Source organism: Calothrix sp. FACHB-168 (genome assembly GCF_963889195.1).
GTDB classification, from domain to species: domain Bacteria; phylum Cyanobacteriota; class Cyanobacteriia; order Cyanobacteriales; family Nostocaceae; genus Aulosira; species Aulosira anomala_A.
In genome coordinates, this window is the sequence record NZ_CAWPNJ010000024.1 from 1 (window position 1) to 57,671 (window position 57,671).

The following is a 57,671-nucleotide window of genomic DNA, read 5'->3' on the forward strand; positions in this document are numbered from 1 at the left end:
AGGGGGCATGGGGCATGGGGCATGGGGCATGGGGCATGGGGCATGGGGCATTGGGCATTGGGCATGGGGCATGGGAGAAGGACAAGGGGGACAAGGAAGACAAGGAGGACAAGGAGGAAATAGATTGTTGACAATAATACAAATGTGTGTATTTAAAAACAAAAAAGTAGGTTGGGTTAAGGGTAGCGCAACTCAAGCAAGTAACGCCAATCGTGGGTTTTTTGCCTCAACCAAACCTACATTTAAGTCTGTTCACTAGTCCCTAGTCCCTAGTCCCTAGCCCCTAGTCCCTAATTTCCTATCGCAGCTGCAATCCACTGTTTGATTGTACTTACGACTTGTTGAATGTCAATTTCTTGGGATTGACGAGTGGCTCTTTGGACTACTTCTACTTTACCGTTAGCGATCGCTCTGCCGGTGACGATTCTGTAAGGTATACCAATTAAATCGGCATCTTTGAATTTTACTCCTGCTCGTTCGTCGCGGTCATCGAGTAAGGTTTCAATTCCGGCTTGATTTAGTTCTTTGTAGAGTTTTTCGGCGATTTCTACTTGTTGCGCATCTTTAATGTTAGGAATTGTAACAATCGCGTGATAGGGGGCGATCGCCACTGGCCAGATAATTCCATCTTTATCGTAAGATTGCTCTACGGCTGATTGAGCCAACCGGGACACGCCCACACCATAACAACCCATAACTAAAGGTTTTTCTTCCCCTTGTTCGTTGGTATAAGTTGCACCCATCGCTACAGAATACTTTGTACCTAATTGGAAGATATGACCGACTTCGATACCTCTAGCGCTTTGTAGGGTTTGCTCTGGGTTATGTAAAGCGCGATCGCCTGGTCTGGCTTTACGAATATCTACTACCAATTCTGGTAATTTAAATTGCTCGCTCCAATTCGCACCCACTACGTGATAACCAGCTTCGTTTGCGCCTGTGACGAAGTTTTGTAACTCAACGGCGGTTTTATCGACAAAGCGTAAAAACTGCGGATGTACTTGTTTATCGCCTTTGATATACTCATCAGCAATATCAGGGGCAATATAGCCTAAAGGTAGAGATTTTGCTGCCCATGTTTGTTGTGCTTCCGCATTGGGTACAGTTAAAGCGATAATAGTTTTTGCCCCATAATTAGCAGCTAATTTTGTCAATTCATTTTGTAATTTGACTTCATTAACTTCTTGATCGCCACGGATGCTAATTAAAACTAATACTGTTTTCCCGTTGTCATAAACTGTCTGGTAAAGAACATTCTTCACCACTTGGGTAGGAGAACAGTTGAGCAATTTACAAACTGTTTCAATGGTTTCAGTTCCCGGTGTTTCGCGTTTTTCGTAGATGGTAAACGCTGAAGCTACCGCATCTGCTGGTAAAGATACCGCCTTTTCTACGTTAGCGGCGTATTTTCCATCTTCGGTGTAAAGAACTTCATCTTCTCCCGCATCCGCCAGTACCATAAATTCTGTCGAACCAGAACCGCCAATCGCGCCAGAGTCAGCTTCAACGGCGCGGAAAGCCAAACCAGAACGGCGCAGCATGTTGCTGTAAGCCTGGTACATATCTTGGTAAGTGGCTTTGAGACTGTCTTCATCCACGTGGAAGGAATAGCCATCCTTCATGATAAATTCTCGTCCGCGCATCAAACCAAAGCGGGGACGAATTTCATCGCGGAATTTCGTTTGAATTTGGTAGAGATGCAATGGTAGCTGACGGTACGAGCGAATCATATCACGGGCGATCGTTGTAATGATTTCCTCGTGAGTGGGGCCTAAGCCTAATTGTTGCTCCCGTCTGTCGATGAGGGAAAACATAATTCCCTCAGCTTTGGTATAAGTATCCCACCTTCCCGACTCTTTCCATAACTCAGCCGGTTGTAATTGTGGTAACAAACATTCTTGTGCGCCTGTGGCGTTCATTTCTTCGCGCACAATTTGGGAAACCTTTTGTAATACCCGCCACATCAGTGGTAGATAAGCATAAACACCGCTCCCGATGCGACGAATATAACCTGCACGTAGTAATAATTTATGACTGGGAATTTCCGCATCAGCTGGATCATCCCGCAGTGTAACGAATAACATTTGTGACAGTCGCATCGTTTATTCCCTTTCCCAAAACACTTAATGAATTATGAATTATGAAGTGTGAATTATGAAGTCCGAAGTTATGAAGTATAAAGTATAAAATTTCATCCTTTATCCTTCTGCCTGTTTTAAATCGCCACTTTGAGGAGAAAAATCTCTTGACTACTGGAATTTACCAAGCACAACCACCTCTAGAATTTATTCCGCCGAGGTTTAACCCCTTATTACTTCAACTGTCGCATTTGTTACTTCCCAGCTTGATTAACTGGAAAACAGCGATTACGCAAATTGAAGCAGACAACGTAGAAATTTTAGCGGATCTCTACCGTCAGTTTCAGGATGGTAAGATTCGGTTTTTGTTAGCATTTCGCCACCCAAAAACGGAAGATCCTATTTGTTTAGGTTACTTACTGTCGCAACTCGTACCGAAAGTAGCACGAGAACAAGGCATAAAAATCCAAACTCCAATTCATGCTCATTTTATCTACGATCGCGGTATTCCTCTATGGGCTGGGGAACATATAGGCTGGTTGGCGTCGCATTTAGGCGGTACTCCCATCCAGCGCGGTAAGGCTGACTGGAATGGTTTGCGTTCAGCGCGAGATTTATTCGCCAATGGAACTTTCCCGATGGCTGCTGCGCCAGAAGGCGCGACTAATGGGTTATCGGAGATAATGAGTCCTTTAGAACCGGGTATTGCACAATTAGGCTTTTGGTGTGCTGAAGATTTGCAAAAAGCTGGACGCACCGAGCAGGTTTTTATTGTACCAGTTGGGCTTAAATATAGTTACGTTGCTGCCCCTTGGAATGCGATCGCGCAACTTTTGAGCGAATTGGAAGCCGCTAGCGGTTTACCGATAAATCCCTCAGAAAATGGCAATAGTGCAACTATCGAGTCACTATATCCCCGCTTGTTAACTTTGGCAGAACGTTTATTAACCTTGATGGAAGACTTTTATAAGCGCTTTTATCATCAAAAGCTGCCAGAAGCGATGATAGCAGATCTAGAAAGAGGCGATCGCAATGAAGTTGTAAAAGCACGCTTACAAGCCTTAATGCATGTAGCCTTACAAATATCTGAGCAGTATTTTGACTTATCGCCTAAAGGTGCTTGGAACGATCGCTGTCGCAGATTAGAGCAAGCAGGGTGGAATTATATTTTTAGAGAAGACTTTAAGGATCTTAAATCATTATCGCCCATCGAACGCGCTTTAGGCGATCGCGTTGCCGAAGAAGCCAACCGCAGAATGTGGCACATGCGATTAGTTGAAAGTTTTGTTGCTGTTTCTGGTAGCTATGTTAAAGACAAACCCACAGTAGAAAGATTTGCCGAAACCACCTTATTGTTAAGAGATATGGTGAAGAAAATTCAAGGTAATAACGATCCTTTACGTCGTCCCCAATTAGGGAAGCAAAAAGTCAAAATTACCATAGGCGAACCGATATCTATTTCTGAAAGATTCCCAACATATAAAGCTAATCGTGTTGGTGCAAAGCAAGCTGTTACAGATTTCACCAATGATTTACAGCAAGCAATGGAAGATTTGATTGCCAAGGAAGGATAAGGATAAACTACATCATTACATTCTCAAAATTGTCCAGATAAACTCACAGTGAAAACTGACAGCATTTTTTATCGACTATTTCAAGCTCGGTGTGTTGTGCAGATCAACACACCCCAGAGCTTCACTGCTTAGAACCCCATGTTGTAAAAAAAATAAATTTATCGATGATTTTGCGGATTTTAACAAGATGAGATTGTGGTTAAGGGATAATAAATGCATTTGCCCATAAAAGCACAGTCATGACTTGCTGCCTAAATCCAGCTTGCCACAACCCACCCCATTCTGAATCCACAACGTTTTGCTCTAACTGCCGATTTCCTTTGATAGTGCTGAGAAATCGCTATCGCCCAATTCAATTACTAGGAAATGGGGGATTTGGGAAAACCTATTTAGCAGAAGATTTAGACAAGCTGAATGAATATTGTGTTATCAAGCAATTTGCACCGCGAGTACAGGGAACTGCGGCAATCAACAAAGCTACAGAACTATTTGAGCAAGAAGCAAGGCGACTGCAACAACTAGGAGAACATCCGCAGATTCCCACGCTGTTGGCGTACTTTGAAGAAGAAAATAATCTGTATTTAGTGCAGCAGTTTATCGACGGACAGAATTTATTAGCGGAATTAAAACAACAGGGAACTTTCAACGCAGAAAAAATCTGGGAAGTTTTGCTTGATTTATTAAATATCCTGAAAACAGTTCATCAGCACCAAGTTATTCACCGCGATATCAAACCAGAAAATATCATTCGTCGCAGCACTGACAACAAGTTAGTCTTGATAGATTTTGGCATTTCCAAGCAACTCACCATGACAGTTATCAATAACCCAGGAACAATAATTGGTTCCCCAGGTTATGCGCCATTAGAACAAATGCAGGATGGGAAAGCTTATCCAGCAAGTGATTTATATAGTCTTGGTGCAACTTGCTTTCACTTACTGAGTGGAATTCACCCTTGGATAATGTGGGAACAACAAGGTTATGGGTGGGTTTCTTCTTGGCGGCAGCATTTGCAACAACCACAAAGTAGCGAATTGGAGAAGATTCTTGATAAGTTACTGCAAAAAGATTATCAGCAACGTTACCAATCTGCTGAAGAAGTTTTACAGGATTTTAGTTCACCGTTACCATCACTTTCACCAGTACACCCAACTGAGGCAGTAGTTATAACTCACCCACCATCATCATTTCCTGCTACATTACCCCATCAGCCTCAACCTGGAACATCGCCAGCACCAGTAAAGCCAAAAGTAGCGCTACAAAAGGCATCTAGACAAAATACTAATTTCAGAAAAAGATTACTAGTGGGTGCTGCTATTACAATAGTTGGAACTCAAATATATGGTTATGTTCGCTATGGCTTGTTTCCAACTAGTCCGATATTTTTAGTTGAAAGCTTTCCCAGTAGTTTTTTCCTAGAAAAAACCCTTAAAGGTCATTCTAACCCAGTTGATTCCGTCGCCATCAGCCCAGATGGCAATACCCTTGCTAGTGGTAGTTGGGACAAAACTATCAAACTGTGGAATTTGGCAACCGGAGAGCAAATCCGCACCTTCAGTGGGCATTCTGACACGGTTAATTCCGTCGCCTTTAGCCCAAATGGCAACACCCTTGCTAGTGGTAGTTGGGACAAAACTATCAAACTGTGGAATCTGGCAACCGGAGAGCAAATCCGGACTCTCAAAGTGCATTCTAACACGGTTATTTCTGTCGCCTTTAGCCCAGATGGCAACACCCTTGCCAGTGGTAGTAGTGACAAAACTATCAAACTGTGGAATTTGGCAACCGGAGAGCAAATCCGCACCTTCAGTGGGCATTCTGACACGGTTAATTCCGTCGCCTTTAGCCCAGATGGCAAAACTCTTGTTAGTGGTAGTGATGACAAGACTATTAAACTGTGGAATCTGGCAACCGGAGAAGAAATCCGCACCCTCACAGGGCATTCTTACACGATTTATTCCGTCGCCTTCAGCCCAGATGGCAAAACCCTTGCCAGTGGTAGTGATGACAACACCATCAAACTGTGGAATCTGGCAACCGGAGAAGAAATCCGCACCCTCACAGGGCATTCTTACACGATTTGGTCTGTCGCCTTCAGCCCAGATGGCAACATCCTTGCCAGTGGTAGTCGTGACAACACCATCAAACTGTGGAATCTGGCAACCGGAGAGCAAATTCGCACTCTCACAGGGCATGATTACGAGGTTATTTCCGTAGCTATCAGCCCAGATGGCAAAACTCTTGCCAGTGGTAGTGGTGACAATACCATCAAAATTTGGCGGCTAAAGTAGTGAGTGCTGCGATGCTGTTTTGAGTATTTAGCTAGATACAGAAGAATTAACCTAAACTAAAATCAAAATAACTTGCTCTTAGAATTTGGAAAAAACTATGGTTAACACCTATGACGACATTTTCAATACTGCATTGTCCTTACCTCCAGGGTTAAGAGCAATGCTGGCTGAACATTTATTTAAAAGTCTGGATGCTGAAAATCAAGCAGAAATAGATGCTATTTGGGCAGAAGAAGCAGAGAAAAGGTTCCAAGCTGTTGAACAAGGCGAAGTTAATTTAATTCCTGGCGAACAGGTATTACGAGAGCTACGTTCTAGGAGTAAGTAATGGCGTATAATTTTCATCCTGATGCCAAACATGAATTAGATGATGCTGTTGCTTACTATGACAATATCAGCCGCGACATGGGAGACGCATTTATTGCCGAAATTGAACGCACTCTCAATCGTATTGAACAGTTCCCACAAGCATGGACTCAATTATCAAAGAATACAAGACGCTGCCGCATAGCCAGTTTTCCCTATGGGATAATTTATGCCATGAGAGAGCAGCAAATTTTAATAGTTGCAGTCATGCACCTTCAGCGTCAGCCAAATTACTGGACTAATAGAATCTGAATAGATAGCTTAATCAAGATGATCTGGATCTATGGCATCTCAGTTCTATGATAGAAACAAGCCACTCTATGGTTTAACTTATGTCTTCTCCTGTCCTGGAAAAACCTTCGACTTCTGAGACTTCCTACGTTCTTCTGTACAATGTCAGTTGGGAACAGTTAGAACAGCTTGATGTCGCTCTTGCAGGAACAAGCGCACGACTAACTTATTTAGATGGGATTCTCGAAATTATCTCCCCACTTTCTGACGACCATGAGGATTATAAAAAAACTCTGGCGATGTTGCTGGAAGTGTATATGCGGGCAAAGAATATCCGCTTTTATGGTCGGGGAAGTGCAACCATAGGTAAACAGGAAGACAAAACGCGACGGGAACCAGATGAGTCTTATAATTTAGGCACAAAAAAATCTATTCCCGATTTAATTTTGGAAATAACTGTTACGAGTGGCGGAATTAATAAGCTAGAAATTTATCAGCGTTTGCGAGTACCTGAAGTTTGGTTTTGGGAAGATGGTTTATTATCAGTTTATTGTTTGCAAGGTGACAGCTATATAAAAGTCTCTAAAAGTACTTTATTGCCTGATTTAAATTTGGATATATTAGCAAAATGTGCGCTAATGGCTGACCAATATGATGCTGTGACTGAATATAGTCAGATAATCGCTAAGGAATAGTAATTCAGGATTGAATAATCACAACATAAACTTAATCAAAATTAACCCAACAAAAACAAGACGTTGATCTGTTGGGTTTCGTTTTTCAACCCAACCTACATCTGAGTAACTTTTTATTTATCGTCGCTATTTCCCACATCAATTCTATGTTTAATTGCTTCTTCAGCAAAGCCTCTTCTCTCGCAGATGCTTTTGCAGAATTACGTCAACTCTCAATACTGCTCGGTTAAGCTCAAAAAGCTTAACCCGCGTAGGTTGGGGAGCCACTGCGTTGGACGGGTTTCCCGGCTTGTAGCAAGTGGCGTTTGAGGAACGAAACCCAACATTTGGGTAGCTCTGTTGGGTTTCGCAGAGCCTCAACCCAACCTACAATTTTCCTTAACCGAGCAGTATTGCGTCAACTCTGTGTTGAAGAAAATTACATTTTAGAGACTCCTGCACAATGTAGCGATCGCCCTATTCCATTTGCGGAAGAATAGTATGGGATTTCTTTGCGATACTAAGGGACATCCAATTTTTTAAATACCCAATAAATTTGTAGTGCGAGCATCTTGCTCGCTGGTGTTCAAAAGCGAGCAAGATGCTCGCACTAAGAAATATGGGTAATTTATTTTTTGTAAGTGAATTAAGAGGATACTTACAAACTCAAGGAAAACCTCGATTTATTAATCGTAAGAGATTTACACTGGAAATATCTTGGATAATTCCAAGACTGAATCAGTAAAATTTGGCAGATTCACTGACTCATTAGCTAGAAAAATTACCTTGCGGCGATAACCAAATTTATCTTGTGCAGCTTGATAAGGTTGACTGTAGCATTCTAGATAATTATCTACTAAATTAAATATCCAGTAATCGGAAATACCTGCTTCTGCATAAAGGGGTAGCTTGACTTCTTGATCGTATTTTAAAGAAGAATCAGCAATCTCAATTAAAAGTAAAATATCAGATGGGGTGGGATGATTCGCTAAATAGTCATCTGAACGATTTCGCGCAATCACCAAATCGGGTTCTGGTTCGCTGTTGTCAGCAATAGTAATTGGATCTTGGGTTCTAATAGTTCCTTGTTCTTTAACAAGCTGGAATAACTCTCTAGACAAACGGGTAAGACAAACAGAATGCGGTTTACCTTTTGCAGCCATATTAATGATTTCACCGTTAATTAGCTCAACTCGCTCACCTTCTTTGAAAAAGCCGAGTTCTGCTAGGCGGTGATATTCAGCTATGGTAAAGCGTTTAGCGGTGCTTAGGCTCATAACAAATATGGAAATGCAGAGTTATTTGCATCTTACACTTTTATACGGAAAATAGGCGGACTGGGAGCTTACCCTTTCCACCTGTATGATTTATTTAGCAAGTATATTTGCTTGCTTAAGTTAAATGATTCTCTAACAGAGATGCGATCGCTTCTGGATGAACTTTCTTGTATTGTTTTTTACCAATCCTGACAACGCAGTTAGGTGCGCTGCTACAGCGTTTTTGACAACCAGTATGTTCGATTGTCACTTTGTCGGTTAAACCGCGATCGCACAAAGTTTTTTCTAGTTCAGATAATAACCCTTTACCACCCCGTTTCATACAACCAGATTTTTGACAAACCATGATTTTGGCTTTGGTTTGTGGTGGTAAATGTTCAATGGGACAAACACCAGTGGATTTTACCCGAAAAGCCTTGAATTTGATTTCGCCTGTGTGCGCGTTTAATTGGCTAACACCATCAACGCGGATATGTTCGCCAGGTACTAAGGTGGAACCTAAAGCACCGCGCAATTCTTTGGGAACTTTTACTTGCAAATTCCCGGATGGGATGGCTAAACGCAAATATTTAAATTTCCCTTCATCGCCAACAAAACCCAGGAATTTACCTTCAAGGTTTAATTCCGATAATGTCCGATATTTTTCACCCATGTTTAGTAACTCTCAATTCAAAATTAAACTTAGTTCAACCTGAATCTAAACGGGTGCTATCATGTTCTCTCTATCTTCTTGGCGTGCTTGGCGGTTTATTAAAAATGCTATTTTCACAACTCTAATAAGATGGCTATATTATAGTTATCCTAGTTAGGTAATATGAAAAATAATCTCACGCAGAGCCGCAGAGACGCAGAGAGAAGAAAGGAGAGAAATTGACATGATATAAGAGATAGATGCTTCCCCAATTACTATCTCCCCCCATAATTAATATTACGCAAGTCGTCTAGCTTCTACTGTTAGGGGTAAACTGTTTTCGTCTGGCATATCACGAAATTCTAATTCCCAGCCGTTAGCTAAAGTCAGAATTTTCCCCTCAGCGCCGTCTGTTTCTTTGACTACGATTTCTTCTAAATCTTTTTTAGCGACGTAGACAACTAAATCACCGGCATCATTCTTCCGTAGCATTACTTTCATTAATTTCCTCGACAGATTCTAGTTCTTTTTTCCGACAACCGATGACGAACCCTGTATGTAAGAAATGCACAGCATAGATATAGGATCTCTGCAAATATGTGCCAATACTTGCAACGTAGCCAACTTCTCCTTTTTTGGCTAAAACTACGCCGATGTCTTGACCAGGAAATGTGCCATCATTTTTAATCAGTTTACGCAATCTGACTTTTTGACCGATTTCAAAAGCTGGTGGTGAGTCAAGTTCAATTTCATCTTGCATGAGAATACCTCTGTTCTCTGGCTAGATTCAACAGTTCTTCGGTAGTTAGGCTACGTTTTTTCTCGATAGATTGTTGGCGTACTGCGTCTAAAACAGTTTGGGCTTCTTGGGAGTTAAGATAAATACCATGCTGTTCGAGTACGCTAGATACTAAATGACGACCAGAATGTTTACCAACTACTAACCGTCGTTCCCAACCTACTTCTTCTGGTGCAAATGGTTCGTAGGTGACGGGATTTTGCAACACGCCATGCGCATGAATTCCTGATTCGTGAGCAAAAGTATTTTCGCCAACAATTGCTTTCCAAGGTGGAACTGTGCTACCTGATGCAGATGCAACTAGTTGAGATAGTTCTAGTAATCTGGGAGTGTCAATACCTAAATCTACGTTGTAAATGCGTTTAACGGCCATGACGACTTCTTCTAAAGCGGCGTTGCCGGCGCGTTCACCCAAGCCATTGACTGTGGTATTTACTGAAGATGCTCCGGCTTTGATACCAGCAAGGGCATTGGCAGTAGCTAAACCAAAATCATTGTGGGTGTGGATTTCTAGGGGAATCATCAAGGCTGATGCTAGCCGCTTGACTTTATTGTAGGTAGTAAAAGGGTCAAGAACGCCAACAGTGTCGCAAAAGCGAAACCGCGATGCACCCCATTCTTGAGCATACAATGCTACGTCTAAGAGGAAGTTTTCATCAGCTCTTGAAGAATCTTCTCCGCCTACTGCTACCCAAAGACCATTATCAACGGCAAAGCTGACACAATCTTTAAGTTTTTGCAGACTTACCCGCCATTGTCCGTGAAATTTAGCGGCGATTTGAACTCCAGAAACAGGAATTGCAATATGTACTCGCTCTAAACCGCAGACTAGAGAAGCTTTAATATCGGAAATCACCGCGCGGTTCCAGCCGAGTAATTTGGCTTGCAAACCCAAGTTAGAAATTGCTGAGATAGCGCGTGTTTCTTCCTCACCCATCGCCGGAATACCGACTTCTAATTCGGGTACACCAATGGCGTCTAAAAACTTAGCGATCGCAACTTTTTCTTCTAAGTTAAAAGCAACACCGGCTGCTTGTTCACCATCACGTAATGTAGTGTCATTAATTAGGATTTGACTCATCTCAAACATCTCACTATGGGAATTATTCTTAATATTGTTTCTGGACTGCATTCCTGGTAGTCTGCAATCGCTACTAATGGTAAATGCCTATATATTTTCTAGAAAATGACGGTAAATGCTGAAGAATCTTAAAAGACATGATTCATGACTCTTCATTATGCTCCATAAAAACTCAAGTCATCTGTATGAGAAAGAACCAAATTCCTGTATCATTTACAAATTCTTTTTTAAGTTGACGGTTAAACAATCACAATTGTACAGACGCGATTAATCGCGTCTCTAGCAACTTACAAATGCCCAATGCCCAATGCCCAATGCCCAATGCCCAATTTAACTTTGCTCATAGAGCCAGTCAAAAATCCGTTCTAGCTGCTCTAAATTAACTAGTCCATATTGCCAAAGCAGCATTGGTAAAGGGCCGTTATCTATTTTTTGATGTCGTAGCGCTACAGAAATGTCAGCGCTGGAAAGTTCAAGCTCATTATGCAAAAAGGTAAGGAATTGTTTCTCGCTGTTGCGAATTACCATAAGCGGACTTTACAATTTTAGATAGGGGCAAAAATGGAAAATTAAAAAGTACAACTCTACAATTGCAGCTTCAATTTTCTAATTGCCAAAATATGTCAAGAGAATTTCAGATTTAGCAGATGGAAAATAACCCCAAAACAAATGCGATACCAATTCGGAATTATTAACTAACAGGCTTCAGATTTAATTTAGGTTTGGTGCGGTTGCATCTGTCGCCGTCAGTAAGAGAATTGATATTACTTCCTCAGTCTGCAATAAAATTGCTTAGGGAACAGTAGCTTCTACTTCCAATTCTCCGAGCAGATTATGCATATCTGCAAAAATTATCAATTATCCTGACAAAATCTCTTTTATAAGTTGAGATTTTAGGCGAGATGGTAGTTTGTACTCAAGCTTCAGGCTGATAATACCAACAATGTTCTAACCAATCTACCAATTGTTGACGGGATGCGAGAAATTGGATTAAAGTACTGCGAACTAGGATTGCTGTTTGCAGACTATCTACTCGTACCAGCAAAGAACCATCAGGGTGACAGGAAGATTCAATCCCTAATTCTTGTAAGCGGTGATAAATGCGCCAGCGATCGCTTAGGGGAATATGCAATACGCGATCGCCTAGAAAGTCAGAACTACTAGGGGATAACATTTATAATTGTCAGTAGTCAGTGGTCAGTGGTCATTTGTCAATGGTCAATGGTCAATGGTCAATGGTCAATAGTTAAGAAAATCTCTACTTTTGACTTTGGACTGTTGACTGTTGACTCTGGACTTTTGACTCTGGACTTTTGAGTTTTAATTCTTGCAGTTGTTGTTCTAGTTGCTCGATGCGGGAAAGCAAGGAACGCATGACGCTGGCTTCGACATCGGGGAGTTTACCATGTTCTAGGGGTTCGCCTTGTTTGCGAGAAATAACCCGCCCTGGAATCCCAACTACAGTAGAATCGGAAGGGACATCGCGCAAAACAACTGAAAGAGCGCCAACCCGAACGCGATCGCCAATTTCAATATTACCTAAAACCTTGGCTCCGGCTCCGATAACCACATTTGCGCCGATAGTGGGATGGCGTTTACCGCTTTCCTTGCCGGTTCCACCCAGAGTTGCACCTTGATAAATTAGCGTATAGTCACCAACAATCGCAGTTTCGCCAATGACTACACCCATACCGTGATCGATAAATACACCTTTGCCAATTTCTGCACCAGGATGAATTTCAATACCCGTGAAAAACCTTCCCAGATGGGAAATCAAGCGGGGAATGAAAACTACCCGGCGACGGTGTAACCAGTGAGCTAGACGATGCAAGCAGATTGCGTGTAATCCAGGGTAGCAAAAGACTACCTCTAGCCAATTACGCGCTGCGGGATCGCGCTCAAAGATAATACGGAAATCACTCAATAATGGCTCAAACAAATCGCCAGAGAGTAGATTTTTCAGCAAAGAGGTATTTGCAGAATCCGGCTTGGTAGCAGTTTTGGGATTTCTGATACTATTTAATGACTGTTGCATCGGTACTTTCTGGTTGAAAAAGCCATGTGCTATTTTTCTGCTTATATCAGGCAGCTTCAAATAGGACAGTTTAGCCGATGCCCATTGAATTTATTGGATTGATTATACTTGTACTCAAACCCTGTAACCCCCATGACAGCGCAATTTAAAATTTACCTGGGGGTAGGGGTACTGGCTTTTTTTGTTAGGGGTACTAGTATTTATGAGGTAGGGGGTTCAGCATTCCTGTACTCATCACCAAACCCCCAGCCTGTAATACTTCGCAATCATTTATCAAGCTTATTTTGCGATATATTAAGCTGTACTCAAACGCTAATTAATTTAAAGTAAGTAGGGCAACCTATGGCATATCTGTATTCCCAGTTACCTTTCTTATTTTATTATTTTGCTAGGGGAAAAACTTAATTTCTTAATTTTCTCTTAGGATTTACTGTCTGTAAATATGCATACTTTTTCCCACAATTGAGTTGTCCAGACTTATATTTTAACTCGCATCGCAACGCATATATGCACAGCATACACCAAAGACTCTCTACTAATCTTCCTTGGCGCACTTGGCGCACTTGGCGGTTCATTAAAATATAATGCTCATGGATAAGCGATCGCATTTATCGCCACATTCAACTCACCCTTTGATTGCTTAACGAGCTTCTGAACCTCATTAAAGAACTTCTGAACCTCATTAAAGAACTTCTGAACCTCATTAAAGAACTTCTGAGCCTCATTAACGAGCTTCTGAACCTCATTAACGAGCTTCCGAGCCTCATTAATGAGCTTTCGAGCCTCATTAACGAGCTTCCGAGCCTCATTAATGAGCTTTCGAGCCTCATTAAACAACTTCTGAGCCTCATTAACGAGCTTCCGAGCCTCATTAAACAACTTCCGAACCTCATTAACGAGCTTCCGAACCTCATTAAACAACTTCCGAACTTCATTAACGAGGTTTGATTGTAGCAAAACACATAGGGACATCCAATTTTTTAAATACCCAATCAATTTGTAGTGCGAGCTAGACGCTCGCTGGTGTTCAAAAGCGAGCAAGATGCTCGCACTACAGAATTTGGGTAATTTATTGTTTGTAAGTTCCATATCGCGAGGTGTAGGACACGGCATTGCCGTGTCCCTACGGAAAACCCTATAATTACTAACTAGATGTCACTTTAGGCGATCTACCTTTGATAGCTTTGAAGCGTTCGCCTAATTGTTGAGCCACAGTTTTTAAACCTGGAGTCTTTTTCGCGGCTGTTTTCACATAATCATAAACTGTCAAACTGCTACTCATAGCTTCACTACCGACTGCTAGTAGAGTATCATCTACTTGTTCAGTAATTTGGCGCATAGAAGTTAAAACTTCCGTGAGTGCAGTGGCTAATTGATAATCTTGAATAAGTTCCTCAACATCAAAACTGGCTGGAAGAATATCACGGTTCGACTGAGCAGCCGTAACGCTATTATTAACAAAGGCGAGACTTTTATCACCCATTTTTAACAACCTACGCCGTTCTTCATTGCTGAGAGTAACTAAAAATGGTAGCTTTTTTTGAATAGCCTGTAGTGCAGCTTTAATTTCTTGGATATCTTGGGGTGAAAGAGAGCCTGTAATGTTTTGATATGCCATCGTAGTATTACTGATGTATTTCTATGGTTGAGTAGCGATAGATGCTAAGTATAGAATGCCCAGTAAAGAATGCGATCGCACATTTTTTTGTAATTACTTAGTGATACAGTACTTGCGGCGCGAACCTTAGCGATTCATTTTAGAGAATTCCTGAAAATAAATTATCCGACAAGTAGGGGCACGGCTTCCATAGACTTTCGGTAAAACAGAGATTTAATCAATGCCGTGCCCCTACAATTGGGGTATTTTTTATTTGTAAGTTCCTTATGCCATATTAAATGCCTTTTATAGTGTTTTAGGCTCCGGTAAAGGTTAAGCATCTGCTAAAGAAGATTCAATTGTTAATTGCATCTCGGTGCGTTTACTCCGTGAGACAACACACCCTACATTTAAACTTGACACAGATATAATCAGCCCTTAAAGTTTACTGCTTAGAATCCCAGATTATGACAAAAACTAAGTTTATCTAAAATTTTGCGGATTTTACTAGAAATAGATTGTGGTTGAGCGATAATAAATACATTTCTCCACAGATGCCCAAGTTATGACCTGCTGCCTAAATTCAGCTTGCCACAACCCATCCCATCCCAATGGCGTAAACTTTTGCTTAAACTGCGGCGTTCCCTTAATAGTGTTAAGAAATCGCTATCGCCCGATTAAATCATTAGGTGGTGGGGGATTTGGTAAAACTTATTTGGCAGAAGATATTGATAAGCTGAATGAGCATTGTGTTATCAAGCAATTTGCACCGCAAGTCCAGGGGACAGCAGCATTTAATAAAGCCACAGAATTATTTGAACAAGAAGCAAAGCGATTACAACAACTAGGGAAACATTCCCAAATTCCCACACTATTAGCGTATTTTAATGAAGATAACCGCCTGTATTTGGTGCAGGAGTTTATCGATGGACAAAATTTATTAGATGAATTAAAACAGCAGGAAAATTTCAACGAGAAAAAAGTCAGAAAATTATTACTAGATTTATTAGATATTCTCAAAACAGTTCATCAACAGAAAGTTATTCACCGGGATATCAAACCAGAGAATATCATTCGTCAAACTGATGGGAAATTAGTACTCATTGATTTTGGTGCATCCAAGCAACTGACAGCAACGGTAATGACTCAACCAGGAACAACCATTGGTTCGTTTGGTTATGCACCACTGGAACAAATGCAGGGAGGAGAAGCTTACCCAGCTAGCGATTTATATAGTGTTGGTGCAACTTGCTTTCACATGTTGAGTGGAATTCATCCTTGGGAATTGTGGAAACGACAAGGTTATAGTTGGGTTGTAAGTTGGAGACAGCATTTACAGCAACCAGTCAGTCAAGAATTAGGGCGAATCCTGGATAAATTGTTGCAAGAAGAACACCAGCAGCGTTATCAGTTGGCTGAGGAAGTTTTACAAGCGTTAAATTCACAGCCACTACCAGCAACTCAGCCTGTTAAGCCTCCAGCACAACAAACTCAACCACCCACCTCTAGCAGTCTGAAAAAGCCTATCCCTAAACACCTGATTGTCTTGCCATTATTAATATTAATTGGTGTCGGCACGTTTTATTCATTGCAAGCAAAAACAAATACTATTGAAACTTACAACAATCAAGGGATAGAAAAATACAATAATCAAGATTTTCGCGGTGCTATTGAAGATTACAATCAAGCTATCAAACTTAATCCTAACTATGCAAAAAGTTACTACAATCGTGGTAATGCTTACTATAATTTAGGAGAAAAGCAAAAGGCAATAGAGGATTACAACCAAGCTATCAAACTTAATTCTAAGTATGCAGAAGCCTACTATCAGCAGGGGCTGTTAGAAGAAGATAACCAGAAAGCTATAGACTACTTCCGTCAAGCTTCAGAGTTATTTGTTGCCCAAGGAAATCAAGGTGATGCCAAACGTAGTCAAGGCGTAGTACGTCTTTTATTAAAAGATTATCAGGGAGCGATCGCCGCATATACTGAAGCAATTAGTCTCAACTCAAATGATTTCAAAGCCTATATCAACCGGGGTAATGCTCGCTCTAATTTAGGAAATAAGCAAGCAGCAATTGAAGATTACAATCAAGCCATCAAACTTAATCCTAACTATGCCTTAGCTTACAGCAACCGGGGTGTTGCTCGCGCAGATTTAGGAAATAAGCAAGCAGCAATTGAAGATTACAATCAAGCTATCAAACTTAATTCTAACTATGCCTTAGCTTACTACAACCGGGGTAATGCTCGTTATGATTTAGGAAATAAACAAGCAGCAATTGAAGATTACAATCAAGCTATCAAACTTAATCCTAACTATGCAGAAGCTTACAACAAGCGAGGTGTATATCGCGCTGATTTAGGAGAAAAACAAGCAGCAATTGAAGATTACAACTCTGCTATAAAACTTAATTCTAACTTTGCAGAAGCCTACTACAACCGGGGTAATGCTCGCTCTGATTTAGGAAATAAACAAACAGCAATTGAAGATTACAATCAAGCTATCAAAATTAATCCTAACTATGCCTTAGCTTACAACAACCGGGGTAATGCTCGCGATGATTTAGGAAATAAACAAGCAGCAATTGAAGATTACAATCAAGCTATCAAAATTAATCCTAACTATGCCTTAGCTTACTACAACCGGGGTGTTGTTCGCTCTGCTTTAGGAAATAAACAAGCAGCAATTGAAGATTATAACTCTGCTATCAAAATTAATCCTAACTATGCCTTAGCTTACTACAACCGGGGTGTTGTTCGCTCTGATTTAGGCGATAAACAAGCAGCAATTGAAGATTATAACTCTGCTATCAGAATTAATCCTAACTATGCAGATGCTTACTACAACCGGGGTAATACTCGCTCTGGTTTAGGAGATAAACAAGCAGCAATTGAAGATTTCCGTCAAGCTGCTAATTTGTATAAGCAACAAGGAAAAGATAGTGATTATCAAGATGCTCTCAACCGTATTCAAAAACTTGAGCAATAACCAGATTACTAACTGGTTCACCAAGTCAGCAATATTATTTGCAAAGGGTTAAAATTTTCGTAATTAGGAATTAATCAAGATTATCTGGCTCGTTCCAAGGGATTTTAAATAACAAATTTCGCTAATCCTTAGTAATAGATATCATCATGGTAAAATCACTACAGTCAAAACTTTGCTAAAACCTCTGCGTGAAAACCGACAGCATATTTTATCGCCTATTTCAAGAACTCTCTGCTATCTTCTTTGAACTAATTGGCAACCCTCCCGAAACTGCCAATATCTATCAATTCGCCTCAGTTGAAATCAAACAAACAGCCTTGAGAATTGATGGTGTATTTCTCCCCATCCAAGACGAAGCAAACCCGATTTATTTTGTTGAATCCTGCACGATGTAGCGATTAGCAATTGACAATGTTTTAATTTTATGTTTCTTCAAAAGGATTAAAAACCACAATCTCTATCCCATCAAAATCTTTTTCATTACGAGTAACTAAAGTATAGTTGTAATATTTTGTTGTAGCAGCAATAAGAGAATCTAAAGGAGGTAACTTTCGCCCCTTTTTCTCTAATTCTCCTACCAACTCACCCCATAACAATATTACAGATAAATCTAAAGGTAAAATTCTCTCCTCGAACTGCACAAGTAATTCATTCTCAAACCAATCTTGAATATTCTTTTTTCGTAATGATTCAGGTAGCTTTTCGATTCCCTTTCTAATTTCGCCAATGGTGATTACACTTAAAAAAGTTCGTTGGGCATCTAAACCTTTCAGCCACCCGATTACCTTTTGATTAGGCTGGGTAGATATCAATTCAGAAATAATATTTGTATCTAAAATATAATTCATAATTATAGTTGGCGGTTGTCAAGTTCTCTTTGACGTTCTAAATCTATATCCACACCAACTAGAGGAGAATTTTGGAATAATTCAACTAAATTTTCTGATTCAGTTTTGAGGTCTTCCTTTTCTATTTGTTTAGTCAAATAATGGATTAATTGTATCTTTTCTTCTCTGGTTAAATTATCAATTTCTTTTAATAACGTTTTTACGGGTAAATTGCTCATTTTAATACTCCTATTAAAGACAAGATTTATTTACCGCTAATTATAGCATTGCCAATTGGGATATATACCGAAATATCTATCAATTCGCTTCGGTTGAAATCAAACAAATAGCACAGGCTTTAGATTTAGATGTTGTACAAGTACAGCAAATAGCACAGCAAACACGATAACTTTTTGAAGCTTCTCTTTGCTGCACAATGCTAAGGCATCAAGTAAAAATAAGTAGTGCGAGCATCTTGCTCGCGCGGGCAAAACTTCGGCGTGAGCGCTCAGTCGAACGCTGCCCACACTACAAATATTAAATTGTTCAACTTATTTTTACTCGACTCCTAACACAGGGATAAAATGCACATTGGCTACTAGCGACAAACAGCTTTGCTTTTACAGCAGTTTTCACCTATTTAAACCACATCTGTCGTAGGGGCACGGCACTAGTAAAATTATTGTATGTACCAAAAGATTGTCGGTGCCGTGCCCCTACAGCGTGGTCTATTTACAGGAAGATGCTTTTAAACCCAACATTTTCAGCTTGCCGCCCTACTACATTTATTTCTCAAATATACTCCCTAAGATTCTGTATTTACAGCCAGAAATCACTCCTTTTGATGAGGAATTATATTTATGAGTCGATTAATCTGCAAAAAGACAGATTAGCGTGGAGAATCTCTAGATGGCGCAAGATATTTTTGAATTACCCGCACCACCAATTAACTCAATTGTCGGGCATTTAGTAGAACTCGGAGAAGATCCATTAGGTTTTTTGACTCGTTGTCGCGATTATGGTGATATTGTCCCTTTACGTTTAGGTTTAACACCTTCTTGTGTACTAACTAATCCAGAATATATTGAAGAAGTTCTCAAAAATCGCGAAACTTTTATTAAAAGTCGCGGCTTTCGGGTATTAAAAACTCTACTAGGTGAAGGGTTATTAACAGCAGAAGGAGAATCTTGGTTATCGCAGCGTCGTCTAGCGCAACCAGTGTTTCACCAAAGGCGAATTAATGAATATGGGGAAACAATGGTAGACTATACCAACCGCATGTTGCAAAGTTGGCAAGATGGCGAAGTTCACGATATCCATGCAGATATGATGCGGCTGACTTTGGCGATTGTCATGAAGTGCATCTTTAACACTGATGTGGATGCTGGTGAAGTCAAAGTTGTGGCTAATGCTTTAGATGTGACAATGCATTGGTTTGAAAGCAAGCGACGACAGAATTTTTTAGTTTGGGAATGGTTTCCCAGGCCGGAAAATATTCGCTATCGTCATGCGATCGCGGAAATGGATGCAGCTATTTATCAATTAATTAGCGATCGCCGTCAGAGTGGCGAAAAAACCAACGATTTGCTATCCATGCTCATGGAAGCGCGGGATGAGGAAACTCAAGAACAAATGGACGATAAGTTGCTGCGTGATGAAGTCGCAACTTTAATGCTGGCAGGTCATGAAACTACAGCTAATACTTTATCCTGGACATGGATGTTGTTATCGCAACACCCAGAAGTGCAAGCTAAACTGTTGGCGGAGTTAAACGAAGTTCTGCAAGGAAATTTACCCACTATTCAAGATTTATCTCGCTTAACTTACACCCAGCAAGTAATTAAAGAATCGATGCGGTTATATCCGCCAGTGTCTTTGTTAGGAAGGGAAGCGGCGGAAGACACTACCATTGGTGACTATGAAATTGCCCAAGGGACAAAAATTATGATTAGTCAGTGGGTAATGCATCGCCATCCCAAATATTTCCCAGATCCCGAAGTTTTTCAACCAGAACGCTGGACAGAAGAATTTGAGAAGCAACTACCTAGAGGCGTATATTTTCCTTTTGGTGATGGCCCCCGGATATGTATTGGTAAAGGCTTTGCGCAAATGGAAGCAGCTTTATTATTAGCTACCATTGCTCAACGTTTCCAAGTTGAATTAGTGCCAGGGTTTCCCATTGTACCCCAACCTTCAATTACACTCCGCCCAGAATACGGAATTAAGGTACAAATTAAGCAGATTGTCAAGGGAAATGCACCTGAACAAGCAATACCTAGAGTCACAATGAAAACGACTACTTGATTATGCAAAAAAATATATCTTATTGCTTAATCAAATAGTTTTGGTAGGTTGAATTTGCTGCGGTGGGTTTTATTACTTTATAGGACTTACGCAGTGTCAGATATTTTTCATACTTTTTGTCAATGGTCAATAGTCCATAGTCCAAAAACTTGAATTTTGACCATTGACTTTTGACTTTTGACCACCCTTGCGAGGGTTTTTATGTTTGGTGCGTAAGTCCTACTTTAGATAGTGTTAGCTGTCTTGATAGCAGCATATTCTGTAGGTAGCTAAAAAGACAGTTAGTACTTTTTTGAAAAAAATTGCCGGACAAAGAAATATTGTGTTAAAGGAGAGAATTGATGAATATTCTTGCTTGGATCGTTTTAGGACTAATTGCAGGTGCGATCGCCAAAATGATTTATCCCGGACAACAAGGGGGTAACATTATCAGCACAATCCTGTTAGGAATTGTGGGTGCGTTTATTGGTGGTAGCATATATACTTTGTTAACCACGGGAACTTTAGCCTTAACCTCCGCAGGATTTAGTATCGGTGGTTTGATTGTCTCAGTTATTGGTGCCATTATTTGTCTATGGCTGTACTACACTTTTACTCGCAGAGCCTACTAAAGCTATAGCCTCTGTTAAGAAGTTGTGACATATTAGTCGTTACGCATAAAATAAATCAAGCTGCTAATTAGCAGAGGCTTTTTGATGGCGAAAACTGGTTATTCAAGGATGCAGATGGGCAGAGTTCAGAAAACAATTAACATATTCGCAATTGTGGTGACTCTACTTTACACTAACAGTGCGATCGCTGCCGAGAAAGTTACCTTAAAATATGGTATTTTTCGTCCTTCTGTCTCTGTTGATGAATTAACTCAATTTGCCAAAACCGGGGAAGTTTCCCAAAGTTTAAATTTCTACCTGAATCGTACAGGTCAAGATCCAAAAACAGTACGTAACATCTTAGTGCAAGAGGTAAATGCTAATCCTGTTGTTTTAGATCGAGTACTAAATAATCCCATAGGCGAATTTTTATTAGATAGAATTGGTCAATCAGTCGGTACGCCTTCAGGACAAGCAAATCGACAGGCTTTACGTTCAGCCATAGTTTTATCTGCTAGTCAAGACAGCAAAGTTTCATTAATTGAAATCATCCAAAACTACCCCACAACTGAGGTTGTTGTCGATGGCGAACGGCTCGCCCAAGCTTATAACCAACTATATATGTTGGGAGAAAATTTACAAAAGGTTTTACCTATCCCGAAGTAATAGCAATAACAAAAGGAACAAGGGAGCATCCCAATTTTGACGCAATACCCTAGAAGGGTATTGCTATAGTAACAAAGCCTGCCAAGGCAGGCTTCGTATTTCTAGCCCCACCCTTATAGGGTGAGGGCGTTTTTGCACATTTGGGATGCTCCCGTTTGTAACTCATCTAGGATTGCTATTTTTTATTAAAAATATTTATGAATAATTAAAATCTCCAAACACAATTGTAAAAATTGTTTGGAGAAATAATGGTGTTCCCAAAGGAGTTATTCTTACTGAAAGTCTAACAATTAGTTGTAGAGATTACGGGTAAATATCGGGGAGAAATCGGTTAGTTATTTACAGCTGTTTGAGGCGATATCCTAGTCCATGAACTGTCTCAATCAAATCATCAGGTGCGCCTGCTTCTCGGAGTTTATTACGTAAACTCTTAATATGAGATTTCACTGTTTCTTCGCTGGGTGGATCATTAAGTGACCAAATACGCTCAATAATTCCTGTGCGACTGAGTACCCGCCTACCGCTAGAAACCATGAGTTCGAGCAAAGCAAATTCTTTTGGTGTTAGATGTAAGGGGTGTGTAGCATAGTTGACTTCATAAGTGCTAGAATTTAAATGCAAATCGCCCCAACTCAGGTCTGAGAAAGAACTAGCACTTTGATTGCGGCGCAATAGGGCGCGAATCCGAGCCATTAGCTCTGGCATTTCAAAAGGTTTGACCATATAGTCATCGGCACCTGCATCTAGCCCGGTAACTTTGTCAGCGAGGGTATCGCGTGCTGTTAACATTAAAACAGGCAGACTGCGATTATGCGATCGCAAACGTTGACAAAAACTGACACCATCTAACTTAGGCAAGGTAATATCTAATACCACTAAGTCATATTCCAACCCCTTAATAAAATCCCATGCTGCTTCACCGTCTTGGGCTACATCTACCACATATTGACGGTCAGTTAGAGCTTCCATAAGCATCTCTGCTAGTTGCACATCATCTTCGACTACCAAAATCCGCATTTCTAGAATCTTGCTAAATTAAAACACTAAGAACAATGTTTATGATTTTCAATTTGCTTTAGGGCGAGGAAACTTAGAAGTTGGCTGAAATCTTTCGACTGGTTCGCCTGCAAGCGCCTGCTGCATAAAATCACGCCAGATAGGAGCCACCGTACCGCCACCGGTAGCACTACGCGCTAATTGTCGGTTGTCGTCCCTTCCTACCCAAATAGCGGTTGTTAACTGCGGTACAGTACCAATAAACCAAATATCCTTTTCTGAGGAAGTTGTACCCGTTTTTCCCGCAACTGGACGGCCGATAGCTGCGCTTTTACCAGTTCCTTGATTTATTACCGTCTGCATCACATCTAAAGTGGCAGCTGATGCCCAAGGATCAAGAACTTGTTTTGGTTTAGGAGTATTATCTAGCAACACATTACCACTACTATCAGTCACGCGGACAATAATCGTCGCTGGTGATTGCCAACCATAATTAGCAAAAGTAGCATAAGCACTAGCCATTTCTAGTGGTGTCACCCCAATTGCCCCTAGTGGTAAAGAACTCACCGGAATCATGGGACTCATAATTCCTAAAGTCCGGCAAGTTTCAATCACTTTATTCATCCCTACAGATTTGCCCAGCTTGATAGCGGGAATATTTCGTGACAGGGACATGGCAGTACGAATTGAGATTGCGCCCATAAAACTATTATCGTAATTGCGCGGGTAATACCAACCGCTACCATCTCGATAACTCACAGGAGAATCTAGAATTGTTGAATTAGGCGTGAATTTACCACTAGCAAAAGCAGCATAAAATACAAAAGGTTTAAAAGCAGATCCTGGCTGACGTTGTGCTTGAGTAGCGCGGTTAAATTCGCTCTTTTTGGCATCTACACCACCCACTAATGCCTTAATAAACTGAGTCCGAGGATCGATTGCCACCAAGGCCATTTGATTGTTATATAAGCCTCGATTTTTTAAGGTACGATGCCATTTTTGAATGGTTGTTTCTGCCATTTTTTGGAAATTGGTATCTACTGTAGTTTGTATCCGCATTCCTCCTTTCAGCAGTGCTTCTCGCCCAAATTTTTTGACAATTTCATGGGATACGGTATTAGTTACATAAGGTAAAGCGCTACCTTGAAAAGACCTAATTTTTCCTAATTTAATTGGTTCTTTCAAAGCAAGATTATATTCTTGTTGGCTAATCCAATTTAATTGCAACATTCGCCCCAAAACTTCTTTTTGTTGTTGTTTTGCCAGTTTCATATTCACAAAGGGGCTATATTCTTCTGGCGCTTGAATTAAACCAGCCAACATTGCTGATTCACCCAGGGTTAAATAAGCTGCTGATTTGTTAAAGTAAGTACGTGCGGCTGTTTGTATACCATAGTTATTGTGACCCCAATAAACTTGATTGAGGTACATTTCTAAAATCTCATCTTTACTCAAAACTTGCTCTAAGCGAATTGCTAATACTGCTTCCGCAACTTTTCGCGTCACAGCACGTTGTGGAGATAAAAAGAGATTTTTTACTAACTGCATAGTGATTGTCGAACCACCTTCGCGCACGCCCCCAGCTGTCCAATTAACTAAGGCGGCTCGTCCAATACCAGGAGGATGAATACCACGATGCTCGTAAAAGTGGCTGTCTTCACTAGCTAATACTGCTCTTTTTAAATGGGGAGAAATGTTATTTAGAGTTACTACTTCCCGATTAGCTTCTCCGTGTATCTGGGCTAAAAGTTTACCTTTAATATCATAAATATATGTTGTTTCTGAGGGAAAAAAGTTGCGTAATTGTCTCACATCTGGTAAGTCCTGGAAACTCAGAGCTAAACCAACTAATCCTCCAGAAATCACAGAGATTGATAACACAGTAGTGGAGAAGAGCGTACCCCCAGTTACTTTACCAACTTCTTGCCAAAAGTTGAGTTTAGGCAAAGTCCGAATTTGTGTTCGTTTTTTATCAATAGTTTTCCAAGAAGACATGGCAATTCCAATTACTAAATTTGAAAATAGAGGCTAGGAGCTAGGGACTAGGGGCTAGGGAAGGAAATTTTCTCCTGAATAGCTAATTTGTAATTTTAAATATTGCTCACTCGCTGTTAATCGAGCTATGCTCTTATTTTTAGGCAATTAGAATAATTTTGCAAATATCACAGTAAATAAATTGCGACAATCTTCGGACAACAGATTTTATCCCTAATAATTAAAATTCTCCAAACTCGTTATTGTTAACAGCTTGGAGAAGGTATGGTGTTATAGAGGTTAATTCAATTCTTAGCTTAACAATCATTCGTGGAGATAATGGGCAGAAATCGGGTAGAAATCGGGTAGTTACCTGAACCTCGATCAATTTAAGCAACCTGGAAATAGCTAATTCTAAAATAGCCTGTTGAATTTTGCGGAAAGTTGGGTGCGGTGAAGCACTTGCAGTGGAAGGGTTTCCCGGCATAAGCAAAGTGGTGAACCCGAAGGGGGTTCCCCCCAACCTGGCAAACTTTCCAAGACGAATTTTGAATTCCGCCCTGCGGTACTAGGGTTTGCAGCTAGTAAAATTGTTGGGAGAGTATTGCGTGCTGTGACCATGAAAAAATTTCGGATGATGCAATGGTCACCAGAAGGTACATGGATTGCTTCTGGTTTTGGTTTATCTTTATTGTTAATGGGTATTGTTAGCTTCATTTCTTACCAAAATGCTACTCAGTTAATTGCCAGTAGTAATAAAGTGAAACATACACATGAAGCAATGAAGAACTTGATTGATATTTTTGCTACTTTGACTGATGCGGAAGCTGGACGTAGGGGATATATTTTGTTTAATGAGCAATCGGAACTCAAACGTTATGAACAGTCGATGCAAAGCCTGAATGCGAAAGTCGAGAAGTTACAACAACAACTGGCTAAGGATTCATCTCAACAGCAGCAACTCATCCAGTTAAAAACTTTAATATCTCAAAGAGTTGAACTTTACGGAGAATCACTAGAAAATCAAAAATTAGATCAATCAACATTTGCCCTACAAGCTAATCAAATTAATCAAAGTCGTGACGAAATTCGCCAAATTTTGACTCAGTTGCAAGCTAGAGAAGAACAGTTACTAGAAATTTCGGTGCAACATTCGCAACATAATATTCACAACCGGATGTTGATTGAATTCCTGGGTACGGTGCTGAGTTTTGCTATTTTGTTAGCTGTTTATTCTTTGCTTTATCAACAATTAGTGAAGCGCCAGGCAGCGGAAGCCCTACAACGAACTTTAGCCCAAGAAAAAGAACTCAGTGAGATGAAACTGCGCTTTTTTTCGATGGTTTCTCATGAATTTCGCACACCTTTAAGTATTATTTTAGGCTCGGCACAATTGTTAGCTCAAAGCAATCAGCAGTGGACAGAAGAAAAGAAGCTCAAAAATCTGCATCGGATTCAGTCTTCTGCTAGGTCAATGAATCAATTGCTAACAGATATTTTGACTCTCACTAGAGCAGAAGCGGGGAAACTAGAATTTCATCCCGAAATTGTAGATCTAGAAGCATTTTGTCTGAACCTAATTGAGGATATTCAGTTTTGCAATCATCCACAACATCCGATTAAATTTTTTACCGAGAGTAACTGTACTCATGCCCGATTAGATGAAAATTTGCTCTATTCAATTCTCTGCAATTTACTGTCTAATGCCATAAAATACTCGCCTCAAGGCGCAGATATTTTGTTAATTCTCAGTTGTGAAGCAGATGCCATAATTTTTCAAGTTAAGGATTATGGTATAGGCATTCCTGCCGAGTTTAATCAGCATTTATTTGAGCCTTTTAATCGGGCAGAGAATGTTGGTAAAATTGTGGGTACAGGGCTGGGTTTGGCTGTAGTAAAAAAGTGTGTGGAACTCCATCAGGGAGTAATTTCTGTTGCCAGTGAGGTAGGTGTTGGGACAACTTTTTCGGTGAGGATTCCACAAATTTTTAACACCATAATCAATTATAAATAATAAAAATATCTAAAGTTTAGGATAGGCGATGCGTTGGTGATGAAATTGCTGCCAAACCTGGACAAAAACATGAGAAATTTGTGACATTTCTTGCCTAGTTAAACCTGAATCTACTAATTGACGATCTTGCCAACGTGCTTTGAGGATGTTATTTACCATTGCGAGTGCGGCTTCTGGGGTTGCATCTTTTTGCGCACGTAAAGCGGCTTCACAAGCATCAGCTAACATAGCAATTGCTGTTTCTCGCGACTGGGGAATGGGGCCATCATAGCGGAAATCTGATTCCTGCAATATTTGCTGCGGATTATCTTGCTGTTGCTGCTTGGCTTGTTGATAGAAATAGGCAATTAAAATTGTACCTTGGTGTTCGGGAATGAAGGCGCGAATGGCACTAGGCAATTTATATTGACGCGCCATTACCAAACCTTCACTCACATGCTTTTTAATAATTTCGGCACTTTTCCAGGGGTTATTAATTTCATCATGTTTATTGGGGCTACCCATTTGATTTTCAATAAATCCCAGAGGATCGTGCATTTTACCAATGTCATGATACAGAACCCCAGCGCGCACGAGTTCTACATTACAATTTAAAGCTCTGGCGGCGGCTTCTGCTAAAGTCGCAACAAACAATGTATGCTGAAAAGTGCCAGGGGCTTCATGGGCTAGGCGTTTTAATAAAGGTCGGTTGGGATTGGATAATTCCGCTAAACGAATGGGTGTGACTAAATCAAATAAAGCTTCTAGGTAAGGACTTAACCCTAGTGCTAATACACTCCAAATTAAGCCTGCTAAACTTTTGAGGGCGGCTGTACCTAACACAGTATACCAAAGGGGAGCGATCGCAGTATTCACTAACAAATAAACTACTCCCTGGGTTAAGGCAATTAAAATACCCAAGGTAGCTAATTCTTCTCGCGTGCGCAATCCTTCTCTACCGGGAAATCGCCATTGTCCCGCCATGAAGCCGCCAAGAATGCCGCCAGCCGCACTAGGTATTAAATTATGCCAACTCATGCCGCTACCAATGGAGAGCAAAATTGTCAGTAAACCCATGACTGTACCACCAATGGCTGTACCGTAGAAGCTACCCACCAAAAGACCGATAGCAGGTAAGCCGGTCAAGGAATTGCTCAAAAATAACAGCAACGGCGCACTGAGAATTAATAGGATAATTAATATATAATCTTTACGTCTTAATTTAGCTTTAAACCGTATTTCTACCCAGCGAAAAATAGCCACCGCCAACCCAACAATGACTGTAAACTGTGTCAGACGCAGCCAATCGATACTGCGTTGACTCAACTGAAAGTAATCTAATAGAACAAAATTACTTTGAGTGATTGTTGTGCCAGCTGAAACAATCACTTCACCTTTTGGAATGCTGACGATTATCGGTTTTACTGCTTTTGCTGCTTGTTCGGCAATTAGCTTGGTTTGTTCGATGTCTTTGACTAAATTGCCCTGAATCACAGCCAAAAGCAAGCGATTAGCTAAAGGTTGTGCTGTTTGGGGAATAGAAACACTTACTTGCATTGCGATTGCAGATTTCAAAGTATCTGGGGATATACCGGGATAGATACCCTGTGCTAGCATTCGCTCTAAAGTTTGTCTGACTTGGATTTGTGTTTTTTGCCAATCTGCATCAGCTAGATTTAAGAAACTCTCATCGTAAATGATTAGGGGTTGATTGTAGATGCTGCGCGTGTTTTGGGGAAATATCGCCTCTGGGTTGAGGGTAGTTAAAGCGAGATTGTAGTTCTGACGCGCCGAGGCGATCGCTTTTAATAGTTGAGTAAAAGCCTGGGGAGAGTTAAACTGACGGTAAGTTCGCAATTCTCTAACAGCTCGCTGTTGCTCAGAATTTAAGTTAGTAAAATTGCTATTTTTCTCCAAGGTTTGTAATAATGTCTGCCATTGGGGTTGTGGTGCTTGTCGCAGATAAGTTTGTGTGGCAGTGGATAATATTGCCGTCTGATAAAAGGGAAAATTGCCCAATTGAGCGCGAATTTCCCTACCTTGTGTCAACAAAACCTGGAGATTTTGATAAATTTCCTCGTTTACTTCTCTATCCACCACCCATACTGCTGAAGCACCGCTATGAGCTTCTCGGCGTTTTTCCTCGGTAGTTTTTACATCTTCAACACTGGCTGAATAGGGTGCAATTAGGGTTTGCGGCGCTATCTTCCCCACATCCAATTTTGGTTGATTATAAAAACGGTAGCCTAATCCACTAGAAAGACAGAGTACAACTAATACCAGCATCCCTAAAGAATAGACGGGTTTTCTGATGCTTTTCTTAGCCTTTGATACTTGTCGAATTTCTGTTTTGACTGTGAACCAGAACCAGAAAAGTAGAGTAGTCATTTTACTCAAGTAGCGACGAATCAAGAGACAGCGCCTACTCTTGGGTACAGTTTGCTTGTAAGGCTTACGAAATAAACTCACACATTACTCCCAAAAAGTACACTGGTTTATTGATTGTTAAGTCTACTTAGGCGATATTATTCTCACTGACTCATCTATTTTATCGAGAATTTTGGGTAATTCTGGCAGATTATTTACAGCCTGATTCGTCAACTACGATAATTTATGGCAACAGCTTTAATTGTCTAAATAAATTTTCATATTTGCTCGTCTCGTAGCGAATTTATCTCCAAATCACCTAATAATCTAACTCTCCAGAGGGAGGAAACAGAAGCGATAAATTATTAGTCTGGAACCTAATGCTAGAAAATAGCAATGATTATGCATATCGCCAATCGTCATCAACCAATTTATATATTCCATCTCACGCCAGAAATATCACTAATTTGGACTGCTTTAGGTTCATTATTGCTCATCCTTGCAGCAGCCGCTAGCAGTTGGTATTATGCCATGATTCATGCAGAAACTGTAATTTTTCGTCTAGATAGTTCTGGCGGGGGATTGGGAACAGGAATTATCTCCTTTTTAGGTTGGTTAATCATTACTTTTGGCACGATAATTGTCCATGAATTATTACATGGAATTGCATTTGCAACTTTTGGTGGTTCACCGCATTATGGGTTTAAAGTTAAATATTTCATGCCTTTAGCTTATGCAACTTCACCGGGAAATTGTTTCCGCCGTAATATTTTTATAATCATTGCTCTAGCACCATTGGTAATCATTGATATTGGATGTTTGCTACTATTAGCAATTTTTCCCCAAGCAACTTGGTTAATTTGGGTGATTGCATTAAATACAGGCGGTGCAATTGGTGATATATGGATGACTGTGCAATTACTACGCTGTCCCCAATCAATTCGAGTTGAAGATAGAAAAGAAGGTATAGCAATTTATGCACCTCCTGATGTAACTCGTCAACAGCTTCCTTTTAATCGCATCGATAACAATCGCCTGCATTCTACTGGCAAATTTTGGTTAAATCTCACCTTGATGATTTTGGTGTTGCTGCTGATTTCTAGTTTTTTGCTGATCCCGTTGTTAAAAATGTTAGAAGTGCCTTCATTTATTATTGGTAATAATAATTTCTGGATTCTGCGTTGGCAAAATACAGCAACAGGATTTAGCCTGGGGTTTAACTGGATATCGGTTTTAATCATGATTATAACTTTATGTTTATTAGGATTTGTATTGAATCTAGTTCAACGTCGCTTGCAATAAAGCTAGTGCTGCATGGCGTAAATAACCATACCATTTTATAAATTCATTTTGATAATCTAGAGTAGTGCGAGCATCTTGCTCGCGTTTGTCAGCGAGCAAGATGCTCGCACTACAATGGTATGCTCATTTCCGCCGACCTGTACTAGTTTATCAACTATAGGACTTACGCACCGAACACAAAAACCCTCACAAGGGTGGTCAAAAGTCAAAAGTCAATGGTCAAAATTCAGGTTCTTGGACTATGGACTATGGACTATTGACCATTGACAAAAAGCATGAAAAATATCTGACAATGCGTAAGTCCTAAACTACTTAATTCGGTCAATAAATTCATGCTAAAATTCAGGTGATCGCTAGCTTCATCTCCAGCCGATATCAGTTAATTATATTAGTAAAAATTACTCAGCAGGATAGATAGTTTTCGTCACTAAAACAGGCCTATTACCATACTCAGCATCTAAACTGCTTTTTGCTTCTAGACTCCAAGTAAACTTATAGTCTCTCTCAATTTCCGCAGCGACAAACGGACGAATTTCACCAACTGCTGATACCATTTGACCTTGATTGATAGTTACTTGGGGTGGGGCTGTTAATAATAATAGTAAATCTTGCCCGCCAAACCAGCGATTTTTATCTATTGTTAATAAAATAGAACTGCGGATAGTTGCTACTTTCCCTGTGACCACAATATTATTACCATAGTATTTTTGAGGATTTTTTGTTATTTGACTAATTTGGGGTACTAGGGCAAGTTCGCGAGCAATAATCGCAGGTTTATTGATATATTTTCTATAAGATTTATCCTCTAATTTGAGATGAAACTCTCGCTCAATTTCGGGAATTACTAAATTGCGCAATTTACCAGTAACTTGCACGGCTACATTTTGTTCAACTGGTAAATCGAAAGCCTTACCAGAAGCATTCACAACTATAATAGGTTGACCGCGAAAAAATCGGTCATCACTAATTGTAAAGGAACTCAAACCAATTTTTTCAATCGCTCTGCTTTTAATGGTTACGCTTTTACGCATCAATGCAGATGCATTGTGAGTAGTTTCTGATGTATTAGTAAAATTAGCTGGTGAATTAAACAAGCTACCACCTCTTACGAGCATAGCTAACCCTAGCAGGAACATTAATCCTGATATATAACTCAGCCCCGGTAATAAACTTTTATTTGGAGAATTATTCTTACCCTGATTTTGGTTATTTTTTAAGCTATTCATAGAAAAAGTTTTGTCAATTGGTAGATATAGAAATTTTGATAATGATAGATTAATATTCTATATCGAAGCTAATTCAACTTGCCATGAAATCAAATATATCAAATCTAAATTCTTGGGTAATTTGTCCCCGGAGTAATCCGCAAGCACAATTGCGTTTATTTTGCTTTCCTTATGCGGGGGGTAGTTCTTTCATTTTTCGGAATTGGGTAGAATTTCTCCCATCATCTATAGAATTATGTGCGGTTGAACTTCCTGGTAGAGGAAGACAAATGAATTTACCGCCATATAATCAATTAGTGCCGCTTGTAGATGCGATCGCTTCCTACATACACCCATATTTAGATAAACCATTTGCCTTTTTTGGTCATAGTATGGGCGCTTTAGTCAGCTTTGAGCTAGCTCGTTTACTTCGCAAAAAGTATAATCTTCTGCCAGTTCATCTGTTTATTTCTGCGCGTCGCGCTCCCCAAATTCCCCCTATCAATCCACCAATTCATAACCTTTCCGAAACTGCTTTTCGAGAAAAACTGCGTCATCTCAACGGTACACCGCCAGCAGTATTAGAAAATGCCGAATTGATGCAGATATTTGTCCCCATTATACGGTCTGATTTTGCTGTTTTGGAAACTTATATTTATACCCCAGAAGCACCTCTAGAATGTCCTATTACAGCTTTTGGTGGCTTGGAGGATGCAGAAGTTAGTCACGATAACCTGGAAGCATGGCAACAGCAAACTCAGGCTAATTTTAATTTACAGATGTTTCCGGGAAATCACTTTTTTTTGCATTCTGCCCAATCGCTTTTATTGGAAAGTTTGAGTAAATATTTACTAGAGTATTTGGCAGTATAAGTAGTTATTTGTAATTTTTTGTGCGTAAAACAATTTATTGGTGAAGCTGCATAAAACTTACCTTTTTTAAACGCAAAGGTACGCTAAGGTTAACGCATAGGCGCTTCGCCTTCCCGCAGGGTAGGTACGCAGAGTTTTTTATGTTCCAGATTTGCGAAAATAATTATTTGCAGCTTCATACTAAATTGGTTAAGTCCTCAAAATAACAAATGACTATTGACTATTGACTATTGACTATTGACTATTGACTATTGACAACACCTTATTTAAGTTCATTGATGAGCCTAAGAGTAGCTTGTGAAGATAAGCCAATACAGGCTGCTAGTTCTTCTAATGCTAGGCGTTCTCTTGCATTTGTATTTAACATCTCTGTTGCAGCTGCTACATATTCAGGGTTCGCCAGAGTTACTGGTTGAGCAACCGTTACTTGGGAATTAACACTAGCAATTCTCTCAGTTTTTCCTAAAGCTGGGGCAATTTGTTGCATTCGATAAGCGGCTATTTTTGTGGCTTGTTGGGCTTGTAGGTAAGCAAGGTAGTATTGTATAACTGCTAGACGCTTTTGCTGTTTGGTTTCATGCCAGCGAGCTTGTCTTATAGGTAATTCGTTAATGACGTTTAATAGTCTAATTGGGTCAATTGTGATGGAAATACCAAAACTACGCTCGCTTTCGGATAATATCTCTGGCAAGTTGTAATTAGTTGTCGTTTGAGATGGTGAGAGTTCCACAGTCAAAACATCGGTGAATGCACTCCATCCCATAGCAGCTTTGGCTTCCCGTACTTGGGATGACTGACTTAAAGCGATCGCCACTAATAACTCGATAATTTTACCATCGCGATCGCTAATTTGCGTCTGTAGCTCAAACTCTGCTGAACTATTCACCTGTTGATTTTCTGACAATGCTGGTAAAGGTAAACTCACCAGCGCTAATATTAGCAGGATTTTCCCACCATACTTGCAGATTTGTGATGCATAACTCATGTCAAAAAGCTTGGCGTTGCTCCAAGTGTGCTAATATCTCTGCACGAGTTCGCCAAACAGAACGCAATTGCTTACGTGCAAATAGTGGTAGCTGATCGCTAATATGGGGCGAACCGGGTTGAGTGGCGTTACCGTAACTAAGTAAAGCCTTGGCTGTGACTGGCTGAGAAAATTCAATCGCCGCCACATAACTATCTCCCGCAACTGCTTGAAAGCGTTCATTTTTAGAAGGTGCAAAATTGAGGACGCGGAATATTCCTAAATCCCCTTCACCACCATTTGCAGGTAAATCGAGGTTACCGCTACGCAAACGAAAAACTTCACCCCAAGCTACATCTAGTTTGCCATAAGCTTTTTCGACTTTGGTTGCGGCTATTTGTAGAGCCTGTACAGCGCTTTTGGGATCTTTCAAACCATCGGGTGTAGTCAGTGGAGATTTCTCACTCCAAGGAATACTAAAGATATTATCTTCGTCTATTTCTTGCCACCAAAAGGAAAACAAGACTGCACCGCGACTATCAGCATTAGCTTGGCGATCCCAAGTTGCTAAAATATTAGCCGCACGCCGAGTTAATTCATCACCATATTGTTGTGCGGCGGGAATTAAATCGTCGAGGATGCGTTCTGCGACTTCCATTTTCGTGGAATGTTTATAATCAATCATTTCTGCAAAGGAAATTTTCTTATCTTCAGCCAACATTTTGGCGGAACTTTGGGCGCGGAAAGGCATGTATCCTCTGGGAGCCATATATGCAGGGTAATCATCGGCTTTAATCGCAGTGGGAAAGGTAGTTGTCCAAGGTGGATCGTTAGCATTTTGCAACCAACCGCTAGCAGGATCGATGATACGCGGTAAATCTGCGTCAGGGTGCATCTTTGTCCACAGAGTTTTGGCTGTGTCACCAGGAATTAAGCCTTCCCAATATTTATAGTCACCCTCTTGGCGAATCGGTACAAGACCGTTAAATAGGTGCATGATATGCCCTTCTCTATCTGCATACATGACGGTAAACATTGGTAGCTGCAAACGCTGTAATACTGTTTGAAATTCCCTGAGGTTTTGAGCTGCTGCCATATCCCACCATTGTTGCAACACGCCAGGACGCTCGCCACCCACAACTCGCAGAGCTAAAGCTTTACCTGGTTTTTCTTGAACTACTGCACCGTGAATGGAATTTTTGACTATTAATGGTTGTTCTACAAAAGAGCCGTCTTTTTGTTTGATTTTTAACGCTAAATTTTCTCTAGTAAAAGCACGTATTTGACCGTCAAAAATATAACCGTCATCAGCTAATTTCAACTCGTACAAATCCCAACCATCATGAGTATTGACGGTATGAGTCCACCCTAAACTATCGTTAAAGGCGATCGCTAAAACGGGAATTCCTACTAAGGTTGCACCATAAGCATTCATTCCCGGTGCAGTAATTTGCGCTTCGTACCAAAGAAATAAATCTGACCAAAATAAGTGAGGGTTAGCTAATAACATCGCCTTTCCACTTGCAGAATGCTTGGGTGCGATCGCCCAACCGTTAGAACCTGCCTCCGGTTGACTGTGAGTATTATCTGCTACCTGTTGTGGATTAACTATAAACGTAAAATACAGCACCCTCTGTAAGTGGGCGAAGACATCCTCTGGCTTTATAGGTAAGACTATTTCTACTTCATCGTCTATTAAATCGGGATGTGCCTTAGCATAAGTATTTATCCCCTCAGCAAAGGCATTAATATAACTTTTAAAAGCTGGGCTTTGTGCTTGATACCAAGAATTAGCACGATTAGGTACGCCCATTGTCAGTACCCATTGATCGGATTCTAAATATTCTTCTCCCCAATACTCTGCGGCTTTTCCCCTAGCTTGACCGTAGAGACGTAACAGTAAATTAGCATGACTTTGCATTTGTGCCCAACCAAACGCCCGAAAAGCGCCTTGAGCATCTTTACCATATATATGCGGTATACCGTAGGTATCCCATAAAATTTCTGTAGTTCTGGGTGTAGCTGCAAAATTATGATTGGCAGAAACCACAATCAAAATGACACTGAGGATTAAAGCTAAAAATCTCCATGATTTTTCTTTCACGATTTGAAGCTTGACCATAAATACACCCTAAAATTCAACATCATAGATAGATTGGCAAAGATACAGCAGATTGCCAGTTGGTGAGGTAGAAACGAGCGTTGATTGTAGGGGCACTGGCACTGCCATGCCCCGAAGCGCGTACCTCATTTACCTGAAATATCCTGTAAGTAGAGACACCAGAGGCAGAAAATTGAGATTTACTCTCAACTGAGAATTATAGAGTATTGCGAATACTTCTCAACTTGATGTGAAAGTATAATGACAGAAAATGTATTAAATATTCAAGGATGATTCAGATAATGGTTCTTATGTCGCAGCTTCTATGGTGTCAGAACTGCAAAATTTATGCAAAAATAGTCAGGATATCTAGAGATATTGAAAGACTTAGCACTAGCTTTTACTGTCAACAGTCAACAGTCAACGGTCAACAGTCAACAGTCAACAGTCAACAGTCAACAGTCAACAGTCAACAGTCAACAGCCCTAAGGATAGATTAAAAGCAGAATAGCTGTTCGGGGCGCATTTCGTTGTAAAGTGACAATGTGGGATATCAGCACAATGTAGAAATCACCAGCCTATTCCCCAAGCGTCAAAAGTTGCGATCGCGATCCAAATTCAGTCAATGTCATACCAAATTAATCGTTTCATTAAATTCACCCAAGATTTATTTTTTCTTTGGGTATTAATTGGTGCTGTTGGTGGTTATTTATTCCCTAAAATCGCTGCCAGTGGTAGCGGTAATATCTCCATCGCGCTGGGAGTAGTGATGTTAGGAATGGGTTTAACAATCACTATTGAGCAATTACAAAGCTTACGCCAAGCTAGTAAAGCCGTTGTTTTGGGAGTGTTACTACAATTTACGATTATGCCACTGTTGGGATGGTTAGCGGCAACAGCTTTGAGATTACCACCGATGTTAGCATTAGGCGTAATTCTTGTAGGTGCTAGTCCCGGTGGAACGGCTTCAGAAGTAATTACTTTTTTGGCTCGTGGTGATGTATCTTTATCTGTAGCCATAACAACTGCTTCTACAATCCTCAGCCCGATTATTACACCAGCTTGGATTTGGTTACTCAGTGCAAATTGGGTGGATATTAAGCCGTTATCTTTAATTACTACTACAGTACAATTTGTCCTCTTACCAGTAATATTAGGAATTGTGATTAGACGTTTTTGGACTCCTAATAAATTTGTGATTGACGGCATACTCCCGCTAATTTCTATGTTCGCAATTGTTTGGATTATTACAACAATTGTTGGCTTAAATCACGAGCGATTATTTATTACGCCAATCGTCATCGTAGCGGTAATTTTACATAATGTTTTGGGGTTAATTTTGGGGTATTTTGGTGCCGCGATCGCAGGTCAATCACCAACTATTTGTCGGACAATTTCTATAGAGGTAGGAATGCAAAATTCTGGTTTAGCTGTAGCCTTAGCGATCGCACATTTTGAACCCCTAGCAGCCATACCAGGTGCGATATTTAGCGTATGTCATAATCTTACAGGTTCGCTCATAGCCGCAATTTGGCGGAGAAATTTATAATTTTATGATATAGCATTCCTAAATTATGTGTGAAATTTACAAAATCTCAGTTCTTCGTTTATCCTTGGCGTACTTGGCGTACTTGGCGGTTCATTAAAAAATATTTTCACAACTCAGATAGGATTGCTATAGCTTTAATAGATTTAGCAGAGATTTCATTAATAATTACGATAAATTGTAACTGTTCCCTCCTTTAGGAAATTGCTGGTTAACTAGCAAATTATCTCACAACTGCAACAGAGATAGCCTAGACGGCGGCTTTGATTTATGCGGGTTAATTACTAGGGTAGTCTTCTTCCGATAAAAGATTCTCGATATTAACTACTAAGGGTATTTCACTAGCAATTGGCGGACTGACACTAATCATAGCTTTGTTAGCAAATAGTTTTAATTGCTGCGTCAGTTGGGGAATAATGCTGGTAATATTCTGGTATGGTTCTATATTATGGCAAACCAAAATTAACATCAGAATTCCCGAATTAATGCGGAAATACCAATGACAATTGGATAAGACAATACGTGTTGAGTGAACGCAATTTTGATAAAAGAGTTGCTTAATTTTATCTTCAAGTTGTCTGAAAAGTATTTCACTCAATTTAATTGTCCGTTCTGAAGGTAAATCGTCAGGATGCACTGGCTGATACATAATAATTTACAAGTAAGGTTAATCATTTTAATTGGGTAGAAATTCACAGCAAGTCTAACCATAACTGAGGATGATTTTCTTTCAGCTTTGTAGAGATTTGCAATTTCTTGGATTTCTACACAGCTTGATAAATACATCCAACCAATAACCACTAACTCGATCGATAAATTTGGGATGGATGGATAGCTGTGGGAGCAAGAGATGAATTTGCTATGTAGTAAATTTTAATCATGGCAAAATCTACCTATTGGGTGCGATCGCTCTAGGTATTTCCTACAGCTGATACTTATTGCCTACCAACCATCAAAGACTAAGTTTAGCTCTAAAAACTGTATCATATCTATCTTTTTACCAACTCAATTGGTAAAGAAAATATTATTTTTGCACAGACAATCTGTGAATGGCTAACAAATCAAGGCTTTCTCTCCCTCATTAGTAAATATTGCTTACCTGCTGCCAAAATTTTTGCTTCTACAAGCTAATTTGTATAAATGTGGGATGATTTTATAGATATCTGCATTAGCTGTTAGCTAAATATTTGTGAATTGGTATGAGCAACGCTCAACTCCTGCTCACTCTATTTGATTTTAGCCTCAGATTTAGTCAAGGTTGAGCATCGATCAATCTTCTGTTGCCTTAATTTTCTCTGTACGTAAGTTATTCCTTAATATCTATGCTAAGATATCCAAATAGGGAATCAAAAGCGCAAAAGCAAAAATTATCTTGGGAAATTAGATAGAACCTAAAATTGAAGATTATGCTTTTGTGTAAGTAAATCTAATTAAAGTAAATGTAGCATCTTGTAACCCAAAAATTGGTATTTTCCTGTATCAACCTAAAACTAGACAGTCTCATCTTTCCTTGGCAATGACAGCGTTAGCTGATAGGGAAGCATTGATAAGCTTGATATCTACAATAGGGAATTATGATACAAGGTTAGTCGCCCAAACTGTACCAGAAAAGTTATAAAATCATTTGCAGTTGGCATAACTATGTTAATCACGAACAAACTTTTCACGGATGTTCGTCAAGCTAGAGTAAAGGAATCAAATTTTCGGTTTGGGTAAACCAACGGTTTGAGGAAATGAGGTTCTGATTCTACAATGTTGGGGAGGTATTGTAGCGTTGATACATCGGTAGCAGTGCTAGCATTCTAGACAGATATCGGTTTGCTTACAGTTCATCAATTATCTGGGATTCTTTGACATTATTAATTACTCACTATGTTAAACTTTGCCTATTCATCGATTGCTCTAGGTTTAGCTTTACTTTGTTTGGCTATCACTCCAAAAATTAATAATTCGCTTGGGCAAATATTAGCTTTATTATTCGCGACTTTTTGGTTATGTTCTAGTCTATTTTTTTCACTGATACCTATTGAATTAATATTAGCGATCGCGCTTTTTTATCTCACCCCCAAAGCTCATTTTTGGTCGCGGATCAAGTAAATCTAGTAAATCTAAATTATTTACCAAGATTTAAATATCAGATTTCTGACAGAAATTTGGTATTTGCTTATGAGGTAGCTAAATAACAATTTGACTGAGATAGATGATGCTTTGTTAATCAGACTGACTTTATTGAAAAGAATAGTTATTAGATCCATCGTCAGCAAACCGATGTATCATAAAGGTAGCTTTACAAAAATCTACAATGATAGAACGCCCAATCAAGAAATCGGAACGTCAGGCTCAAGCCAATACTGACAAAAATTCGGAAAATTCGGCTGATTTACAGGCTGAGTCTAATCCTAGAAGCTCAAAATCGAAAGGTAATCGTTCCTCTGGTAAAGGAAAAAAATCATCTTTTGGTGAGGAAACCAAGCAACAGGTTAGTCCCGCACTAGTAAGGGGGCCAAAACCCGTGAAACCGAAAGTTGATGTGAAAGCGGAGACGGAAACTGAAGCAGAACCTAGCGCTGAAGAATCTCAAGATTCATAGGGGATGAACTCAGCTTTCATCGCCTGCCTATGAGTAGTATATATACTTACTCACAGGTTATTGATAGCAAGAACATTGAAGTGTCAGGCAGTAAAATTCATTAACATTGTGACAAAGCAGGTTTGACTAGTTCATAATCTCACATCACATGATAATGCTTTTCTATTAGTTATCGAGAAAAGAACGCTCCACACAAATCAACTTGAATTGCTATATATCTTGAATAAAGATAATCTCAATATAAATAAAGCTCCTCACAGAAATATAGAGGAGCTTTAAATTTTTTAAACAGCTAATGACTGAAAATAATATAACTTCGCTGACAGATATAATCGTCTGTCTATAGAAAGGCAATTATATAAATTTAATTTGTTTGGTAGATTACAATTTTTGTTAAATAAATGCTTAAGGTTTAGCAGTGCTAAACTTTTACAGCAGTTTTCACCTATTTACAGCAGTTTTCACCTATTTAAACCACATCTGTCGTAGGGGCACGGCACCGACAATCTTTTGGTACATACAATAATTTTACTAGTGCCGTGCCCCTACAGCGTGGTCTATTTACAGGAAAATGCTGTAGCCAGATAGATTAGGACATCAACCTAAGATAAAACCCTGACAATAAAAGGCTTTTAAGTCTGTCAACACTTCGACAGGCTCAGTGCGGGGCTGTCAACAGTCAACTGTCAACAGCTATAAATCATGACTTGCGTGCATGTAACAATTGTTGAATTAAGGCTGCAAGTTGCTGGAGTTTGACAGGTTTGCAGAGATATTTGTTAGCACCGCCGACTAAACATTTTTCTTCATCCCCAGGCATGGCTAGGGCTGTCAGCGCAATAATGGGAAGATGGGTAAAGTTGGGATCTAAGCGGATTTGCCTGATGGCTTCTAGTCCATCTACTACCGGCATTTGAATATCCATTAAAATTAAGTTGGGGGATTGGCTTTTAGTAAGAGCGATCGCTTCTTGACCATTTCGTGCCAAAATCATCCGATAACCTACAGCTTCTAAGTAAGTAGAGAAGGTAAAAATATTAGCTTCGTTATCTTCTGCTAGCAAAATGAGGGGTGAATTCTCTATTGTGGCGATGAGTGGAGAATTGAGCTTTGGCGATTCTGAGTTGACTAACTCAGTTGCCGCAGAGATATTGCCACAGGGTAAATCAACCGTAAAGCAACTACCTACACCAAGTTCGCTGGTGACTCCTACCTTACCGCCATGTATTTCTACCAGTCGCTTGACGAGAACTAACCCCAAACCAGTACCGTTATATTGACGGTTTAAAGCACTATCAATTTGGATAAAAGGTTGAAATAATTTATTGAGGTTTTTGGGTGCGATACCAATACCTGTATCAATGACAGCAATGCGAATAAAATTTTGCACTGATGTCATCTCTGCTTCTAGCGTCAATTTTTCATAAGTAACTTCTAAGGTAATGCGCCCGCCTGCTGGGGTAAATTTCACAGCATTATTGAGTAAATTAATCAAAACTTGGCGAATCCGCCGTTCGTCTACCATTAACTCTGGTAGATGGGGTTGAATCTTCACTTCCAGTTGGATGCGCTTTTGAAAGGCTTGCTGTTTAATGAATGCTAAACTTGCTTGGCACAGGGGATGAATTGCTACTTTGGTGTAGTGTAACTCTAGTTGACCGGCTTCAATTTTCGACAAATCAAGGATATCGTTGATTAATTCTAAGAGATGGTTCCCGCTCTGCTCGATGGTTTGCAAACACTGTTTTTGCTTCTCAGTAATTATACCGTATATCTCATCTTCCAATGCTTCTGTTATACCCAAAATTGCATTTAAGGGGGTGCGGAGTTCGTGACTCATGGTGGCGAGAAATTCATCTTTGAGCCGGGTAGCGCGAGCGAGTTCTGCATTAGAGGCTGCTAGTTGTTGATTGGTTTGTTGCAGTTGTATTTCTGCTAATTTGCGATGGCTAATATCATAGTTAATGCCGATAATCCTTTGGGCTTGCCCTTGAGAATTGCGTTGCACCAATCCATAGGCTTTGAGAGTGCGAATTTCACCATCGGACAAAATAATTCTCAACTCAGTATCTAATTCTTTCTCTGCGTTAATGACTTGTTGAAAATTATCGCGGATGCTAATTTTATCTTCAGGATGGAGCAGCTGGGAAAATTTTTCCCAAGCACTTTGACTCAAATCGAAATTTGTGGGAGAGACACCAAACAGTTCATACATGCGCTCATCCCAAACTAGGGAGTCGTTGAGCAAATCCCAATCCCAAATGCCAATTTGTGCCGATTTAACTGCCAAATTTAAGCGATCTGACAGGTTACGCAGCTGTTCTTGTGCTTGTTTGCGGACAGTAATATCACGAGCCATACCGCGATAGCCGCGAAATTGTTTATTTACATCAAAAATGGGCACTGCATTTGTTTCTAAAGTAATTAATCGTCCATCTTTATGGAGGTTAATATTTTCTAAGCATTGAAAGGGAACTTGCTCAAAGACGAATTTCATTAACTCGTTCAAGACTCTTTCGGCTTCGGCTGTTGGCATTAAATCAAAGGGAGTTTTGCCTAAAACTTCCTCTGGGGCATATCCTAATATTTGCATAATTTGCGGACTCACATAAGTATAAACGCTCGCTTCATTCACTTCCCACACCCAATCACTGGATGTTTCTACTAAATTTTGGAAGCGTTCTTTACTTTGTTTTAAGTCGGCTGTGCGTTGGCTAACTTGAGCTTCTAAAGTCTGATTTTGTAATGCTAAAACTTGTAATAAGCGATCGCGTTCTTGTTCTGCTTGTTTTCTGCGCTTAATATTTGTAATTGTGCCGACATAACCGATGACTGTACCATCTGGATGCTTTTCGGGAACAGCTTGCCCAAATACCCAGTTCTCGACGCCATCCCGGCGAACAAACCGATATTCTAAAGCAAAAGTCTCACCTGTTTGGACTAGGTGCTGCCATTGGGTTGTCACCATTTCGCGATCTTCTGAGTGCAGAGCTTGTTTCCAGCCATCCGCTAGAGCTTCTGCAAGTGTCAAGCCAGTGATTTCACACCAGTGTTCGTTGACATACAAGCAATTTCCCGCCATGTCGGTGCGATAAATACCTACGGGGGCTGATGCTGCTAGGGTTGCATAACGGTGTTCGCTTTCTTGTAAAGCCTGTTCAATTTCCTTGCGTTCTGTAATATCTTCATAACTGGCGACGATGGCGATAATCTCATCATCAGAGTTACGTAATGGTATTTTATTAGTGCGCAACCATCTGTGAAGGTTGCCAGTTTTGGTAAATGGTTCTTCAATATTAAACTGAGGTTGACCAGATGCCATAACTAAGCGATCGTCTGCTTGATACAGTGCAGCTTGCTCTCGCCAAACCATCTCAAAATCTGTTTTACCAATAATTTCTGCTGTGGAAGTTAGCCCCGCATCTAAAAGTAACTGACGATTGCAGCCTAAGTAACGGCAGTTTCTATCTTTCCAAAAGATAGCTATTGGTAAGCTATCCATGACAACTTGTAAAAGAATTTGACTTTCCTGCAGGGCTTTTTCTACCTTTTTGCGTTCGCTAATATTATGAGAACAACCGAGTAGGCGAATGATGTTACCTTGGTTGTCTCGCATGACTGAAAGCCGCAAGCTAATATATATTAATTCTCCTGTTTTAGTGCGATTTCGCAACTCAATTGCATGACTACCATTTTGGAATAGCGGCTCCATTACCTGTGTTGATAGTTGCTCTAAATCTTTCGGAAAGTAAAGTAAACTAATTGACTTACCTATGACTTCAGTTGCCCTATAACCGTAAAGTTTCGTTGCACCCTGATTCCAAGTTTGAATAATGCCATTAACATCTGTAGAAATTACCGCATCATGAATTTCATCAAGAATTTGGGCTTGGAGTTGCAAGGTGGCTTCTGCTCGTTTGCGTTCGGAAATATCTCGCCCTTCGGGAATCAGCATGACTATTTTTCCTGATTCATCCTTGAGGGGACGAATAGAAAAATCTATGGTGATTATTTGACTCCCAGCGCCTAATATATCTACTTCGTAGCGGATAAATTCACCTTGAGCGGCTAGTGCGATCGCTTGTTTTAATCTTTGCTGAGTTGCTGGGGAAATTTTCCACCAGTAAGCTTCCCAAAAAGGTTGATTAATAACGTCTTCTCGTTTAACACCACCAAAGTCTAAAGCTGTTTGGTTCACCTCTAGTAAAATTCCCTCTGTTGTCAGCAATCCGGTAAACTGAAAGGTGTTATTAAAAATTGCTCGAAATCGGCGATCGCTCGCTTGCAATTCCTGGGTTCGTACTTGTACTTTCTCTTCTAAAGATTTATTGAGAATTTGCAAATTTTCATAGAGTTCTGCCTGTTGAATCGCTAAAGCTAAATGCACAGATAGTTGTTCGAGGATACTGAGTTCATGTTTCTGCCATTCGCGAGTTGTGCTGCACTGATGAGCTATCAGCAATCCCCACAGTACCTGAGTATTTGATTTTCTGACTTCTCCCAAATTTTGACGGTGCATCAAAATGGGTACGACGAGATTCGCCTTCACCCCAAATTGTTCTAGTAAGTGAATATGACAGTCTGTTAATCCTGCATTGTAAATATCTGCAATTGCCCGAATTTTGCCACCTAAATAAGCTACGCCCTGATTTTCTCGAAAGCAACTGTCTTGAATTTGACAGTTAAGGGAAGCTTTCCATTGTGGTAGTACTGACTCAGCAACAATTGTACCATTCATTTGCGAGTCAAATTGGTAGACGATCGCTCTATCTGCTTTGAGAAGTTCTCGTACTTCTTGCACGGCTATAGAGAGAATTTCCTTTAAACCCAAAAACTGACGAATTCGCAGCAAAATTCTGGCTAATAATAGTTGTTGTTGCTCCTGTATTTTGATTTGCTGCTGTAGAAAGGTTTTTTCTAATGTAGAATGCACCGTTTGGCAAAATTCCGTACATGTGAGTTTACCTTTAGCTAAATATTCTGCCGCACCCAACTTGATAGCTTGAGCCGCGATCGCTTCATCTCCCTGCCCTGTTAACATAATTACTGGCACTGGCAAACTCTCATATTGCCACCGCAACTGCTCAAGAAATGCCAAACCATCCATATCTGGCAGTTGATAGTCTAAAATTATTAAGTCTGGTTGGCTTTGTGCTAAATATTTTCTCGCTGCTATTACCGTATCAATCTCAACTATATTATAAGTGGCAAGTAGATCCTGATTTAAGTAACGGCAGTATAGGGATCTATCTTCTGGTGAATCCTCCAAAAGCAAAATTGTGTAATGAGAAATTGCCATAGATGAGATTGACAGCTAGTGATACTTAATTATACTTACGTCTCCGATTTTGTACTTGATATAGGTGTTGACGGTTGACGGTTGACGGTTGACGGTTGACTGTTGACTGTTGACTGTTGACGGTTGACGGTTGACTGTTGACTATTGACTGTTGACGGTTGACTGTTGACTTCTTAATTGTGTGCATCTAAAAGCTGTTGAATCAGGGCTGCAAGTTGCTGGAGTTTAACAGGTTTGCAGAGATATTCGTTAGCACCACCAGCTAAAAATTTTTCTCGATCGCCAGGCATAGCTAAGGCTGTCAAGGCAATGATAGGAATATTTACATAGTGAGAATCTGCGCGAATTTGTTTAATTGCCTCTAAGCCATCAACTCCTGGCATTTGTATATCCATTAAAATTAAATTGGGGGATTGGCTTTTGCTGAGGGCGATCGCTTCTTGACCGGTTTTGGCTAAAATCAGGCGGTAACCTACAGCTTCTAAATAACCAGAGAATGTCAAAATATTAGCTTCGTTATCTTCTGCTAGCAATATTAGGGGTGAATCCTTTGCTGTAGCTATCAGGGTAGAATTTAGCTCAGATGATAGCGATTGCACTGACTCAGCTACCTCAGATATATTGCCACAGGGTAAATCAACGCTAAAGCAACTGCCTACACCAAGTTCGCTGCTAACTCCTACTTTACCGCCATGTATTTCCACCAGTCGCTTAACGAGAACTAACCCTAAACCAGTACCGTTATATTGACGGTTTAAGGCACTATCAATTTGGATAAAAGGTTGAAATAATTTATTGAGATTTTTGGGCGCGATGCCAATACCTGTATCAATGACAGCAATGCGAATAAAATTTTGCGCTGATGTCATCTCTGCTGCTTGCGCCAATTTTTGATGGGTAACTTCTAAGGTAACGCGCCCGCCTTCTGGGGTAAATTTTACCGCATTATTGAGTAAATTAATCAAAACTTGGCGAATTCGGCGTTCATCTACCATTAACTTTGGTAGATGGGGTTGAATATTTACTTCTAGTTGAATGCGTTTTTGTAAAGCTTGCTGTTTAATAAATGTCAAACTTGCTTGACACAGGGAACTGATAGCTATTTGGGTATAGTGTAACTCTAGTTGACCGGCTTCAATTTTTGACAAATCGAGGATATCGTTAATTAATTCTAATAAATGCTGACCACTGCGTTCAATGGTTTGCAAACTCCGTCTTTGTTTATCGTTGATAACGCCAAATACTTCTTCCTGTAATGCTTCCGATAAGCCAAGAATTGCATTCAGGGGGGTGCGGAGTTCGTGACTCATGGTAGCGAGAAATTCATCTTTGAGCCGAGTAGCGCGAGCAAGTTCCGCATTAGAAGTTGCGAGTTGTTGATTGGTTTGTTGTAGTTGGATTTCTGCTAATTTGCGCTCGCTAATATCATAGGCAATACCGATTAGCCTTTGGATTTGCCCTTGAGAATCGCGTTGTACTAGTCCATAGGCTTTGAGAGTACGAATTTTACCATCGGCTAAGATAATTCTAAACTCCGTCTCTAGTTCTCCATCTCCAGCAATTACTTGTTGAATAGTAGTTTTGATGCTAACTGTATCATCAGGATGAAACAGCTGTCCCAGTTTTGCCTCAGCTTCCTGACTGATATCAAAATTCTCAGGGGAGACACCAAAAAGTTCATACATTCGCTCATCCCAAAGTATGGAATCGTTGAGCAAATCCCAATCCCATATGCCAATTTTGGCGGATGTAACTGCTAATTTTAGGCGATCTGATAAGTTACGTAATTGAATTTCTGCTTCCTGTAACTGAGCTTGTGAGCGTTTGCGGCCTGTGATATCCCGATCCATACCGCGATAGCCGCGAAATTGTCCATCGGTATCAAAAATGGGTACGGCGCTGGTTTCTAAAATAATTAATCTGCCATCTTTATGACAATTAGTATTTTCTAAGCATTGAAAGGGAGCTTGCACTGAGATAAATTTCATAAACTCGTTCAAGACTCTTTCGGCTTCTTGAGGTGGCATTAAATCAAAGGGAGTTTTACCTAAAACTTCCTCTGGATAATATCCCAAAATATTAATAACTTGCGGACTCACATAAGTGTAAATCCCCGATTCATTCACTTCCCACACCCAATCACTAGATGTTTCTATCAGATTGCGGAAGCGGTTTTCACTTTGTTGTAATTCGGCGGTGCGTCGGGCAACTTCTTGCTCTAAAGTTTGATTTTGTAATGCTAAAATTTGTAGTAGGCGATCGCGTTCTTGTTCTGTTTGTTTGCGCTTGCTAATATCTTCGGCTATAGCACCAATGCGGTAAATTTGCCCTGTTCTATCTTGAATCGGGAAACATCGACCCCAAATCCAGCGAATCGAGCCATCAGGGCGAATAATTCGGTATTCTTCATTTAACAATCCCTGTCTAGCCGTAGCTTCATATGCTGCTTGAATGCGGGAAACATCCTCTGGGTGTAAAGCATCTTGCCAAGAATCGGGATTGGCGTACAAACTTTCATTACTTCGTCCCCAGACTTCCTCATAGGTGGGGTTAATATAAAGTAATTCGCCAGAGTCAATCTGCCGCAGTAACATCACTTGGCGGCTATTTTCTGCAAATTGGCGAAATTTCTCTTCACTATCCCGCAGCGCATTCTCGGCTTGTTTGCGTTCGGTAATGTTTTGTGTCATCAGGATACCTGCAATCACATTACCCTGTTCGTCGCGCACGGGGAGATAATGGGTTAAGTAAATAAACTCTTGATAAGGAACTTCGGCAATTACTGTTTCACCAGCCAGTGCTTTGTAAAACATGGGTACGATCGTTTCGCATGTCTCTGGCGGAAAGATTTCCCAAACCGTTTTTCCTTCCATTTCTGACTTATTCAAACCTGCTCGCGCTAGTTCTAAGCCTCCTACTAACAGGTAGCGCAAGTCATGGTCAAACAGCACAAATACGCCATTGGGAAAGTTATCTACCAGAATGTGGTAAAGGTGTTGACTTTGCCGCAAAGCTGCTTCGGCTTTTTTGCTACGATTGATATTAGTAATTGTACCGATATAACCGATGATAGTGCCGTCGGGGTTCTTTTCGGGAACAGCTTGCCCAAATACCCAATTTTCCAAGCCATCCGGGCGCAAAAAGCGATATTCCAAGCTAAAAGTTTCCCCTGTTTGGATGAGATGATGCCATTGGGCTGCAACTATATCTCGGTCTTCTGGGTGTAAGGCTACAGCCCATCCTTGGCCTGCTGCTTGTTGAGGAGTCAAACCCGTATTTTTACACCAGACATGGTTAACATACAGACAATTTCCTTGAGCATCGGTGCGGAAAATACCTACAGGGGCGGATGCGGCTAGGGTGGCGTAACGGCGTTCGCTTTCTTGTAAAGCTTGCTCAATTGCCTTGCGTTCTGTAATATCTTCATAGCTACCCAAAACGCCGATAATTTCTCCATCAGGCCTGTGTAGTGGGACTTTATTGGTGCGTAACCACCTGTGAAGATTACCGCTTTTGGTAATTGGTTCTTCAATATTAAACTTTGGCTGATGGGATGCCATGACAATGCGATCGTCGGCTTGATAAAGTGGAGCTTGTTCTTGCCAAACCATCTCAAAATCTGTTTTGCCAAAAATTTCTGCGGTTGAAGCTAGTCCCGCATCTATCAAAAACTGGCGATTGCAACCCAAGTAACGATAGTTGAGATCTTTCCAAAAGATAGACATGGGTAAGCTATCCATAATCACGCGCAAGAGAATTTGATTTTCTTGCAGTGCTTGTTCGGCATTTTTTTGAATAATTTCGTTGCGTTTAGCTGCGGTGATATCTCTTGCCGCCCAAATTACTGTTTCTGCGGAAATTGGTGAAACTTTAGCATGAAACCACAACTCTTGATTACCGATATGTAAGCTGTATTCCCATTCTTTTGTTGCTTGTGTAGCTAGAGTTTCCCCAATCAAACTGACAAACTTCTCTGCAAGGTGATGAGGTAAAATTTCATAGACTGTTTTCCCAATCGATTCTTCAGGGGGGAGGTAAAGCTTATCTGCACTGGTAGGCGCAATTTTCAGATAACGCCCTTGTTTATCTATTACCAAAATCACATCAACCATTGCATTAAACAACCCTCGCAGTTCAGCTTCCGAGGCTTTGAGGGCGGCTAATGCTTCTTGGCGTTCCTTTTCTAGGCGCTTTTTTTCATTAATCTCTCGCTTTTGAGGAATTAGCGGCACAGGGTTAAAATTTTGCAGATTTTCACACATCTGTGCCTGTTGAATGGCTACAGCTAAATGCACAGATAATTGTGTGAGTAAATCGAGTTCATGTGTCTGCCATTGACGAGTTGTGCGGCAATGGTTAACAATCAATAATCCCCACAAGACTGGAGAGGAATCGCCATTGCTTTTATCTGCTGGCGCTGCAATTTCATACTTCAGTAAAATCGGCACCACCAAATTAGCTTTAACATGAAATTTCTCTAACAATTCCAGATGACAAGCTGTTAGTTCTGCGGCATGAATATCAGAAATTGCCCAGATGTCACCGTTAGTATTAGCTATTCGCTGATGTTCTTGCCAGCAAATATCTTGAATTTGATTGTTGAGGGAACTTTGCCACTGTGGTGCTATAGAATTAGCAATAATTGTGTCTTTTATTGAAGCGTTTTGCTGACACAATAATACCCGATCGACTTGGAGCAATTCTCGTAACTCGTTAACGGTTGTTGTGAGAACTTCCTCTAACTGTAAACATTGATGAATGCGCTGTAAGGTTCTGGCTAAAAACTGTTGTTGTTGGGCTTGAATTTTTAGTTGCTGTTTAAGATGGGTTTTTTCTAATGTGAAATGCAGCGTTTGACAAAGCTTTGCACTGGTGAGTTGACTTTTTTCTAAAAATTCTGAAGCTGCATATTGTGTTGCACCAGATGCGATCGCCTCATTTGCCAAATCTGCTAAAATAATCGCGGGAATTTGGCAGTCGTCAAATTGCTGCCGTAACTGCTGCAAAAATTCTAAACCACCTATATCCGGTAGTTGTTCGTTGAGCAAAATTAAGTCTGGCTGGTTTTGTCTCAGCTGTGCCCATGCTGCTATTCCTGACTCAGCCTCCACTATATTATATGTAGCAAGTAGATCCTGATTTAAGTAACTGCGGTATAGGGAGCGATTTTCTGGTGAATCCTCCAGAATCAAGATTGAGTAATGGGACGTTGCCATACATGATAGTGTCTATCTAAATTACAGGTAAATTGCTTTACTTGTCTTATCTGTGGTTTCAATGCAGCTAGAGCGATCGCTTCTCATATGCATTATCAGCATCACATTTTCATGAAATCCTACTAAGGGGAGATTTTTTAGTTTATCTTGTTCATTATTAAATTGAAAGACATTTTTATCACATGGATTTTTCCTACCTAAATTAAGTAATTACATAATTTTATGTATATATAATGACTCTAATATTTTTCTCTGGCAAGTTCTTATTGTTTGTTTTCCGGAAGAAATACAGCAAGTTAACCTCAGTTTTTTTACTAATCAACAAGGTATAAATTATCTACTTGTATTAGCGATCGTTTCCGCGTTTATCATCAGTAGTAGGCTGTTTTAGGGACTTCCAAGTAAAAAATATTCTCGAAGCGATTGTTTCCTGTTGACCGTTGACCGTTGACAGACGCGATTAATCGCGTCTCATCTGTCGGGGTGTCTTTCATCCCATCCCTAGAAGGAATCCCCAGGAGAAAGAATTTACAAACATTTCACAGCCCATTACCAATTAAAATAAAAGGTGCCCAATAGAAGGGATGACTAAATTCATTGGCAGCATTAGCAATTAACTTACTATTACTTTTATTTTGCTTATTTGCTGAATAATTACCAGAAATTAAAGCTATTTGGGCTTTTTGTAAAGCTTCGGCTTTGGTTAATTTACCAGATTTTAATTCTTGATAAAATACATTCATTAAAGCCTGTGTACCGCCATCAGATACAGGCCATAATGAAGCAATAGACGCCTTGGCTCCTGTTAGTTGTATTTGATATCCTAAACCAAGAATTTCTTGTCCATTGCCTAATTTTTCTCCTAAAGCTGTTTGACAAGCGCTTAAAACTACTAAATCAACATTGGGTAAAGACCAATTTTCGATATCGCGTAAAGTGACATGTTCGCCATCACCAAATAAAATAAAAGAATCTTCAGGACTCCCTTTAACTAAATATCCATGAGTTGCCAAATGGACAATTTTATAATCGTTCATTTGGGGAATTGTTGCTGCTGGACTAAATAGTTTATCTAAGATTATTTTAGTTCCAGGAATTGTTTGAGCTAAGGTTTCTACTTCAGTTTTAGCAAACTGTAATCCTTGAAAAACTTCGGCGCGATTGGCAAGTTTGACTGTATAATCTCCTTGGGTAAAAGCTGCTGCTAAAACGTTAATATTTTTTGATGGTTTATTGTCAAATTTGGTGAGACTTGCAGATGTAATGTTATTCACTACAAATCTTTGTGCAAGCCATTCTTTACCATCAAATAATCCAGCTAAGGGAACGTATCTTAATTGTCCATCGGGAGCATAAATAATTGTTTTTGCATCGGCTTGTTTAAGTTCATTTTCTATCGGCTGAATTAACCAGCTATATAATTTAAGTGCTGGCTGTTTGATATTATTACGAGGTACTTGGATTTTTTGCCGATATTCTTCAATTGTTTGCTCTAACTCTTGTTTTTTTACGGCTACTGTACGATGAATTGGTGGTGCGTCTGCTGTAACGATGACTAATTCTAACCTATCTTCTAAAACTAAGGGATAAAGGAGAACAGCTTTGTTATTTAACTGGCGTAAATTATCCCGCAGTGAATTTAGTTGGCGTAAACTGAGGTTTTCTTGACTTGATGTTGTAGATAATTGTTGAGTTAAAGCAACTACAGCCGGACTTTTGATAAATTTGTTAAATTCGGCGGTAGCTTGTTGCTCAAGTTGTACTAGTTCGGCGATGCGCTTTTCTTGTGCTGATGTGCGTTCCTTAGGATTTATTTTGCGGAGAGTAGTAAGTTCTTTACCTAAGAGAATTACTTTATCTTGAATGGCGCTATATTTTTGCGATATTTCCTGTTCTTGAGGTTTTAGGGGTAGGTTTTGTACTGGCTGAGAATTACTATTAGCTGTTCTTGTTTGATTACTCCCACGATTATTACCCAGAAAATCTTGCACTTCCTGAATTTTCAGTAAATCTAAAACTTGTTGCGCTTCAGCTGAACGGTTTTGCTTGAGTAATAAATCAGCTAATTTGCGGTACCTTTCAGATACTGTTTCTGTATAGGATTTTTGAATGTCTGTAGGAACAACGCGCAAATTTTGGCGGATAGTTTCGGTAAGATTGACTGATTGTTTGTAGAATGCGATCGCTAATTGTGGCTGATTTTGTTGCGCTAACACATCCCCTAAATACTTCAGTGTAGCAGCTTCGCTAACTTTATCGCTCACTTCCCGGTGTATAGCTAAAGCTTGCTGATATAAGCTGGTGGCTTTTTCAGACTGCTGTTGCTGCTGGTAAATTTGTCCGAGATTGCTAAGGGTGACACCTTCGCCAGTGCGATCGCCTACTGTTTTATAATTAGTCAAAGCTTGCTGATTTGACTCGATGGCTTGGTTATATTTCCCGCTACTAGCGTAAACTCGCCCAATATTATTTAAGGTGACAGCAATACCTTGGGGATATTTATTTTCTTGATAAATAGCTAAAGCCTGTTGATATAGCCTCAGTGCTTGTTCGTTCTTACCTTGGCTAAAATAAATTTGCCCGATATTATTCAGGTTCAATGCTTCCCCTTGAAATTGAAACGAATCTTTACCAAAAGCATCGCCAACATTCGCGCGACTGCTAACTTGTTGTAAAGCTTGGGGATTTTGTCCGAGAGCATCGTAGAGTAATTTTATATCCTGTTTATTTGTGCCTTTATATTCCCCACTGCGGAATTTTTTGTAAATATTGGCAGATTTCTCCGCCAATTCTAAAGATTTTTGATATTGCCCTAAGCTAAAATAAGCACCTGCAAGATTATTTAAAATTGCTGCTTCAGTACCATAAAAGCAAGTCGATTTTTGTTGATAACAAAAGTCTTGAATGGGAGTTAAAGCTTGTTGGTAAGCATCTAGCGCTTGAGTATAGTTACCCAAATTAATGTAAACAACGCCAATATTATTTAAAGTCTCCGCACTGCCCACTTTATCGCTATTTGCTTTGTAAATTGCTAAACTTTGTTGATAAAGTTCTAAAGCCTTTTGATATTGACCCATCCTAAAATATACAGCCCCAGTATCCGCCAGCAAAATGCGTTGACTTGTAGGATAACTGGAATCTTGAGCATTAGCAGCTTGCAGTTGTTTGAGAATAGTTAAAGTTGATTGATAAGCTTCAACTGCCTGGGGATATTGACCTAAATTGGTGTACACTTCTCCTATATAGGACAGAGGTATCCATTCACTCTGGGTATATCGTGCCTGTTTGCGGATAGCTAAAGATTGTTGCAAAAACTCCAGCGCTTGAGAATATTTACCCTGACGCAGATAAACATAGCCGATATTGGTAAGGGCGTTAGCTTCCCCTGCTTTTGCATTGTATTTTTTGAAAATCGCCAACGCTTGCTGGAACATTTCTAACCCAGCTTGCAAATCGCCTAAACCAACTAAATCTTTATATACCATTCCTTCGCCATTACTATTTAAGGTAATCGCTTCGGTAATTTTTTCTTCAGCCGTTGGCGTTGGTGCTTGGGCAATAACTGATGCTGAATTATGAAATAGTAAGGATGGCGCAAATAATGTTAGCAGGGCGCTGATAGTAATTAAACGTAGTAACATGAGTAAAATTTTATATGTAACTACTTAAGATAACTCTCGCAACCCGCTAGAACAGGAAAATTTTAACAAAGTTTGATTATTTACAAATTAAGCCTTTGTCCCGCAAGGAACTTTAGTTCCTTGTTAATAGCTGAAGTCATCTTTAGATGACTAGATATCCTCAAAATCTTGAGTCTACTTCAGTAGACTTTGGCTATGAGCCTGAGAATTCATTCTCAGGCGGGTAACACAGCTAAGACAGAGGCTATTTTTAGCTTAAGTTGACACCAATGGTTCACAGATATGCTCCAATAATTCACGACTATCTCGCTTAACCCGCCCCTACTTGAGCTATGTCCCTTGGAATGAATTCCAAGGTGGGTGACAACGCGCTTCGGGGCATGGCAGTGCCAGTGCCCCTACAATTAAAAATAATCTGTACCTCACCAACTGGTGAGCTGCGCAACAATTACTTAGGCGCTGTAAAACCTGCTTTTTCTGCCGTAGCGGTATCTTTAAAACAGATATCTGGTTTTACTTTGGCATAATCAGGAAACTTCGCAGTGTGATAGATATTTCCTCGCTTTGCCGTAGCTTTCCCCTTAATAGGTGCGTTGCTAGGACAAGTAGTTTCATCTTGAGGTTTTACGCCTAACTTTTGTGCATCTGCGGAAATCGCCGTATTAGTTCCAGTTGCGGAAGTTTCTCCTTTTTTATCAGGCTTGACTTGAGAAACCGCCGTTGGTTTTTCAGGGTTATTAGTAGCTGATTCTTCTGATTTACCACCACAACTAGCTAACATTAAAACGCTTAACAATGTTAGCCCAATCCCAAATTTACGTAGTTGAATTTTTCTATTCATGGAATATATCATCCCAAAATCAAGTGTTATCATCGACAGATGAAAACAGCATATAGAGGTTGTTTAAAAAGTATTTTGTTGTGTTTTAAGTAATTCTTGCTTGCCTATTTAACCTAAAAGTATGTATTTATAAATTTCGTTAAATGGCTTGCTGTCAACAAGATGACTTTTAAAACATCCTCTGATAAAAAATTGCTGTCTCATCAATGAATTAATTCAAAAAATCCTTTATCCAACTGTAACTTCGTTGGTAGCTACTTCAGTTGCACCACTTACTCCAGCAGCAACTTCAGCCAATTGATTCAAAGTATCTGCATCGGGTACTTTCCCTTTTAAAACTACTTTAGTTCCTAATTGAGCAACGTAAATTGTATTAATACTATCAAAACGAGGATCTTCATCAAAAGCCAAGGCAACTCTTTTAGCTAAACCACTTTGGTCATATTCCCCATTTAATCCCATTCTTTCAATAGGAATTGTTTCACCTTCAGTAGAATTCTCAGCTACTAAAGTAGGCTCAGGATTTACTTGAGCATTTTCTGGTTTTTCCATACCAAAAAGTCTTTGTAACCAGCCCATAATGTATTTTCTCCAATGCTAAATCTTGAATTTACGCAAGTACTTGAATTTACGCAAGTATTTTAACTTATTCTGAATTTAGATTGATTGTAGCCAATATCATGCAAATGAATGTTGAAAAAATTATTTATATTAAAGATGCAGATATCAACGAAATATTTAACTTATGACAAATCCAAGATTAAGTCAATGATTGTTATTTTTTGTTAAAAATTAGAGCAAATTTATTGACGTTTCCAGCCAAATCTTGGTTAATTTTCTATCCTGTAATATTCAGTTTATAGAAAATATCTATGAAAAAATAAAAATAATTAAATAAAACTTATAAAAAATTAGTGACTAGTCAAGAGTCAACAGTCAATAGTCAATAGTCAATAGTCAATAGTCAACAGTCAATAGTCAATAGTCAACAGTCAAGAGTCAATAGTCAATAGTCAACAGTCCATAATTTTAATGCCCAATGACCAATGACTAATGACTAATGACCATATTAATTAACGATCGCAGTTAGGGTATTAAAGAAGTCAGGGTAAGAAATCGCTGCTGCTTCGGCGCGGTGAATTGTCGTGATCCCGGTGGTGACTAAAGCGGCGATCGCTAAACTCATGGCTATGCGATGATCTGTATGGCTATCAACATCAGTCCCCACTAAAGCAGTACCGCCTGTAATTTCCATCCCATCGGGGAGTTCAGTAACCTTAGCACCCATTTTATTGAGTTGCTGCGCCATCACGGTAATGCGATCGCTTTCTTTAACTCTTAACTCCTCTGCATCGCGAATAATTGTTGTTCCTTGGGCAAAGACGGCTGCTACTGCCAAAATGGGAATTTCATCAATCATTCTTGGTATAATATCGCCTGCAATAGTACAGCTTTTTAAACTACTGGAACGCACTCTAATATCCGCTACTGGTTCCCCTGCGACTTCTCGCTGATTTTCCAGTTGAATATCTGCGCCCATCATCGCTAAAGCTTCTAAAATCCCGGTGCGGGTAGGATTCACGCCGACATTTTCTACCACCAATTCCGAACCAGGAACAATTGCGCCTGCGACTAACCAAAAAGCTGCGGAACTAATATCCCCAGGAACTATCACCTTTTGTCCATAAAGTTGGGCTGGCCCGGTAATTGTCACGCTATTACTGTCTGAATCTATACTCAGTTCCGCACCAAACGCCCGTAACATCCTTTCGCTATGATCGCGGGAAAGGGCTGGTTCAGTCACCGTAGTTTTACCGTCAGTGGCTAGCCCAGCGAGTAAAATACAAGACTTCACCTGTGCTGAGGCAATGGGGGAATGATAGTGAATTGGTTTAAGGGCTTGTCCTTGAATCGCCAGGGGTGCGAGAGAATTTCCTTTGCGTCCCCAAATTTGCGCGCCCATTTCTTGTAAAGGTTTAACTACACGGGACATAGGACGCGATCGCAAAGAAGCATCACCTGTTACAGTAAAAAAGCGCCCTGGATGGGAAGCCAAAAGTCCCAACATCAGACGCAGTGTAGTGCCAGAATTACCAGCATTCAATACCTCCAGTGGTTCTTGTAAATTTCCCAGCCCAATACCTTTAACCTTGACTAAATCCGTATTTAGTTCCGAAATTTCCGCGCCCATAGCTTGAAAACAACTAGCAGTGCTGCGCGGATCTTCTCCTAAAAGCAGACCTTGAATTTCCGTTTCACCTTGGGCGATCGCACCCAACATTAAAGCACGATGAGAGATAGACTTATCACCGGGAATCCGAATCCGACCTTGCAAGGATAAACCAAAGGGAGGTCGCTGGATAATTAATTTTTGCGAAAGATCTGTTTGCGTTTCTTGGGTTATTACAGCAGCCGACATTAGGATACACTGGCTTTTGAAGACATATGGAAGTAAATCAGCAACTGCTTGTATTGCAGTAGTTGACTTCCTTCCTAGTATCCTATCGCCTTTTGTTCTATGAAACTTAATCAAATCTTCCAAAAGTTGCCAATGGTCATTGGTCAATAGTCAATAGTCAATGGTCAATGGTTAATGCTAATTACTTTTGACTCTGGACTCTTGACTTTGGACTCTTGACTCTAGACTGTTGACTATCCGCTATACTAAATTCGGTTATCTTAAGATTATTTACAATATATTCAATAAATTTACTTTTAAATTAGCTTTCCGGATAAAAATAACAGTTTTTG

Annotated in this window: 46 protein-coding genes and 1 pseudogene; 19 read left to right on the forward strand and 28 right to left on the reverse strand. The window is 40.0% G+C overall.

The annotated features are described in order from the left end of the window. Positions 1-259: hypothetical protein (locus AACW45_RS15095; RefSeq protein ID WP_339385082.1), on the forward strand; the 259-nt coding region annotated here is incomplete at its 5' end. Between the two features lie 31 nt (positions 260-290). Here AACW45_RS15095 and AACW45_RS15100 read toward each other — a convergent pair. Next, complete coding sequence (locus AACW45_RS15100; protein WP_190633379.1) at positions 291-2,099, reverse strand: proline--tRNA ligase; 1,809 nt, start codon at positions 2,097-2,099, stop codon at positions 291-293. A gap of 146 nt (positions 2,100-2,245) precedes the next feature. Between AACW45_RS15100 and AACW45_RS15105 the strand changes: the two genes are divergently transcribed. The 6 genes from AACW45_RS15105 (at position 2,246) to AACW45_RS15130 (ending at position 7,714) form a co-directional block, all read left to right on the forward strand. Next, the gene (locus AACW45_RS15105; RefSeq protein WP_190633380.1) at positions 2,246-3,652 is read left to right on the forward strand and encodes a 1-acyl-sn-glycerol-3-phosphate acyltransferase; all 1,407 of its coding nucleotides are present in this window, start codon (positions 2,246-2,248) and stop codon (positions 3,650-3,652) included. A gap of 239 nt (positions 3,653-3,891) precedes the next feature. Then, a complete protein-coding gene (locus AACW45_RS15110; RefSeq protein WP_190633381.1) occupies positions 3,892-5,943 on the forward strand; it encodes a serine/threonine-protein kinase in 2,052 nt (683 codons plus the stop codon). Between the two features lie 97 nt (positions 5,944-6,040). Further along, the gene (locus tag AACW45_RS15115; protein ID WP_015126407.1) at positions 6,041-6,271 is read left to right on the forward strand and encodes an addiction module protein; all 231 of its coding nucleotides are present in this window, start codon (positions 6,041-6,043) and stop codon (positions 6,269-6,271) included. Further along, positions 6,271-6,561: a type II toxin-antitoxin system RelE/ParE family toxin gene (locus tag AACW45_RS15120; protein WP_190633382.1), complete on the forward strand. Its 291-nt coding sequence runs from the start codon at positions 6,271-6,273 to the stop codon at positions 6,559-6,561. Before AACW45_RS15115 ends, AACW45_RS15120 begins: the two co-directional genes overlap by 1 nt. 80 nt (positions 6,562-6,641) lie before the next feature. Beyond that, positions 6,642-7,235 carry a Uma2 family endonuclease gene (locus AACW45_RS15125; protein ID WP_190633383.1) on the forward strand — a complete coding sequence of 198 codons (594 nt, stop codon included), beginning with the start codon at positions 6,642-6,644 and terminating at the stop codon, positions 7,233-7,235. A gap of 305 nt (positions 7,236-7,540) precedes the next feature. Then, on the forward strand, positions 7,541-7,714 hold the full coding sequence (locus AACW45_RS15130; RefSeq protein ID WP_190633384.1) for a hypothetical protein: 174 nt from the start codon (positions 7,541-7,543) through the stop codon (positions 7,712-7,714). Positions 7,715-7,915: 201 nt separating this feature from the next. Here AACW45_RS15130 and AACW45_RS15135 read toward each other — a convergent pair whose 3' ends face one another. The 10 genes from AACW45_RS15135 to AACW45_RS15180 all read right to left on the reverse strand — a co-directional run bounded on the left by AACW45_RS15135 (position 7,916) and on the right by AACW45_RS15180 (position 14,655). Continuing rightward, the gene (locus AACW45_RS15135) at positions 7,916-8,491 is read right to left on the reverse strand and encodes a Uma2 family endonuclease (protein ID WP_190633385.1); all 576 of its coding nucleotides are present in this window, start codon (positions 8,489-8,491) and stop codon (positions 7,916-7,918) included. Between the two features lie 115 nt (positions 8,492-8,606). Beyond that, on the reverse strand, positions 8,607-9,143 hold the full coding sequence (locus AACW45_RS15140) for a (2Fe-2S) ferredoxin domain-containing protein (protein ID WP_190633386.1): 537 nt from the start codon (positions 9,141-9,143) through the stop codon (positions 8,607-8,609). Positions 9,144-9,419: 276 nt separating this feature from the next. Continuing rightward, entirely contained in the window at positions 9,420-9,623 is a 204-nt protein-coding gene (gene nifT, locus AACW45_RS15145; RefSeq protein WP_096646380.1) for a putative nitrogen fixation protein NifT, read from the reverse strand. Beyond that, positions 9,598-9,882: a nitrogen fixation protein NifZ gene (locus tag AACW45_RS15150; RefSeq protein ID WP_096646379.1), complete on the reverse strand. Its 285-nt coding sequence runs from the start codon at positions 9,880-9,882 to the stop codon at positions 9,598-9,600. The genes nifT and AACW45_RS15150 overlap by 26 nt, the downstream gene beginning before the upstream one ends. After that, positions 9,872-11,002: a homocitrate synthase gene (gene nifV, locus AACW45_RS15155; RefSeq protein WP_190633387.1), complete on the reverse strand. Its 1,131-nt coding sequence runs from the start codon at positions 11,000-11,002 to the stop codon at positions 9,872-9,874. The genes AACW45_RS15150 and nifV overlap by 11 nt, the downstream gene beginning before the upstream one ends. Positions 11,003-11,332: 330 nt before the next feature. Then, positions 11,333-11,530, reverse strand: a complete 198-nt coding sequence (locus AACW45_RS15160) for a DUF2949 domain-containing protein (RefSeq protein ID WP_096646377.1) — start codon at positions 11,528-11,530, stop codon at positions 11,333-11,335. A 388-nt stretch (positions 11,531-11,918) separates the two neighbouring features. Further along, complete coding sequence (locus AACW45_RS15165) at positions 11,919-12,176, reverse strand: Asr1405/Asl0597 family protein (RefSeq protein ID WP_190633388.1); 258 nt, start codon at positions 12,174-12,176, stop codon at positions 11,919-11,921. Between the two features lie 84 nt (positions 12,177-12,260). Further along, positions 12,261-13,037, reverse strand: coding sequence for a serine O-acetyltransferase (cysE, locus tag AACW45_RS15170; RefSeq protein ID WP_190633389.1), 777 nt, complete (start codon positions 13,035-13,037; stop codon positions 12,261-12,263). 588 nt (positions 13,038-13,625) lie between these two features. Next, a complete protein-coding gene (locus AACW45_RS15175) occupies positions 13,626-13,916 on the reverse strand; it encodes a hypothetical protein (RefSeq protein WP_190633390.1) in 291 nt (96 codons plus the stop codon). Positions 13,917-14,181: 265 nt separating this feature from the next. Then, positions 14,182-14,655, reverse strand: coding sequence for a hypothetical protein (locus tag AACW45_RS15180; protein WP_190633391.1), 474 nt, complete (start codon positions 14,653-14,655; stop codon positions 14,182-14,184). 544 nt (positions 14,656-15,199) lie between these two features. Here AACW45_RS15180 and AACW45_RS15185 point away from each other — a divergent pair. Next, complete coding sequence (locus tag AACW45_RS15185; protein ID WP_242045561.1) at positions 15,200-17,626, forward strand: tetratricopeptide repeat protein; 2,427 nt, start codon at positions 15,200-15,202, stop codon at positions 17,624-17,626. Between the two features lie 188 nt (positions 17,627-17,814). Further along, a pseudogene (locus AACW45_RS15190) lies at positions 17,815-18,006 on the forward strand (DUF2887 domain-containing protein); the annotation flags it as partial. 42 nt (positions 18,007-18,048) lie between these two features. Here the strand turns inward: AACW45_RS15190 and AACW45_RS15195 are convergent. After that, the gene (locus tag AACW45_RS15195; protein ID WP_190633392.1) at positions 18,049-18,474 is read right to left on the reverse strand and encodes a type II toxin-antitoxin system VapC family toxin; all 426 of its coding nucleotides are present in this window, start codon (positions 18,472-18,474) and stop codon (positions 18,049-18,051) included. A 2-nt stretch (positions 18,475-18,476) separates the two neighbouring features. Then, the gene (locus AACW45_RS15200; RefSeq protein WP_190633393.1) at positions 18,477-18,692 is read right to left on the reverse strand and encodes a hypothetical protein; all 216 of its coding nucleotides are present in this window, start codon (positions 18,690-18,692) and stop codon (positions 18,477-18,479) included. Positions 18,693-19,362: 670 nt separating this feature from the next. On the opposite strand from AACW45_RS15200, the gene AACW45_RS15205 reads away from it, so the two are divergent. The 3 genes from AACW45_RS15205 to AACW45_RS15215 all read left to right on the forward strand — a co-directional run bounded on the left by AACW45_RS15205 (position 19,363) and on the right by AACW45_RS15215 (position 22,013). Further along, positions 19,363-20,757 (forward strand): cytochrome P450, encoded by a 1,395-nt coding sequence (locus AACW45_RS15205; protein ID WP_190633394.1) that lies wholly within the window; start codon positions 19,363-19,365, stop codon positions 20,755-20,757. Positions 20,758-21,098: 341 nt separating this feature from the next. Continuing rightward, the gene (locus tag AACW45_RS15210; RefSeq protein WP_190543445.1) at positions 21,099-21,368 is read left to right on the forward strand and encodes a GlsB/YeaQ/YmgE family stress response membrane protein; all 270 of its coding nucleotides are present in this window, start codon (positions 21,099-21,101) and stop codon (positions 21,366-21,368) included. Between the two features lie 156 nt (positions 21,369-21,524). Continuing rightward, entirely contained in the window at positions 21,525-22,013 is a 489-nt protein-coding gene (locus tag AACW45_RS15215) for an alpha/beta hydrolase (RefSeq protein ID WP_313933780.1), read from the forward strand. Positions 22,014-22,352: 339 nt separating this feature from the next. On the opposite strand, the gene AACW45_RS15220 is transcribed toward AACW45_RS15215, so the two are convergent. After that, positions 22,353-23,030 (reverse strand): response regulator transcription factor, encoded by a 678-nt coding sequence (locus AACW45_RS15220; RefSeq protein WP_190543448.1) that lies wholly within the window; start codon positions 23,028-23,030, stop codon positions 22,353-22,355. Between the two features lie 48 nt (positions 23,031-23,078). Further along, positions 23,079-25,004 (reverse strand): transglycosylase domain-containing protein, encoded by a 1,926-nt coding sequence (locus AACW45_RS15225; RefSeq protein ID WP_190633395.1) that lies wholly within the window; start codon positions 25,002-25,004, stop codon positions 23,079-23,081. A gap of 616 nt (positions 25,005-25,620) precedes the next feature. Between AACW45_RS15225 and AACW45_RS15230 the strand changes: the two genes are divergently transcribed. Next, positions 25,621-26,997, forward strand: coding sequence for a sensor histidine kinase (locus AACW45_RS15230; RefSeq protein ID WP_190633466.1), 1,377 nt, complete (start codon positions 25,621-25,623; stop codon positions 26,995-26,997). Between the two features lie 9 nt (positions 26,998-27,006). On the opposite strand, the gene AACW45_RS15235 is transcribed toward AACW45_RS15230, so the two are convergent. After that, positions 27,007-29,364 carry an HD family phosphohydrolase gene (locus tag AACW45_RS15235; RefSeq protein ID WP_242045562.1) on the reverse strand — a complete coding sequence of 786 codons (2,358 nt, stop codon included), beginning with the start codon at positions 29,362-29,364 and terminating at the stop codon, positions 27,007-27,009. A 375-nt stretch (positions 29,365-29,739) separates the two neighbouring features. Here AACW45_RS15235 and AACW45_RS15240 point away from each other — a divergent pair, with 375 nt between their 5' ends. Further along, complete coding sequence (locus AACW45_RS15240) at positions 29,740-30,645, forward strand: DUF3267 domain-containing protein (protein ID WP_242045563.1); 906 nt, start codon at positions 29,740-29,742, stop codon at positions 30,643-30,645. Here AACW45_RS15240 and AACW45_RS15245 read toward each other — a convergent pair. Together AACW45_RS15245 and AACW45_RS15250 are read right to left on the reverse strand one after the other, a co-directional pair. Beyond that, complete coding sequence (locus AACW45_RS15245) at positions 30,622-30,744, reverse strand: hypothetical protein (RefSeq protein ID WP_277880400.1); 123 nt, start codon at positions 30,742-30,744, stop codon at positions 30,622-30,624. The genes AACW45_RS15240 and AACW45_RS15245 overlap by 24 nt on opposite strands. A gap of 299 nt (positions 30,745-31,043) precedes the next feature. After that, the gene (locus tag AACW45_RS15250) at positions 31,044-31,871 is read right to left on the reverse strand and encodes a hypothetical protein (protein ID WP_242045564.1); all 828 of its coding nucleotides are present in this window, start codon (positions 31,869-31,871) and stop codon (positions 31,044-31,046) included. Positions 31,872-31,954: 83 nt separating this feature from the next. Here AACW45_RS15250 and AACW45_RS15255 point away from each other — a divergent pair, with 83 nt between their 5' ends. Further along, positions 31,955-32,722, forward strand: coding sequence for a thioesterase II family protein (locus AACW45_RS15255; protein ID WP_190633396.1), 768 nt, complete (start codon positions 31,955-31,957; stop codon positions 32,720-32,722). A 262-nt stretch (positions 32,723-32,984) separates the two neighbouring features. Here the strand turns inward: AACW45_RS15255 and AACW45_RS15260 are convergent, their stop codons facing one another. Both AACW45_RS15260 and AACW45_RS15265 read right to left on the reverse strand, forming a co-directional pair. Then, positions 32,985-33,707 carry a hypothetical protein gene (locus AACW45_RS15260; RefSeq protein WP_190633397.1) on the reverse strand — a complete coding sequence of 241 codons (723 nt, stop codon included), beginning with the start codon at positions 33,705-33,707 and terminating at the stop codon, positions 32,985-32,987. Position 33,708: 1 nt separating this feature from the next. Continuing rightward, positions 33,709-35,808, reverse strand: a complete 2,100-nt coding sequence (locus AACW45_RS15265; RefSeq protein WP_190633398.1) for an acylase — start codon at positions 35,806-35,808, stop codon at positions 33,709-33,711. A gap of 290 nt (positions 35,809-36,098) precedes the next feature. On the opposite strand from AACW45_RS15265, the gene AACW45_RS15270 reads away from it, so the two are divergent. Next, a complete protein-coding gene (locus AACW45_RS15270) occupies positions 36,099-36,287 on the forward strand; it encodes a hypothetical protein (protein WP_190633399.1) in 189 nt (62 codons plus the stop codon). Positions 36,288-36,412: 125 nt separating this feature from the next. Continuing rightward, positions 36,413-37,336 (forward strand): bile acid:sodium symporter family protein, encoded by a 924-nt coding sequence (locus tag AACW45_RS15275; protein WP_190633400.1) that lies wholly within the window; start codon positions 36,413-36,415, stop codon positions 37,334-37,336. 274 nt (positions 37,337-37,610) lie between these two features. Here the strand turns inward: AACW45_RS15275 and AACW45_RS15280 are convergent, their stop codons facing one another. After that, positions 37,611-37,982, reverse strand: coding sequence for a hypothetical protein (locus AACW45_RS15280; RefSeq protein ID WP_190633401.1), 372 nt, complete (start codon positions 37,980-37,982; stop codon positions 37,611-37,613). A 1,223-nt stretch (positions 37,983-39,205) separates the two neighbouring features. Here AACW45_RS15280 and AACW45_RS15285 point away from each other — a divergent pair. Further along, the gene (locus AACW45_RS15285; protein WP_190633402.1) at positions 39,206-39,430 is read left to right on the forward strand and encodes a hypothetical protein; all 225 of its coding nucleotides are present in this window, start codon (positions 39,206-39,208) and stop codon (positions 39,428-39,430) included. A 205-nt stretch (positions 39,431-39,635) separates the two neighbouring features. Beyond that, positions 39,636-39,923 carry a hypothetical protein gene (locus AACW45_RS15290; RefSeq protein WP_190633403.1) on the forward strand — a complete coding sequence of 96 codons (288 nt, stop codon included), beginning with the start codon at positions 39,636-39,638 and terminating at the stop codon, positions 39,921-39,923. 700 nt (positions 39,924-40,623) lie between these two features. Here AACW45_RS15290 and AACW45_RS15295 read toward each other — a convergent pair. From AACW45_RS15295 to aroA, 7 genes are all read right to left on the reverse strand, one after another. Continuing rightward, positions 40,624-45,222, reverse strand: coding sequence for a PAS domain S-box protein (locus AACW45_RS15295; RefSeq protein ID WP_190633404.1), 4,599 nt, complete (start codon positions 45,220-45,222; stop codon positions 40,624-40,626). 25 nt (positions 45,223-45,247) lie between these two features. Continuing rightward, on the reverse strand, positions 45,248-45,409 hold the full coding sequence (locus tag AACW45_RS15300; protein ID WP_190633405.1) for a hypothetical protein: 162 nt from the start codon (positions 45,407-45,409) through the stop codon (positions 45,248-45,250). After that, positions 45,396-50,438 (reverse strand): PAS domain S-box protein, encoded by a 5,043-nt coding sequence (locus AACW45_RS15305; RefSeq protein WP_190633406.1) that lies wholly within the window; start codon positions 50,436-50,438, stop codon positions 45,396-45,398. Before AACW45_RS15305 ends, AACW45_RS15300 begins: the two co-directional genes overlap by 14 nt. A gap of 539 nt (positions 50,439-50,977) precedes the next feature. Further along, positions 50,978-54,079 (reverse strand): CHAT domain-containing protein, encoded by a 3,102-nt coding sequence (locus tag AACW45_RS15310; protein WP_190633407.1) that lies wholly within the window; start codon positions 54,077-54,079, stop codon positions 50,978-50,980. 448 nt (positions 54,080-54,527) lie between these two features. Beyond that, positions 54,528-54,920 (reverse strand): sunset domain-containing protein, encoded by a 393-nt coding sequence (locus tag AACW45_RS15315; RefSeq protein WP_190633408.1) that lies wholly within the window; start codon positions 54,918-54,920, stop codon positions 54,528-54,530. Between the two features lie 228 nt (positions 54,921-55,148). Next, positions 55,149-55,499 carry a BON domain-containing protein gene (locus tag AACW45_RS15320; protein ID WP_190633409.1) on the reverse strand — a complete coding sequence of 117 codons (351 nt, stop codon included), beginning with the start codon at positions 55,497-55,499 and terminating at the stop codon, positions 55,149-55,151. Between the two features lie 490 nt (positions 55,500-55,989). Continuing rightward, positions 55,990-57,339, reverse strand: coding sequence for a 3-phosphoshikimate 1-carboxyvinyltransferase (gene aroA, locus AACW45_RS15325; protein ID WP_190633470.1), 1,350 nt, complete (start codon positions 57,337-57,339; stop codon positions 55,990-55,992). Between the last annotated feature and the right edge of the window lie 332 nt (positions 57,340-57,671).

Coding starts and splice junctions, on each gene's coding strand:
- AACW45_RS15100 (WP_190633379.1), bottom strand. CDS start 2,099: ATGCGACTGTCACAAATGTTATTCGTTACACTGCGGGATGATCCAGCT.
- AACW45_RS15110 (WP_190633381.1), top strand. CDS start 3,892: ATGACTTGCTGCCTAAATCCAGCTTGCCACAACCCACCCCATTCTGAA.
- AACW45_RS15115 (WP_015126407.1), top strand. CDS start 6,041: ATGGTTAACACCTATGACGACATTTTCAATACTGCATTGTCCTTACCT.
- AACW45_RS15120 (WP_190633382.1), top strand. CDS start 6,271: ATGGCGTATAATTTTCATCCTGATGCCAAACATGAATTAGATGATGCT.
- AACW45_RS15125 (WP_190633383.1), top strand. CDS start 6,642: ATGTCTTCTCCTGTCCTGGAAAAACCTTCGACTTCTGAGACTTCCTAC.
- AACW45_RS15135 (WP_190633385.1), bottom strand. CDS start 8,491: ATGAGCCTAAGCACCGCTAAACGCTTTACCATAGCTGAATATCACCGC.
- AACW45_RS15140 (WP_190633386.1), bottom strand. CDS start 9,143: ATGGGTGAAAAATATCGGACATTATCGGAATTAAACCTTGAAGGTAAA.
- nifT (WP_096646380.1), bottom strand. CDS start 9,623: ATGAAAGTAATGCTACGGAAGAATGATGCCGGTGATTTAGTTGTCTAC.
- AACW45_RS15150 (WP_096646379.1), bottom strand. CDS start 9,882: ATGCAAGATGAAATTGAACTTGACTCACCACCAGCTTTTGAAATCGGT.
- nifV (WP_190633387.1), bottom strand. CDS start 11,002: ATGAGTCAAATCCTAATTAATGACACTACATTACGTGATGGTGAACAA.
- AACW45_RS15160 (WP_096646377.1), bottom strand. CDS start 11,530: ATGGTAATTCGCAACAGCGAGAAACAATTCCTTACCTTTTTGCATAAT.
- AACW45_RS15165 (WP_190633388.1), bottom strand. CDS start 12,176: ATGTTATCCCCTAGTAGTTCTGACTTTCTAGGCGATCGCGTATTGCAT.
- cysE (WP_190633389.1), bottom strand. CDS start 13,037: ATGCAACAGTCATTAAATAGTATCAGAAATCCCAAAACTGCTACCAAG.
- AACW45_RS15180 (WP_190633391.1), bottom strand. CDS start 14,655: ATGGCATATCAAAACATTACAGGCTCTCTTTCACCCCAAGATATCCAA.
- AACW45_RS15185 (WP_242045561.1), top strand. CDS start 15,200: ATGACCTGCTGCCTAAATTCAGCTTGCCACAACCCATCCCATCCCAAT.
- AACW45_RS15195 (WP_190633392.1), bottom strand. CDS start 18,474: ATGAATTATATTTTAGATACAAATATTATTTCTGAATTGATATCTACC.
- AACW45_RS15200 (WP_190633393.1), bottom strand. CDS start 18,692: ATGAGCAATTTACCCGTAAAAACGTTATTAAAAGAAATTGATAATTTA.
- AACW45_RS15205 (WP_190633394.1), top strand. CDS start 19,363: ATGGCGCAAGATATTTTTGAATTACCCGCACCACCAATTAACTCAATT.
- AACW45_RS15210 (WP_190543445.1), top strand. CDS start 21,099: ATGAATATTCTTGCTTGGATCGTTTTAGGACTAATTGCAGGTGCGATC.
- AACW45_RS15220 (WP_190543448.1), bottom strand. CDS start 23,030: ATGCGGATTTTGGTAGTCGAAGATGATGTGCAACTAGCAGAGATGCTT.
- AACW45_RS15225 (WP_190633395.1), bottom strand. CDS start 25,004: ATGTCTTCTTGGAAAACTATTGATAAAAAACGAACACAAATTCGGACT.
- AACW45_RS15230 (WP_190633466.1), top strand. CDS start 25,621: ATGCAATGGTCACCAGAAGGTACATGGATTGCTTCTGGTTTTGGTTTA.
- AACW45_RS15235 (WP_242045562.1), bottom strand. CDS start 29,364: ATGACTACTCTACTTTTCTGGTTCTGGTTCACAGTCAAAACAGAAATT.
- AACW45_RS15240 (WP_242045563.1), top strand. CDS start 29,740: ATGATTATGCATATCGCCAATCGTCATCAACCAATTTATATATTCCAT.
- AACW45_RS15250 (WP_242045564.1), bottom strand. CDS start 31,871: ATGAATAGCTTAAAAAATAACCAAAATCAGGGTAAGAATAATTCTCCA.
- AACW45_RS15255 (WP_190633396.1), top strand. CDS start 31,955: ATGAAATCAAATATATCAAATCTAAATTCTTGGGTAATTTGTCCCCGG.
- AACW45_RS15260 (WP_190633397.1), bottom strand. CDS start 33,707: ATGAGTTATGCATCACAAATCTGCAAGTATGGTGGGAAAATCCTGCTA.
- AACW45_RS15265 (WP_190633398.1), bottom strand. CDS start 35,808: ATGGTCAAGCTTCAAATCGTGAAAGAAAAATCATGGAGATTTTTAGCT.
- AACW45_RS15270 (WP_190633399.1), top strand. CDS start 36,099: ATGTCGCAGCTTCTATGGTGTCAGAACTGCAAAATTTATGCAAAAATA.
- AACW45_RS15275 (WP_190633400.1), top strand. CDS start 36,413: ATGTCATACCAAATTAATCGTTTCATTAAATTCACCCAAGATTTATTT.
- AACW45_RS15280 (WP_190633401.1), bottom strand. CDS start 37,982: ATGTATCAGCCAGTGCATCCTGACGATTTACCTTCAGAACGGACAATT.
- AACW45_RS15285 (WP_190633402.1), top strand. CDS start 39,206: ATGTTAAACTTTGCCTATTCATCGATTGCTCTAGGTTTAGCTTTACTT.
- AACW45_RS15290 (WP_190633403.1), top strand. CDS start 39,636: ATGATAGAACGCCCAATCAAGAAATCGGAACGTCAGGCTCAAGCCAAT.
- AACW45_RS15295 (WP_190633404.1), bottom strand. CDS start 45,222: ATGGCAATTTCTCATTACACAATTTTGCTTTTGGAGGATTCACCAGAA.
- AACW45_RS15300 (WP_190633405.1), bottom strand. CDS start 45,409: ATGCACACAATTAAGAAGTCAACAGTCAACCGTCAACAGTCAATAGTC.
- AACW45_RS15305 (WP_190633406.1), bottom strand. CDS start 50,438: ATGGCAACGTCCCATTACTCAATCTTGATTCTGGAGGATTCACCAGAA.
- AACW45_RS15310 (WP_190633407.1), bottom strand. CDS start 54,079: ATGTTACTACGTTTAATTACTATCAGCGCCCTGCTAACATTATTTGCG.
- AACW45_RS15315 (WP_190633408.1), bottom strand. CDS start 54,920: ATGAATAGAAAAATTCAACTACGTAAATTTGGGATTGGGCTAACATTG.
- AACW45_RS15320 (WP_190633409.1), bottom strand. CDS start 55,499: ATGGGCTGGTTACAAAGACTTTTTGGTATGGAAAAACCAGAAAATGCT.
- aroA (WP_190633470.1), bottom strand. CDS start 57,339: ATGTCGGCTGCTGTAATAACCCAAGAAACGCAAACAGATCTTTCGCAA.